This is a genomic window from Paenibacillus sp. FSL R5-0470 (genome assembly GCF_037975205.1).
Classification (GTDB): domain Bacteria; phylum Bacillota; class Bacilli; order Paenibacillales; family Paenibacillaceae; genus Paenibacillus_AQ.
This window is the reverse complement of record NZ_CP150238.1, coordinates 749,727-807,397: the sequence shown is the minus strand read 5'-3', so window position 1 is coordinate 807,397 and position 57,671 is coordinate 749,727. Positions and strand designations below refer to the sequence as shown.

The 57,671-nt window shown below is 41.5% G+C and carries 42 protein-coding genes (2 of these 42 cut by a window edge); 12 read left to right on the top strand and 30 right to left on the bottom strand.

Features of this window, described 5'->3' with window-relative positions:
- From MKY99_RS03550 to MKY99_RS03520, 7 genes are all read right to left on the bottom strand, one after another.
- Positions 1 to 668 carry the start of an S-layer homology domain-containing protein gene (locus tag MKY99_RS03550; RefSeq protein WP_339268688.1) on the bottom strand. Its footprint begins 5,335 nt before the window's first position, so 668 of the gene's 6,003 nt are visible here — the first part of the coding sequence; the start codon lies at positions 666 to 668; the stop codon falls past the left edge of the window.
- 390 nt (positions 669 to 1,058) lie between these two features.
- Positions 1,059 to 2,453 carry a thioether cross-link-forming SCIFF peptide maturase gene (scfB, locus tag MKY99_RS03545; protein ID WP_339268686.1) on the bottom strand — a complete coding sequence of 465 codons (1,395 nt, stop codon included), beginning with the start codon at positions 2,451 to 2,453 and terminating at the stop codon, positions 1,059 to 1,061.
- Positions 2,454 to 2,575: 122 nt separating this feature from the next.
- Positions 2,576 to 2,725, bottom strand: a complete 150-nt coding sequence (scfA, locus tag MKY99_RS03540; protein ID WP_076098734.1) for a six-cysteine ranthipeptide SCIFF — start codon at positions 2,723 to 2,725, stop codon at positions 2,576 to 2,578.
- 484 nt (positions 2,726 to 3,209) lie between these two features.
- Positions 3,210 to 3,782, bottom strand: coding sequence for a hypothetical protein (locus MKY99_RS03535; protein WP_339268684.1), 573 nt, complete (start codon positions 3,780 to 3,782; stop codon positions 3,210 to 3,212).
- Positions 3,783 to 4,063: 281 nt separating this feature from the next.
- A complete protein-coding gene (locus MKY99_RS03530) occupies positions 4,064 to 7,084 on the bottom strand; it encodes a DUF4855 domain-containing protein (RefSeq protein WP_339268682.1) in 3,021 nt (1,006 codons plus the stop codon).
- 403 nt (positions 7,085 to 7,487) lie between these two features.
- Entirely contained in the window at positions 7,488 to 8,276 is a 789-nt protein-coding gene (locus tag MKY99_RS03525; RefSeq protein ID WP_175618971.1) for a response regulator, read from the bottom strand.
- Positions 8,245 to 9,882, bottom strand: coding sequence for a sensor histidine kinase (locus MKY99_RS03520; protein ID WP_339268680.1), 1,638 nt, complete (start codon positions 9,880 to 9,882; stop codon positions 8,245 to 8,247). Before MKY99_RS03520 ends, MKY99_RS03525 begins: the two co-directional genes overlap by 32 nt.
- A 224-nt stretch (positions 9,883 to 10,106) precedes the next feature.
- Between MKY99_RS03520 and MKY99_RS03515 the strand changes: the two genes are divergently transcribed.
- On the top strand, positions 10,107 to 11,897 hold the full coding sequence (locus MKY99_RS03515) for a flavocytochrome c (protein WP_042184809.1): 1,791 nt from the start codon (positions 10,107 to 10,109) through the stop codon (positions 11,895 to 11,897).
- Between the two features lie 709 nt (positions 11,898 to 12,606).
- On the opposite strand, the gene MKY99_RS03510 is transcribed toward MKY99_RS03515, so the two are convergent.
- The 8 genes from MKY99_RS03510 to brxF form a co-directional block, all read right to left on the bottom strand.
- The gene (locus tag MKY99_RS03510) at positions 12,607 to 15,537 is read right to left on the bottom strand and encodes an SIR2 family protein (RefSeq protein ID WP_339268678.1); all 2,931 of its coding nucleotides are present in this window, start codon (positions 15,535 to 15,537) and stop codon (positions 12,607 to 12,609) included.
- A gap of 616 nt (positions 15,538 to 16,153) precedes the next feature.
- Entirely contained in the window at positions 16,154 to 16,585 is a 432-nt protein-coding gene (locus MKY99_RS03505) for a hypothetical protein (protein ID WP_042184807.1), read from the bottom strand.
- A gap of 24 nt (positions 16,586 to 16,609) precedes the next feature.
- Complete coding sequence (locus tag MKY99_RS03500) at positions 16,610 to 19,822, bottom strand: helicase-related protein (protein WP_042184805.1); 3,213 nt, start codon at positions 19,820 to 19,822, stop codon at positions 16,610 to 16,612.
- Positions 19,823 to 19,834: 12 nt separating this feature from the next.
- Positions 19,835 to 20,542, bottom strand: a complete 708-nt coding sequence (locus MKY99_RS03495; protein ID WP_042193274.1) for a hypothetical protein — start codon at positions 20,540 to 20,542, stop codon at positions 19,835 to 19,837.
- A gap of 11 nt (positions 20,543 to 20,553) precedes the next feature.
- On the bottom strand, positions 20,554 to 22,446 hold the full coding sequence (gene pglZ / locus MKY99_RS03490) for a BREX-3 system phosphatase PglZ (protein ID WP_231573464.1): 1,893 nt from the start codon (positions 22,444 to 22,446) through the stop codon (positions 20,554 to 20,556).
- Positions 22,447 to 22,471: 25 nt separating this feature from the next.
- Complete coding sequence (locus tag MKY99_RS03485; RefSeq protein WP_042184802.1) at positions 22,472 to 25,225, bottom strand: DNA methyltransferase; 2,754 nt, start codon at positions 25,223 to 25,225, stop codon at positions 22,472 to 22,474.
- Positions 25,226 to 25,232: 7 nt separating this feature from the next.
- Positions 25,233 to 28,919 (bottom strand): DUF6079 family protein, encoded by a 3,687-nt coding sequence (locus tag MKY99_RS03480; protein WP_042184800.1) that lies wholly within the window; start codon positions 28,917 to 28,919, stop codon positions 25,233 to 25,235.
- 19 nt (positions 28,920 to 28,938) lie between these two features.
- On the bottom strand, positions 28,939 to 29,397 hold the full coding sequence (brxF, locus tag MKY99_RS03475; protein WP_042184798.1) for a BREX-3 system P-loop-containing protein BrxF: 459 nt from the start codon (positions 29,395 to 29,397) through the stop codon (positions 28,939 to 28,941).
- A gap of 486 nt (positions 29,398 to 29,883) precedes the next feature.
- On the opposite strand from brxF, the gene radC reads away from it, so the two are divergent.
- The 8 genes from radC (at position 29,884) to MKY99_RS03435 (ending at position 37,487) form a co-directional block, all read left to right on the top strand.
- On the top strand, positions 29,884 to 30,729 hold the full coding sequence (radC, locus tag MKY99_RS03470) for a DNA repair protein RadC (protein ID WP_231573380.1): 846 nt from the start codon (positions 29,884 to 29,886) through the stop codon (positions 30,727 to 30,729).
- Between the two features lie 956 nt (positions 30,730 to 31,685).
- Positions 31,686 to 31,892 carry a helix-turn-helix domain-containing protein gene (locus tag MKY99_RS03465; RefSeq protein WP_042184796.1) on the top strand — a complete coding sequence of 69 codons (207 nt, stop codon included), beginning with the start codon at positions 31,686 to 31,688 and terminating at the stop codon, positions 31,890 to 31,892.
- A gap of 3 nt (positions 31,893 to 31,895) precedes the next feature.
- On the top strand, positions 31,896 to 33,269 hold the full coding sequence (locus tag MKY99_RS03460; RefSeq protein WP_042184794.1) for a hypothetical protein: 1,374 nt from the start codon (positions 31,896 to 31,898) through the stop codon (positions 33,267 to 33,269).
- Between the two features lie 198 nt (positions 33,270 to 33,467).
- Positions 33,468 to 34,037, top strand: a complete 570-nt coding sequence (locus tag MKY99_RS03455; RefSeq protein ID WP_042184792.1) for a hypothetical protein — start codon at positions 33,468 to 33,470, stop codon at positions 34,035 to 34,037.
- A gap of 105 nt (positions 34,038 to 34,142) precedes the next feature.
- A complete protein-coding gene (locus tag MKY99_RS03450) occupies positions 34,143 to 35,756 on the top strand; it encodes a phage/plasmid primase, P4 family (protein WP_052404142.1) in 1,614 nt (537 codons plus the stop codon).
- A 181-nt stretch (positions 35,757 to 35,937) separates the two neighbouring features.
- On the top strand, positions 35,938 to 36,183 hold the full coding sequence (locus MKY99_RS03445) for a helix-turn-helix domain-containing protein (RefSeq protein ID WP_042184791.1): 246 nt from the start codon (positions 35,938 to 35,940) through the stop codon (positions 36,181 to 36,183).
- 97 nt (positions 36,184 to 36,280) lie between these two features.
- Positions 36,281 to 36,625, top strand: a complete 345-nt coding sequence (locus MKY99_RS03440; RefSeq protein WP_339268673.1) for a hypothetical protein — start codon at positions 36,281 to 36,283, stop codon at positions 36,623 to 36,625.
- 187 nt (positions 36,626 to 36,812) lie between these two features.
- Positions 36,813 to 37,487 carry a site-specific integrase gene (locus MKY99_RS03435; RefSeq protein WP_339268671.1) on the top strand — a complete coding sequence of 225 codons (675 nt, stop codon included), beginning with the start codon at positions 36,813 to 36,815 and terminating at the stop codon, positions 37,485 to 37,487.
- Between the two features lie 505 nt (positions 37,488 to 37,992).
- On the opposite strand, the gene rlmD is transcribed toward MKY99_RS03435, so the two are convergent.
- The 4 genes from rlmD to MKY99_RS03415 all read right to left on the bottom strand — a co-directional run bounded on the left by rlmD (position 37,993) and on the right by MKY99_RS03415 (position 41,740).
- The gene (gene rlmD / locus MKY99_RS03430) at positions 37,993 to 39,465 is read right to left on the bottom strand and encodes a 23S rRNA (uracil(1939)-C(5))-methyltransferase RlmD (RefSeq protein ID WP_042184785.1); all 1,473 of its coding nucleotides are present in this window, start codon (positions 39,463 to 39,465) and stop codon (positions 37,993 to 37,995) included.
- Positions 39,466 to 39,555: 90 nt separating this feature from the next.
- Entirely contained in the window at positions 39,556 to 40,446 is an 891-nt protein-coding gene (locus MKY99_RS03425) for a diacylglycerol kinase (RefSeq protein WP_042184783.1), read from the bottom strand.
- A gap of 229 nt (positions 40,447 to 40,675) precedes the next feature.
- Positions 40,676 to 41,446, bottom strand: a complete 771-nt coding sequence (locus MKY99_RS03420) for a CbiX/SirB N-terminal domain-containing protein (protein ID WP_339244740.1) — start codon at positions 41,444 to 41,446, stop codon at positions 40,676 to 40,678.
- 3 nt (positions 41,447 to 41,449) lie between these two features.
- Positions 41,450 to 41,740, bottom strand: coding sequence for a YerC/YecD family TrpR-related protein (locus tag MKY99_RS03415; RefSeq protein WP_019913624.1), 291 nt, complete (start codon positions 41,738 to 41,740; stop codon positions 41,450 to 41,452).
- Between the two features lie 430 nt (positions 41,741 to 42,170).
- Here MKY99_RS03415 and MKY99_RS03410 point away from each other — a divergent pair, with 430 nt between their 5' ends.
- Complete coding sequence (locus MKY99_RS03410; RefSeq protein WP_076300204.1) at positions 42,171 to 42,740, top strand: hypothetical protein; 570 nt, start codon at positions 42,171 to 42,173, stop codon at positions 42,738 to 42,740.
- A 16-nt stretch (positions 42,741 to 42,756) separates the two neighbouring features.
- On the opposite strand, the gene corA is transcribed toward MKY99_RS03410, so the two are convergent.
- The 7 genes from corA to MKY99_RS03375 all read right to left on the bottom strand — a co-directional run bounded on the left by corA (position 42,757) and on the right by MKY99_RS03375 (position 49,943).
- Positions 42,757 to 43,716 carry a magnesium/cobalt transporter CorA gene (gene corA, locus MKY99_RS03405; RefSeq protein WP_042184779.1) on the bottom strand — a complete coding sequence of 320 codons (960 nt, stop codon included), beginning with the start codon at positions 43,714 to 43,716 and terminating at the stop codon, positions 42,757 to 42,759.
- 931 nt (positions 43,717 to 44,647) lie between these two features.
- A complete protein-coding gene (locus MKY99_RS03400) occupies positions 44,648 to 45,640 on the bottom strand; it encodes an inorganic phosphate transporter (protein ID WP_042184776.1) in 993 nt (330 codons plus the stop codon).
- 13 nt (positions 45,641 to 45,653) lie between these two features.
- Entirely contained in the window at positions 45,654 to 46,271 is a 618-nt protein-coding gene (locus MKY99_RS03395; protein ID WP_042184774.1) for a DUF47 family protein, read from the bottom strand.
- A 202-nt stretch (positions 46,272 to 46,473) separates the two neighbouring features.
- Entirely contained in the window at positions 46,474 to 47,571 is a 1,098-nt protein-coding gene (locus tag MKY99_RS03390; RefSeq protein WP_042184772.1) for a DUF3048 domain-containing protein, read from the bottom strand.
- Between the two features lie 240 nt (positions 47,572 to 47,811).
- Complete coding sequence (locus tag MKY99_RS03385; protein ID WP_339268666.1) at positions 47,812 to 48,588, bottom strand: class III extradiol ring-cleavage dioxygenase; 777 nt, start codon at positions 48,586 to 48,588, stop codon at positions 47,812 to 47,814.
- An 85-nt stretch (positions 48,589 to 48,673) separates the two neighbouring features.
- Complete coding sequence (locus tag MKY99_RS03380; protein WP_042124053.1) at positions 48,674 to 49,504, bottom strand: alpha/beta fold hydrolase; 831 nt, start codon at positions 49,502 to 49,504, stop codon at positions 48,674 to 48,676.
- Between the two features lie 235 nt (positions 49,505 to 49,739).
- A complete protein-coding gene (locus MKY99_RS03375; protein ID WP_042184766.1) occupies positions 49,740 to 49,943 on the bottom strand; it encodes a hypothetical protein in 204 nt (67 codons plus the stop codon).
- A gap of 183 nt (positions 49,944 to 50,126) precedes the next feature.
- Between MKY99_RS03375 and MKY99_RS03370 the strand changes: the two genes are divergently transcribed.
- Both MKY99_RS03370 and MKY99_RS03365 read left to right on the top strand, forming a co-directional pair.
- A complete protein-coding gene (locus MKY99_RS03370; protein ID WP_076286938.1) occupies positions 50,127 to 50,789 on the top strand; it encodes a DUF1129 family protein in 663 nt (220 codons plus the stop codon).
- A gap of 47 nt (positions 50,790 to 50,836) precedes the next feature.
- Positions 50,837 to 51,778 (top strand): hypothetical protein, encoded by a 942-nt coding sequence (locus MKY99_RS03365; RefSeq protein WP_339268664.1) that lies wholly within the window; start codon positions 50,837 to 50,839, stop codon positions 51,776 to 51,778.
- Between the two features lie 86 nt (positions 51,779 to 51,864).
- Here MKY99_RS03365 and ilvA read toward each other — a convergent pair whose 3' ends face one another.
- The 4 genes from ilvA to purH all read right to left on the bottom strand — a co-directional run.
- Positions 51,865 to 53,127 carry a threonine ammonia-lyase IlvA gene (ilvA, locus tag MKY99_RS03360; RefSeq protein WP_339268661.1) on the bottom strand — a complete coding sequence of 421 codons (1,263 nt, stop codon included), beginning with the start codon at positions 53,125 to 53,127 and terminating at the stop codon, positions 51,865 to 51,867.
- A gap of 294 nt (positions 53,128 to 53,421) precedes the next feature.
- Entirely contained in the window at positions 53,422 to 54,717 is a 1,296-nt protein-coding gene (locus MKY99_RS03355; RefSeq protein ID WP_076286939.1) for an SEC-C metal-binding domain-containing protein, read from the bottom strand.
- A 286-nt stretch (positions 54,718 to 55,003) separates the two neighbouring features.
- Positions 55,004 to 56,269 (bottom strand): phosphoribosylamine--glycine ligase, encoded by a 1,266-nt coding sequence (gene purD, locus MKY99_RS03350; RefSeq protein ID WP_339268659.1) that lies wholly within the window; start codon positions 56,267 to 56,269, stop codon positions 55,004 to 55,006.
- A 23-nt stretch (positions 56,270 to 56,292) separates the two neighbouring features.
- Positions 56,293 to 57,671, bottom strand: partial view of a bifunctional phosphoribosylaminoimidazolecarboxamide formyltransferase/IMP cyclohydrolase gene (gene purH / locus MKY99_RS03345; protein ID WP_149647565.1) — the 3' portion only. It continues 169 nt past the right edge of the window; 1,379 of the gene's 1,548 nt are visible here — the last part of the coding sequence; the start codon falls outside the window, past its right edge; its stop codon occupies positions 56,293 to 56,295.

The window sequence follows — 57,671 nt, the reverse complement described above, 5'->3', positions numbered from 1 at the left end:
GAAACCAGAAGTGTTTCTCCCGAAACTGGGTTACCCTCAACAGTGAACACACGCGTAGCCGTGCTAATATTGTCGTTCCGTTGCCAGGAAAAAACTATATTGCCGTCAGACAATTCCGTTATAGAGACAAAGCGCGTGAGTGCCGGGGTACTGGTGGCAGAGTATGTATTAATCTGTGTCTGACCGACCACCTTTTGTCCTGACTGGTTTAGCACCATGAAATAGGCATTGGGAGTACTCTCCCTAACGGTTCCCAATTGCAAATTGTTATCGCCGCTGTCGCTTTTATGGTAAGTAATCAGAATCCTTCCATCACTTAGCGCAAGCATATTCACATCAATCATTTGGTAATAGGTATCCATTAAGTTACTTAGAGGAACATCCGCTTTAGGAGCTCCCGTGCTGTCAAAAATCTTCAAAAAATAAGTATAAACGTAGGAATTACTTTGATAAGCGAATGTGTTCAACACTACTGCGGTACTTCCGTCAGGAAGAACATCAACATCAGAAACATTCTTACCCGAGGCGTTTGTAACTGGAGGCTGAATGGGAAAATCCACCGTTTTGGTGAATGAGGGTGTGGCAGCGTATGCCCGGAGTGAAATCATCGGCAGCAGCCCAATGACCAAAATAAATGCCAATCCAATCTTGCCTAACTTTTTTAACATCGCTTTCCTCCTTGTCGAATGACTATTCATATAATTGTTAACGCTTCCGTAATTGCAGTTACTACAGAAAAGAAGATTTCTATCCTATTATATCGACATTTACTAGAAAATAGTTTATTTTTCGACAAAAAAATACGCTAAATCACGAATTTAATATGACTTTAGTCATATATATTTGTGTTCAAAGAAAACATCATGGATTCGCACATAAAAAAAGCCCTCTCTGTCTATTAAACAGATTAGGCCGTCACATTTTGAATTCCTCATCCTGATTGCCCATGGAGAAGACGATCTATGATCATAGTTCTAGTTAATACAAAAAAACCGAGAAAGGCACTTTATTTAAAAGTGTCTATTTCTCGGTTAGAGTTTTTTCGTCCGTTACGTTAACTAGCTAGGTTGCCCTTCCATCGCTCTAATAGATTCATCAACCTTCACCATCATGGAACATTCGACTCTTTTGCGGAAGACGTCACAGCTGAAGTCATAGGTTCCGACCAGGGAACCCGTTGCGTGCAGCGCATTGGCAGGACAACCACCGCTGCAGTAGAGTTTCGCCCAGCAGTCCTTGCATTCCGGCTTCGAGTAGCAGTTGCTCTCTTGGAATTGACATTGCAGCTCAGGTTGTGTGATCCCATCCCAGAGGTTTCCCATGCTATATTCTTCATCCCCGACGAATTGGTGGCAAGGAAAAAGCTCTCCCCAGGGGGTGACAGCAAGATATTCGGTTCCTGAACCACAGCCAGTGATTCTCTTCTGGATGCAAGGTCCTTCCGAGAGGTCAAGCATGTAGTGATAAAAGGTAAACCCTTTACCTTGTTCACCGCGACCGATCATTTCCTTGGCAAGAATTTCGTACTGGTTGTATATCTCCGGGAGATCTTCCTCGGTAAGTGCATAGGGTTCCTTTGGATCACAGATGACTGGTTCCATCGAGATCTTGTCAAAACCAAGGTCTGCGATATGAAATATATCGTTGGTGAAATCGACATTGTTACGAGTGTAGGTTCCTCGAACATAGTACTCTTGGTCCCCGCGCTTACGAACGAATTCCTTGAACTTCGGAACAATATGATCGTAGCTGCCTTTTCCGTTAACCGTTTGGCGAAGCCGGTCATGAACCTCTTTTCTTCCATCCAGGCTTAATACGACATTGTACATTTCCTGATTTAAAAACTCGGTGACCTCATCGTTCAGCAGCATTCCGTTCGTCGTGAAGGTGAAGCGGAACTTCTTTTTGTATTCTTGTTCTTTGCTTCTTGCATAAGCTACGATCTGTTTAACCACTTTCCAAGCCAAAAGCGGCTCCCCGCCAAAAAAGTCGATGTCCAGGTTTCGATGATGACCCGAATTTTCAAGCAGGTAATCGATAGCTTTTTGTCCAACCTCATAGCTCATGATTGCCCTATCTCCGTTGTATTTCCCTTGGCTAGCGAAGCAATAGTCGCATGATAGATTACAGGTATGCGCAACATTAAGACAGAGCGCCTTAACATAAGTTTTTCGTTTTTTCAAATCAAGCGAGAGGTTCTCATACTCATCTTTTGTAAAAAGCTGACCATCATTTATAAGCTCCTCGATATCCACGATGGTTTCTCGAATGTCACTCTCGGAAATGCTGGAATCATGCTTATATTTCTCTAACATCATTGTCACGATTTGGTCGACAGAAGTTTTCTCATAATCCGCTATAATTTCATATGCTAGGTCATCAACAACATGCACCGAGCCACTGTAGGTATCGAGCACGATATTGTATCCGTTTAGTTTATATTGATGAATCATACTTACTAATCAAGCTCCTTTTGCACACAAGTAGAAACGGCTTGGCCATCCTTTAGGGATAGTATCCATTTCTTAAAAATAGCCGCCCATCAGCAGAGCAATGGGCGGTAAAATTCCGAATCCTATCTGTTCATTGCATTTTCACACTTCTGGTTTGCAACGCCGCAGGAAGTTTTACAAGCGGACTGGCAAGATGTCTGGCATGCGCCGCATCCGCCGTGTTTTGCGGTATCCATCAGTTTGCGGGTGCTCAGTGTTACGATTCTTTTCACGATAAATAACTCCTTCTGTAATTTCTTGTGATCACTTTCACTTAATTTCCATGGAACATCGTAGCAACCTCACGCAAATACGTCTATGATTCCCGTCACCTAGCTGAGCAGAGAGGGCTTAAACATAAGCATCAACGTTAATTTTCGTGCAGTCTTTCATGCTCGTGATCGTAGGATGCCATAGCGGGAACCAGAGTCAGAGCAATGCTAAAAAAGTGACCAAAGAAACAAAAAAGAGACGGCAATGATGCCATCTCTTCAATAACGATTTTTCCTCATACTTGTCCGTAAAGTCCAATAAATATAAGGATTTCATAACACTGTATCCTTCCTTACCAGTAGAGCGACACTCTCCGATTCCATATGCACCATATGCGAACATCCCTCTCATTATCATGGCTATTGTTATGGTGGGAAGAAGTCGCGTAGAATTAGGGATTTTTGTAGAGAGTGTTTCTTGAATATTCAATGAAGTTATTTATTTTTATAATGTACTACGCCTTAGTTCATAAAAATATTGCACAATTGGATGCTTTAACTTCATCTTCTCGCTCATGTTTAAAATTCGCTTTTTCCCAACTCGTCTGTCCACTAAAGCTAGAATATTCAATAAGATATCGTCGCTTTCTAAGCTCTCCTCTATGGAAATAGATAAATACTTAGTAGCTATAACAATAAAGTTCGATTTACTTAATGATGTCTGTGCTGACAAAAGCTCCTTTGCAACTTCTGATATTTTTTTTCTGCTTCTTGCAATGACTATTAGCCGATCCTCCGGGATGATCCCCTTACTATCTTTTCTAACCGCTTCAATGTCTTCATGGTTGATAGGAATTTGAAGATCTGAATCATTCTTAATCTCCTGCTCCGTCTGATACCATCTAATTGAGCTAGTTCTATCATTCATATTAAGTACGTTCTTTTTATCTACCGAAATATAACAATTCCCTGATTTATCAGGTAAATAACGGTAACTACTTGCGCGATATTCAACCCTGCCGTATAACGCAGGACAGAGAAAACTCTCCAGTTGTTGCTTCAATTTGCTCCAGGACATGTATCCTCCTATGTTTTATGTTATAAATACCTGTTGAGGCAGTCGTTCTATTATACAATACATAATACAATCCCACTAAAACCTGAATAATATCTTGATACTGTACATAGAAACAAGCCGATTAGGTATAGACCCCGTGGTCTGGTACCTAATCGGCTTGTTATGTTACGCCTCAAACGTTCTTACTTCAGTTATTAGTCTTACTCGGACAGATAATTCGATAACCGGTACAGGAAGTTTCAGCGCGGATCGTATTACTGCTTGGATGGATTATTTCTCCATTACTTATCGTGACCTTTACCCGGGTTTTCTTTTGAGTATTCAAAGGTCACTTTTACAGGCTCGCTCATATAGCCAGTCGATAGATACGCCTCATTGGTTCCTTTTAAATTACCCGTAAGTTTGAATGTGAATTGAAAGCTTCCCGCGACTGTACTCTTCGTCTCATCTTCGAGATGAACCTTGCCTTTCGAATCAAGCACCTTCAACTTCACATTTGTAAGGACGCCATTCATCAGCAATCCATCAATCGTTACTTTTTTCGCTTCCTCGTCAACCTTTACTTGTATGCCCTCAATGCCCTTCACGTCTACAGCGCTCGAGAGGTTATAGACACCAAACTCGTAGATGGAATATCCGTAATCGGTTGCTCTTTTTATGCCTTGTAACTTCATGTATCTTGCCTTGACCGGGTTGAACTGAATCGTTTCTTTGCCATCATGCGCGGTAATAATTCCGTCATTTGGCATGACATTGATCCAGTTCTGCTTATCGTTTGACACAAGAAGTTTGTATTTATCGGCACGAGCATATTCCCAATCGATTCGAACCGTATCCATTTCCTTCACTTCATCGAGATCGACCAGGAACCAAGTATTGTCCACGTATTCACTCGCCCATCTTGAAGCAGGGAATCCATCGACGGCTTTAGCCGGTGCATAATTCACATTATTGCCTTCGGTCGACGAAGCTTCTACCGTTTTATTCTGCGCCAAATTGCCTATTAGGTAATAGACGCTTTCCTTCAGCATATTGTACGCCTCATCTTTTATCGTACCCGCCTTCTTGAATTCATCCAGCTTTGCGTTAAAGCCTTGGAGATACTTGGTGACTTGCGCTGCATCTTTCCCTTCATAGCGCTTCATCATTTCCAAATAGTTGTTCAAAGAACGCACCGTTGCAGAATTCGTAAATTGCTTCGCTTGTTCGAAGCGCTCGACTAACGCTTTCATACCAGATGCATTCGTCGTTGTTTCGATAACATATGACTTTATCACCATACGCCCCGCCGTAACGGTAATGTTAAGCTCATGCTTGCCAAGCTTGCCTGCAAGTGGAATAACGGTACCTGCTGTATAAGGCTTGCCGTCATACGTCGCCGTCACTTTCGTCAGACCATCATCCGTTCTAAGCTTCCATGTAAAGGCTACGGATTCTGAATCGGGCAGCCTCATCCCGCTCTGGAACGGCTTGTCGTTCATCTGCACGTCTACCTCGGAAGGCGGAGCCTCGTTGACCTGATACGTTCCTTTAACAAATTGATACAGCCAGTCGTAAAGAACGCGTGTCGCTGGATCATTACTTACCGCGGTGTTATAGACTGCATTGTTGCCTTGGTAATACGATTTGAAGCCATCCTTCATGAGCCCTGTCTTCGCACCGCTGTTCAAGTAATCGATATACCGCTCGCGGAACACGCCGTCCGTCAGCATCCGATCATCGAACTCGAGTTCATTGGACATGCCATACTGCTTCGCCAGATTCGCAGAATCCTCCAAGCGCTCGATATCCGTCGGCTCGAAGAAGTAGTTCGGTTGGATCGTCACCGCATCGAAGCCGACATCCTTCCACATGAACGCTTTATAAGCGAAGAAGTGCGGAATCCAGAAGAACTTCAGGTCCTTGCCGCTAATTTGCATGTCATGCAGGGTGCTGCTCACCGAACGGATCAGATCCGGTCCGGATTGGCTTGTGCTGATTTGCTCTTCGAACCAGTACATACCTACAAGCTCGAGGTTAGCATAACCTTTTGCTTCCCATCTCGATTTGACTTGCTGCAGCCACCATTGAACTGCTTTTTCACGGTTCGCAAGGGCTTTCTCTTTGCCAACGGAATCATTAAAGTTCAGCGATTCTCCACCTTGTTCAATAGCTCCGAAATTAGTGATCGATTCACCTGGATCCGGAATCATGAGGACAACCTTTTCCTTCACGCCAGACTCGTTCAGCGCATCGGATACTTCCTTAGCCGCTGCGTTTAACGCATCCATATCACCGCCTACCGCAAAGGTCTTATCCAGATACCATTGCCAATCTTCCAGATAAGCCCGCCCGCCGAAATCACGACCTGGATTTGGAGAGTTAATGCCAAGATACAGGACGCCGTCGAAGAGTCGATCCTTAATCTTGCCGTCCTTATCGACATAACTAATGTTCGGAATGATCCGTTCTTTCGTCCAGAAGCCTAAGTCATTCGCATATTGCCCGTTATACAAAAGTCCAAGATGCTCTATACCCGCTGTCGCTTCGCCTGCCGCCAAGAATTTCGGCGTATGCGTTGGAACAGTTACGGCTCCGGCAACTTTGCCCTCTTCACCGAGGATTTCAATCTCATCCACGAAGGTCATTGCACGCGTATGCATTGTGAATGTTACTTTCACGTACCGAGCATACGCGATTTTCGCATCTGGGCCGATCGCTTTAATACCGTCCTTGCTGCCATCCCACACATAGGTCTCCGTGTATTTACCATCATTCCACAGCTTCTGCGTGGCATTGTCTTTGAGCAGTCCCCAGTTCACCTTGTCATCGGAGACGTACATCGATACCGTGAGTGGCACGAGTACATTGTTCGTTGGCCAATCTTCGAGGAAATTGGCTTTAATACCCGTGAGTGATTTCTTCGCCCCCAAATCAAACACAACTTCGCGTGTTTTACCCAAATGATGTCCAACCCATGCTACGTTGGATCTATTGCTTGCCCCATATATACCATCCGTAAGTTTGTTGCCTTCATCCGGATAGGAAGCTTCCGGCTCTTGCGACCACTCATAAGATAAGCCTGCTGCAAGATTGTGATATACCGCCCCATACACTGACGCAATAACACCCTCCGCACCCGCTCCCGGTAGGTCTGATGGAATCGTCACCTCGACCGGATAGGCTTCGCCCGGCGGGTTCGCTGGTGTCTGTTCCTCTGTCTGTGTAGGCGGCAGCGCCTCTTCCGCTTGCGCGATCGGCATCATCGTTACGATCATGATCGCAACCATGACGAGAGCTACCCATTGTCTACTCCTCTTCATATCGTACGAACTCCCTTCTGATTCTTGAGTCAAGAAACATCAATCTCCTAAATGGTATGCGCTTCCATTTCAGCTTACCTCGATGCTCTTTCCTCCCTTCCGAGATTCCGACACGTCATAGAAGCTTATAACATATGTCAATGTCCTTATAGTAACATTATGAAAAGTGGCCTTTCTTTCAAATAGATAATTAATGACATTGGGTATACACTTGTTGACATGAAGGCCTTCACGTCGCGTCTTTATAGGTATAAAGATAGCGCTTACCTCCTTAGGTCCTACCTATTTTCTATCAATGTCCTCTAAGCAATCCGCCAAATAAAAAACGCAACCCCCTCGAGGTTGCGTCGTGTTTATATATGGTGGCGCCTAATTGCTGCGGCGTTTCTACTAACTTGATACCCTATCCATAACCGAACGGATGCTTTTTGTACTCTAAGGGGCTTGAACCGACTCTATTTTTGAACACACGACTAAAATAGTACTGGCTCTTATACCCTACCTTCACGGCCAGATCCCCGATTTTGATATTCGGCATAACGTCATCCAGAATCTCCTTCGCCTTCGATATCCGAAGCTCGGTGACATAGTCAAGGAATGAAGCACCAATTTCTTGCTTCATACGCTTGCTAAGATAGGTTTGGTTGATATGAAATAGTGCTGCTACTCGAGTAATAGACAGCTCCGGATCCTGATAATGACTGTCAATATACTCGGTCACTTTTTGGATAAGCACTGTTCCATCCCCTGTATACCCGGGAAGCCCCAGCTCCTTATCCACCCTGCTTTCATGTGAATGCAAAGGATATTTTGCCTGAAGATGCTCATCGATCCTATGAAGCAACTTGTTCAGATCACTCTTCGGCACAGGTTTTAATACATAATCGAATGCTTGCAGTTGCACGGCTTGACGCGCATATTCAAAGTTATCGTAGCCGCTGATGATGACAACCAGAACCGACGGGCAGCGTTCGCGCAATATATTTATCAGATCGAGCCCATTCATATTCGGCATGTTGATGTCCACAAGACATACATGTGGTGGGGCTTCCTCCACCATATTCAATGCTTCGTTTGCACTTTTCGCTTCTCCTGCAACTTCAAAAAGATACGAACTCTCCTCAATGTATTGTCGCAAGCCTTTGCGAATGATCGTTTCATCATCGACGATGACAATCTTCCACATCTTCATTCCACTCCCCTTCCAAAGGTATTCGAATGACCATAACGGTAATGCCATCTTCGCTCTTCACTGCAAGGCCATATGGCACCCCGTAAGCTAGTCGAATGCGATGGTTTACACTGTATAGCCCAAAGCCTGTGGCAGAACGATCATATTTATCATCAAGAAGGGCTTGATTCATCTGTTCAAGCTTCTCTTCAGGAATCATAACCCCATTATTTTCAACCTTAATGACCAAATAATCGACCTGTTTATATGCTGTAATCGAAATTTTGCATTTTTGATCCCCAAGTGGCTTAATCCCGTGATAAATCGCATTTTCCACCAAAGGCTGCAGCATGAAGCGAACGACTTGGCACTGAGCAAGCTTTTCATCATATCGAAGCTCGTAGTCCAGAATTTCCTCATATCGCACGCCTTGAATATGAAGATAACTCTCGACATGGTACAACTCCTGATCAAGCAGAATGTAGGGACTGCCTGTGCCTAGCCCTAATCGGAAATACGCGCTAAGCGCTTCCACCATCTCCACCACATTGTCTGCTCCATGTTCCATTGCCATCCACTGGATCGTATCCAATGTGTTATATAAAAAGTGCGGCTTGATCTGCTCATGAATCAGTCTGAGCTCCATCTCCTTTCGGTCCTGCTCCACAGCGTATAAATCAACAAGCATGTCATTGAAGCTTCGCCCAAGATCGCCGATCTCATCCGAGCGCGTAACATCTGCTCGTATGGTTTGGTTGCCGTTCTGCACATTTTCCATTACCTGGCGAAGCGACTGAATTGGACGAATAATGGAAGAAGCAAGCAGCATCAGAAAGACAATAAACGCACTACCGATAAGAACGCCTACCAGCAATGCAGTCCGCTGGGTTTTGATCACCGCTAGCGATAGACTTGAATTCGGTACTTCGAGTACTAGCTTCCAGCCTTCCACATTTTGAATTGGAGCCTCAAATACACTCATGTTCTTCTTATCTGCTGCATCCTCCGCTCCATCTCCTTCACCCAGCTCTCTGCAATCGATGATAAGCTGGCCTGACTGGTCATATAGCATTACATCTTGAGCAATCTCCTTCATCTTCTTGACGGAGACGGCTGCGGCAATATAAGCTACCTCATCATTCACCGATGGATTCACGCGGTAGAGAATGACGACGATTTCAACTGCATTCGCTTTGGATACGATCGGATTACTCACCACATAATTGGAATCTGAATTTAGCAGTTGTTTTCGATAGTAGGGTCGGTTTAGTATCGAAAAAGGCTTGTCCTTTGCTGACCAGGAATTTCCGTGAATATCCACCACTCGTATGGATTCGTACTCTACTCGCTTCTTCGCCTCAAACTTATCGATCTCTTGCAGCAATTCATCTCGTGTCCACTGATGGTCCGAAGCTAGAGAAGCAAGCATGTCTATCTCACCGATGCGCTGATTAAACCAATAATCGATCTGGTCGCTGCGTGCATTAACCACTTGCTGCGTTAAGTTCTTATTCAAAGGGACAACCGTATGGTTCATCTCCAAATATATTGTTACAAGCAATGCAATGAACAGCAGCAAGAAGCAGCTTCCTGCGATTAACGTAATTTTTAAGTGAATTGATCTCATTGTAATCATAGCCCTTCACAATATCCGTTTCTTACATGCCCGAAAAAGACAAAAAAACGCTAATCTGTGCAAATACATAATGCAGTACTAAATCTATAATAGGTCTTGTGCATATTTTCACATGAAATAACATTCATGTCTAGGCTAGAGATAAAGGATTTGCCTAGCAAATCTTCCTCTCCCTAATGTATGTAACCAATTCACAACAGAATGAAGGAGATATTATGCGAACTCACACGAAAAAGCTGTTATCTATTCTACTAGTCCTCAGTCTTATGTTCACGCTTGCTGCCTGCGGCGGTAAAGACGCAGCACCCGCTGCAGATGCAAACGGAGTTCAAGTCTTTGAAGGAGTTGGGCAAGGTAAACATGGCGATATTAAAGTACAAGTTTCCTTATTAGATAACAAGATCACTGACATTAAAGTAACAGAGCATAAGGAAAATGAAGTACTTGCAGAACCTGTTTATACGCAGCTCAAGCAAGATGTCATGGCAACTAACAGCGCAAAAGTTGATGCCATTAGCGGATCTACGGTTACAAGCAAAGGATATCTTGAAGCCATTCAAGATGCAATTACGAAGTCTGGACTTACCCTTGTCGCTGGCGCTGCAGTCAGTGGAAACAAAGACAAAGAAGAAGCCGAGCAAACCTATGATGTTGTCGTCATCGGTGCCGGGGGTGCTGGCTTTAGTGCGGCTATCGAAGCGAAGAGCGCTGGAGCAAATGTAGTTCTGCTCGAGAAAATGCCAGCTGTTGGCGGCAACACATTGATCTCCGGTGGTGAGATGAATGCGCCTGACAACTGGGTTGAACGTGCTCTTGGCATCACAGATGACACGGCTGAATTATTCTATAATGATACGATGAAGGGCGGAGACAACCTCGGGGATCCAAAGATGGTTCGTATTCTTGCCGACAATGCTCTAACATCTGCCGAATGGCTGCGCGATGAGATCAAGGTAGAGTTCTTACCTGATCATCTGTTCCAATTTGGAGGCCATTCCAGAAAACGTGCGTTGATTCCTGTAGGTCATACAGGGGTTGAATTGATTACCAAGTTAAAAGCCAAAACAGACGCTGATCAAATCACGATCAAAACGAATATGAAAGCCGAAACCTTGCTGAAGGATGAAAGCGGCAAAGTAACCGGTGTAACTGCGACTTCGGGTACTGGCGACAAGATCACATTCCATGCGAACAAAGGCGTCATCATAGCTACCGGTGGTTTTGGATCCAATGTAGAGATGCGTAAAAAGTATAACCCTAAAATGGATGAAAAATATATGTCTACCGATACACCAGGATCTACAGGTGACGGTATCGTTATGGCAGAAACGATTGGCGCCAAACTGACAAATATGGAGAGTATTCAAACGTATCCAATCTGTAATCCTGAGACAGGTGTTATTTCCCTGGTTGCAGACTCCCGCTTCGATGGTGCGATCCTGATTAACCAAGAAGGCAAGCGCTTCGTTGAGGAATTAGAACGTCGTGACGTTATTTCTAAAGCAATTCTTGCTCAAACGGGCGGATATACGTATCAATTATGGAATCAAGGCATTGAGGATATCGGTAAAACGATCGAAGTTCATCAGGACGAATACGATCAACTCGTTAAACAAGGCTTGCTCTTTAAAGCCGATACGATTGAAGAGGCGGCTGATTTCTTCAAAATTGACGTGAACACTTTGAAAGAAACGATTAATAAAGTAAATGATTATGCGAAAACAGGTAAAGACCTTGATTTCAAACATCGCGGTGGATTGAAATCTCTTGAAAAAGGCCCTTACTACATCGAAAAAGCTGTACCATCCGTTCACCATACAATGGGCGGCTTGGTGATCGACGAGAAGACTCGCGTATTGAATGAAAAAGGCGAAGTCATCCCTGGGCTGTTCGCTGCAGGTGAAGTAACAGGGGTCATTCATGGTGCAAACCGTCTTGGCGGTAATGCCATCGCTGATATCTTCACATTCGGCCGGATTGCAGGCAAACAAGTTGTAGCAGAGTAATCTTATTTTTATGTAACTGCTCTATTAATAAATTAGTCTTAAAAACGTGCAAGATAGTTTGTAGAGTGCAGGTTGACTGATAACTTTCAAGTTGCCCTCTATGACATAGCAAACCGCCCTGTCAGCAACATTGCGAACAGGGCGGTTTTTTATGGTGGAGCTAGGGGCTACGCTCGTCTAACTCGCGGCTCTTTTATCGTTCTCCGTTAGTGGAATTAATATTGTCCATTTCTTTCCTGGTACTATCACTAGAACTATAGCAATTATTTAGTGTCTACTTGACAAGGGTTCCTCACCAACAAAGCTACCGATTCTACGTGTACTGTATGCGGGAACATGGGCTACTTGGTTCTCATTCGCCATGGTGGTCTACAACCTTGATCTATAAGGGTTTTCTTCATTATAGTATAGTTCTGTTTGGATACGGTACACTTGGAATTGATAGCTTTCGTCCCCAATTCGTCCCCGTGAAAGACAGTTTCTTGCGTTCAACCGTTCAGGTACAGTGAAGTTTCTTACATCAGTCCATCCATAACATTATGTGCTTTTTGACTCTTTTCTTGAGTTTTAAGTCCCACTATTCAAAAATATCATTCCTATAAATCCAGTTACAAATGATACGTTCACAGTGTTCGTGGTCGAGCGGAGGTCAAGAAATTTAATAGTCAATAAAATTCATGTGTGGAGACGGAGAAAGGAATATAACAGCTTAGTGTACTTCTATTACCTGCTCAACCCCTGAAACTTTTAGTACATTATTCATAAAGGTTTCCCACTTTTCTGAGATTATCCGATTAAATTCTTCTTTTACTTTATATTTATTTAAATTTTCATCATACATGTAAAGTATATCATCGGTATATTTTACAAACTTATACGCATTTTCTAAATTGCCCCATCTATTAATAACAAAATTCCAAAAGTCACTTTCATAACTTTGAGGGGCAAACACTGAACTTGTCAAAAAAGATGTTATCTCTTTAGTAATACCCTCAAATAACTCAGTATAATAAATATTTATTTGCTCTTCAAAATGTTCTAAATAAACCTTCAAACCACTAGAGTTATCTTCAATTTTGACCATTGTATCAATTATGCTTTTCTTAGTGCTGCTAATCAAATAATCTAAGTTCCCCCTTATAAGATTTGCTGCTCTTAAATAAATATTGATATCCCTGTAGTAATATATTCCAAATCTATTATTTATAGCTCTTAATGTGGAGGCGTAATGTGACTCCAAAAAAGCTTTATATTCCACTAAAAATCTTTCTGTGGTTTTTTCCGCTAATTCATATGGAGATATATCCATTTTTATTTTTATTTCATTGTGTATTTTTTCAATCTTTTCACTATCACCATCACTTAAATAATTATTTCTTTTTAATACTTCTAGTTGATTCTCAATCAAAATAACTTGATTCATAAGATTATTTTCTCTTTTTTCAATAATTGAATCTAAATTACCAAATATCTCATTTCTATCATCTTCTATACTGGGTTTAGCAATTGTTGAAATCAATCCTTCATCGTCTTTGCGAATGTGTTTATAAGCATCATAGAACAATAAATTCTCAATATCAAAATTTATATTTCCTTCGATGAATTTGTTTTCTATTTGTTTTTTTCTTATTTTCGTCCCTTTTTCTTCATTGCCTGTTGCACCGGACATATTTAATTGTTCAGGTTTTCTAGGTAAAACCATCATGCATACTTTACTTCTCAAGTAGGAATTTGAGTTAGTTGTTTTAAAACTATTTACAAGAAATTCATAAATCAACTTTGAAGGTGCAGGATTGAATCTATCTAGAAATATGCACAGGGTATTATCAGATTTAATAAAGCTTTCAAGATCATCCCTATCCACACTTTCCATTCCTTTGGTATCTATTATAGAATTGATTCTATTTAATTTATTGAGGTCTAATATTTCTTTGTCGATATAGATGTATGTTTTTTGGGGTATCGAAAACCTATCCAATTCACCATCATTCAATTTCTTAGTAACATCCTTTAACCATTCCTTTAAACTCTGTTTGGTAGTTTTCTCATTATATATAATCTCAATCTTATTTCTATCTTTTAAATTAATATTCGCTTCTATGGTTTTATTAAAATCATCTTTCTCCCCTATAAAGTTCTCAGTAAATTCATCGAATTTTTCATCACTAGTGAATCCAGCCATATTCCTAATAACTCTATCTAATTCTGCATCTAATTGTACAGTTGCTTGGTTATCAGACTTATTGTTTTTTTTACTCTTATGCTTATTCCAATAGAAGTCGCAAAATTGTTCTATATCATGTTTTACATCTTTATAATCTTTAGGCTCAATTCGTATTGTTACATTTGAACTTTGGCTACCGAGTATCCTTACTTCTCCAAGTGTTGTTCGCCCAGATGAGGTAGGAAGCAATGGCAAATCATGAATATTCTCACCAATATCGATATCTTTTATAAGATTGAATAAATTACAAATTGCTGTTGTTTTTCCGCATCCAATTTCGCCTATGAAAACCACATCATATTTATCAACACTTAAGATTTTCTCAACTTTTTCAAGTCTTCTTATCATATATGACAACGAATTCAATTTTAAGGCTTTTGATAGATTATTAGATTCATGTTGAATAATATCATTTTCATAGTTCAAACTCTTCTTAAGAGTTCCAATTTTCTTTAAAATCCCATGCTTTGTATTATGCTGTTTCTGTATATTTATTTTATCATTAAGTATTTCCTTTTCACCTTCAACAAGATTGGCTTCCGATGCTATATCTTTTAATATACTTCTTATTTCTCCAGCATGTGAAGAATATTTAGAATTATAAGGGATTGTTTCTATATTATATGTACATTTCAACCATTCGATTTGCTCCTTAGAAGGGTTATCAAGTAATATAAAATGCTTTGTATTAAAAAATTGGTTTATATCTTTAAGTATCCTTTGTATAAAGATATCATTAAAAGAAAACCCAAGAAATATAAATGTCTTTGTTCCTGTTAATAATGAGAATAATTGATCATATTTTTTATCATTATATAATTTACTGTATGTTTCTTCAGTAATTACAACACTCTCTTGCTGTGAAATATTCCCATGAAGATGGAATATTTTTTTCTCTCCATCATTTAACAAAGTATTTTGAGTATTTCCGCTAAAATCTTTCAAATTGGTTGGAATGTAGCTACTTGTAAGAAATTTATTTAGTGCGTGATCATAATTTGTAGTTAAATAAATATCGAAATTCATCCGAGCTAAGTCTGAGTAATTATGGCTTTCTCCGTCAATTTGAAGATTAATTTTTTCTTTAATTGATTTACAAATATATTCCTGGATATCTGAATCTGTCCTATTTGCATACTTTTTTATTGCTCTTATTGCTTCCCAGTAATCGTCTTTTGATAATTCCAATTGAATCATTTCTTGAAAACCCGTAAAACCTTTGACTTCAAATAATTTTGCATAATCAGAAATTAATTCACCCCAATTAGGAAGACCAAAAGGGATTGAAAGACCTGCACCGATAAACGGAACTAATTTATTATTAACATACAATTCTTGCAGTTGACTTATAAAAAAACTTTGACTCATTTCGCCACCCCAATTTTTAAGTAAAGTTAAAATATATGTATTTTCCACCCTGTAAACAGGTAAATAATACCACACTTTCGTCGTGTTTTGCTAAGAAATGTGCAATATCAATGGAAATTGTCGAAGAAAATAAACAACTTGCTATCCCCTCTCATCAGAGTTAACATACACTCGAACAATGGGAGGTGATGGCTTTGTCTCAGAGTGACTTCCCACAATTGTTTAAACAAATATAAGCTTAAGATTTGATGAACACGCGAATACTTCAGCTTTAACTAAATCCATGAAAAAAGAAGCCTCCCAAAAGTTCATTGAACTCATGAGAAACCTCTAACCACCTTACCTTACGTGGAGAAAATGTAGGAAAACTACATTTTCAAAGCTCGTCTTACATCATGCCGCACATGATACATCACTGGTTTTTTGGGATGTAATTCAGCACCCCTAAATTTACCATATTACACCAATAACATAAATTAACAAAATAGTATGGAATCCAATAATAGAAAGTCAGTCACTTTTAATAAAATATTTTTACACCTATCTATATTACATTCCAAATGGATATATGTTACCAAACAGGTGCCCAGTTCTTCCGATGAAAATCCTATTGATATTTTATTAAGTGGCTCTGGGGTATTTGGGACTTAGCCCTGCTATCCTTCTAAAAATCCTTTATAAAAGTCGCGTATTCTTCTTGATTCATGGACCTATAGTCTTCTAGGTTCTGTGATAGGTCATGAACATGAAATACCGTTAAATCATTGTCATGAATAACATAATACGCTGGGCAATTTACTCCTGCAGCTAATTTAATTATTATTTCCCTTTCAACGTAAGTTCTTCTCCAGATATATTTTTTTGCATTTATAATATGTTTTTCATTATTAAGCCTTCCAGTTACAGCCACTATAGCGACGATTCCCCTGTCCTTTCTATACTCGACAAAGTCTATATCGAGTGTGAGATACTTTGAGCCGAGGCTTCTATGCCACAAGCTATATTCAGTAGTCCTTTCGCCAGTATGCTCCCCTTTAACATTTTGATGATCTCTTGGTGTAAATTTACTAGGGTCAATTGAATTATCATGTTCCATTTCTTCTTCTCCTTTAGTATAATTTTATACCAAAAATATTAATCCAAGCTTCTTTTCCTCTATGCAATTACCAGATTTCACTACATATATGTACGTTTTATCTTGAATTTCTTTAAGATCCTCATGGTAGTCTTCAGACGGCCAATACTTCTCATCATTAGTAACAATAATATATCTAGACTCCCCGTTGAATCGTTCACTGTAAAAATCCACAAGTGAAAACGGATGAAACACTCTGATGATGCCGCGGCCATTTTTTCGTTCATACTCTTCGATAATATCTCTGTAATCAACAGAGATCACCCGTTGCGGTTTTCCCCTAGGGACAATTTCAAGTTGAGCGATCCTTTTGGGTGGCTTCATTCCTATATTCTTTTGCCTTTGAACTAAAGCTAACCTTCGTTCCTTACGCATCTCAACATCAATCAAATTGGCATCAACTTGATTAATTAATGCACCATTCTTATTTTCTTTGTTTTCTTGCTCGTACTTTGTACGCTTCTCAATTAGATCGTCAATTTGTTTTTTAAACGTTTTGTCTAAATAGCTCATTACTCGATTTAATTGCGCTTCACGCTTACTACGAACCTCATCCCTTAATTCCATTGCTGTTTTCACCGCGGCGGTACGAAAAGAACTATCTATTAACTCACTTAATGCAGTAAGTTCTCCGACGAATCCTTCTTGAAACAACCAATATTGATCTAACCTAAGTAATGATTCATCTTGACGCTTAGCAAGAAAGATTAGTTCATCAGCCAACTCACTTCCTGTACCGTCCGTAATACTGTTTAGATAAACTTCAACTGATAATGGCTCATTTACCGGATAATAAACCATAAAACGTTCTAGTGCCATTTTTTCGTTTTCTCTACGCGTAAGAATCATCCCTAATTTACACAAAGGATGATCTTCAGATATAATATCTATTCCTTCCTTAACATAGTCCTGAAAAGAAGTGAATCGTATTGCCTCTTCTAATTGATATAAGGGAAGGCGGTTGTTCTTTGATATATCCCGTATATATTTAGGCAATCGCTCAATTCGTTTAACCTTCTCATTCTGAGTTTGATGAATACGAACATTACATTTTTTCAGGATATGCTCTGTAAAGGGGCCATAATTGCGTGCCGGTAATTTTTTGACAGTCATATCATGCTGTTCTCTTCGCATCTTAGGTAAATCAAATATATCATCAGAAAGCCTTTCCTTTTCAACCTCTTCAAGCAGCTTTTTGTGTTCTTCCGATAGTTTTCGTTCCATGGACGCGATTATATCATCTAACTTCTCACGATGAATAACGGCAGCCTGCATTAAAGAAGCTAAATCATTGAAATCCCCATCAACTATTTCCCCGATGAAATCATAAACAAGATCCGCACCTAAGTCTTCTCTCATTCGTTCCATTTTTTCAAGCAGACGAATCATGACATCGCCTTCTCGAGTATTAGAGGCAACTAGGTTAAATACTGCTACTTCGTTTTTTTGACCAATCCGATGAATACGCCCCATTCTTTGTTCCAGTTTGTTGGGGTTCCAAGGAATATCATAATTGATCATCTGATTACAGAATTGAAGATTTATTGACTCTCCACCGGCATCTGTGGCCAACATAATCTGACAATTATTACGGAACAGATCGACCTGTCTTCTACGTTCATCCATAGAAAGTCTTCCAACAATCTTAGATATCAGAGGCACACGAGTTATTAATCGCTTCTCCAAAAAATCAAGCGTATCTGCTGATTCTGTAAAAATTAAGATCTTCTCTCCTTGATTCAGTAACCCATTCCAACCAAACAATGTTTGTTCCAACTCGTCATACTTTCGTTCTGCTGCATTTCCCTTTAAGTATGATGTTTTCCTTACAAGTCGCTCTAATTCATTTATCTCAATTCGCAACTCCTCTGGATCGAGGTTATCGGTGGCACTTTCAAGTTCATCCTCTAATAACTCTTGCGTTTCTAAAGATTCGTCCTCATACTCTTCCCTATCGAATTCTTCTTTATCTTTTGTCTGTTTTTTCTTACTTACCATCGTATCTTCTAATAATTTGATCAACCGATCTCTGCGCCGTTTGAGAGATAGATCAATGGCATTAACAGAAGAACTTAACCTTCTTTGAAGTAGCATCATTGCAAATGCTGTGCTATTACTACCTGTGTTCATAGCGCGATTAAAGTATAGTCGAACATATTCTGTGACAGCCTCGTAAAGATCGAGCTCGTCTTCTGACAATGTGTATTGAATGGTTCGTGTGGTTCGCTTGGGGAATAGTGGTGTACCATCAAAGTTTTTGAGGCTCTCCTTTAACCTACGAATGATAAAAGGATTCGCCTTTTCACGAAGCGACTCCGTTGCCGACAGGTTAGAGAAAATATCATCATCTACTAGACGCATAAGATGCCTGAAATTTTCCATATCACCTTTATGAGGAGTTGCGGTTAACAAGACACAATGCTTGGCTTGTCGTAGTACTGCTTCACCTAGATGATATAGTCTCGTTTTTGATGTTTTCTTTTTCGTTATACCATGAGTGTACGCTGCCATTTTGTGGGCTTCATCCACTATGACAAGATCAAAATCCGCTTCATTTACCAAGCTCTTCACATCATCGCGAGCTGCCCAATAGATGGATGTAAGACAAAAATCATGTTCTATGAATGGATTCTTAGAACCGTAGTGTTTCATTACAGATCGATTGATGATGAAGAAATCCTCATTAAATTTCTCTTGAAGCTCTTCCTGCCATTGTTTAAGAACTAATGGCGGAACCAGAATTAAAATCCTATCCACACTTCCACGTGCCTTAAGCTCTTTAATAAGCATTCCTGACATTATTGTTTTACCAGCGCCTGGATCATCCGCGAGTAAAAATCGCACCTGGGGCATCTGTAACATCCGACTATATACTGCCTCAATCTGATGAGGCAACGGGATTAAATTCTTATTGCCAAGGGTCTGCTTAGCAGAATATTTCCCATTCACTAATAATGCATGATAACGCAAGTAATGTTGAAGATCGCTTGAAGTCATTTGATGGCTGGTATTACTTCGCTCAAATAATCTTTGCAAGGTTGCTAGCTCAACCTCATCCAACATTAACTCATAATATCGATTGGAATCCCGCCCTAGTGCTGCAATTGAGTAAAAGCCTTCATCGAAGGCTTCTACTTTTTTTATCTCAACCGATTCCGGAAACTGGGCTCCTTGAACAATCTCACCAACTTTAATCATTTTGTCATAGCCTCACTTCAGTCTAACCATAGTCATGTCAATTCCTTGCCTCATAACTTGTAGCTGACTATTTCTCATTTCACTTTCCCCTATTTCTATCGAAAACGGAAATATGCATGGTTCATTTGAAATTTGTTTTAATTCAATGGCTGATCTACCAGTAGCTTTCAGAAGAACCTCAATTAGCCACAGTTTTAAATCCAACTGTTGAATCTGCTTCTTCTCAGTGCTTACATACATTTTCTTATCTTCACTAATGACTTCAAGTTGTTTTAATGTACCTAGTACAGCTCCTATTGATACACTTACTCGTCTTCGTTCACCATAAAGAGTAAAGATCTTTCTACTTAACTGTATGCTCGAGAATTCGCCGTGAAGTTGAAATAAACGTCCAATTTGCTCAGTCACATCTTTTAGAAATGGGTATGCAAGTATCATTAAACCCCAGTGAAGGAGCAACCTTTCATCTTTAGATGCATTTCCGAACATTTGAATGGCACGATCTCTTAATTCCTCGTTTTCCTCACTAACTAAAACCCAGATTTTAAACAGGATCGTTCGTGCATTTAACCTCGCCTTTGAGCCTGCTATGTCTGACATCAAGTACTGGTCGACCAGATCATACATTTGTTGTCTGCTTTCGGCTCTTATTAATTCTCGAGCTATGAAATCCAATTGATGTAGTTGTAACTTTTGATCGAACCCGACAACCTTCTTCATAATCGACACCTTCATTCCATTCTTTTCTTCACTCGTACGAAAGGTACTATTACTTCCTCAATGCTTGCGCCGCCATGACTAACTACAACTTCGCCTTCTTTGACATAAGCCTCTCCGGATTTCGCCAGTAGCACATGAAATTCATCGGGTAATCCACTTCCTTTCCACTTTTGTGACGAGTATTTTTCAGCAGCTCGATCTCTTAATACTTCTGTATTGTATATCCGAACTCGTTCCCCTTTAGTATCTGCAAGAACACCTTCTCGAATAGTCCCGATTCCAACGCTTTCTTTGTTCCCATGATCGGATGTTATATACACTTCAAATCCAGCTTCTAATAAATCATGAAGTAATGAGCGCAAATAACCCTTTCTTAGCCAAATGGAAATCTGACTTTGCATGCCTATTTGGCCTTGAATGGTGTTATGCGTCAGCTTGTCTATAATATCGACCACAAGTCCTGCAACTTTAATTGACGGTTTAGATAGTGCCTTTATCTCCGTTCTATTATATTCACCTTGGCCTAGAGATTTCTCGTACGAGATATTAAGCGGGGATACTCCAAGGCGATTCCAGCAAGTTTTCCACTCTTTTTCTTCATTCGCTGTTGTGTGTATTGAATCATAATAGGTTCTTGGTATTTGACCTGAAAAAATGGCTTGTCTTGATACTGAAGTCAGGGTTGGAATCCAAGCATAAGTTCCTTTTTCATTAAAGTTGAAAAATTGCTGAAGCTCCGATCGAATCTGACTCCATTGTACAAAGCTCATCCCGTCCATCACAATAACAGCCTTCTTGACAGATCCTTGAAGTTGTACATACTCTGCAACCCTATGAAGCATGACAGGTGCATGCATATCTGTCAGTGAAATGAGTGCACTATAATGAGAATCTAGCCATTTCATAAATCTCTCTTCTATAACTTGCTCAAGGTTTCTTAATCTGTCAATGATGCTATCCGACATTTGAATTTGAAACGAAATTGACTTTGCTGATCCGTATAATTGGCAAAGCTCAACCCAACCCCGGCGATCAACTTCTAGTTCTAATAACTCTTCAATTCTATTTATGTGCTCATACAATGAATCACTTAACGATTGTTTCTCATCTAACTTCACACCAAACAATAAAGTTTCAGGTAAATAACGATTATTAACAAAGACAGGTGTTAACTTTCCAAGACGGAATAACCCAGCAAGTGTATTTTGAAGAGTGGGATCACTAAATGCATGATTGTCTGGAGCTCCACTTTCAATATAGGAACTCCATTCCTTCTGAATGAAAGCAAATAGGGACTCTGAAGAGATCAAAAATTCTGATATATCCAAATGAGGATTATTATAATCTTTAGTACTTAATACAGCCTCAAGATAGTCTATTATCATTTCAGGCACAGCATAATGAAGCAAGTGCTGAGCAACACATAGTGATAAACATTCTGCTGTACTATCAACCGAGTCATATGGTAATTTGTAAATGCGTTTCAGAATAAAATCAATAGTTTCTGAATCTGATTTCCTGCTTGTTGTATCTTCAATTAAAGACAAAGCATCCAATGCCCTCGAATCTAGTTCTCTGACAAGTGAAGGAGATAAATTAGGAAACAACTCGCTTTTGCTTAATGAAACTGGATGCCCCTGAATCCATATATCATATGGAACGTCTAACATTGTGTTTGATTTTATTTTTATTAATAGATATCTGCTCATTGACATGTGTCGATACTCAGCTTCATACCAATATCTAAACATTGCACGATCATCTAGTTCCACGATTTCTATCCCTAATTTCTGCAATTCACTAATAATAACTTCATCTTGTAACAATGAGTCGGGATCACTAACCAGCGTAATGTGGTAGAAAGGTGCTTGAAAATTTCCAAGCACCTTTTCACGCCAATTCATACTCAAATTAATTTCACTTCCTTAACTACAACCCGAGTCTAATTTGAGAGTTGTCGAAGTACATAAGCAATTTGTCATCTTCTTGCAGCACACTCTCGGGAAGGCGTTCACCAATAGAAACTATTGTATGGTAATCTTTTTCGCCCCAAGCTTTTTTAAAACCTACCCGAATAGCTTCTGTACGGAACTGCTTTAGTTTTTTGCGGTTGTTAATAATCTCTTCACGATATGCTTCAAATTCTCGCAATAATGATTTTTCCCTTAATTTTTCCAAGTCGGATTGTTTGTTCGGGTCAGGTACATACCAACGATCTTTAGCTTTTATCTTTAATCTATTATCATTTTTGGCAAGATTTCTTAGTTCTTTATAATCCGAACTTAAGTAAGTGTGAATTTGACTTGGAACATCTTCTATGCCATCGTAGATCAAGAAATTTTGTTCGAGCAGTGCATCTAATTCCGGTAGCACTTCATGTTTAGCAATATGCTGGATTTCTTTCATAAAGTTAGGGTGAAGCTCTTGTCGAGTTTGTGGCTTCTTCATAAGTTGCTGGCGTAACCACTCAATAGCACTGTTCTCATCAGCGACAAATAAACTCATCTGAGTAAACTCTTTTGCAATTCTCTTTTTATCGTATTCTGCAACCTGAGTCTCTAAGAAGGCCATGCCATCGCGCATTGGGAAACGATGCTCTATTCCTGATTGAAAATCCCCTGATGAAATTGGTATCAAATAACCATTTTGCACATGATAAGCAACCATTCTATCAAATAAAATTCTAGGCGTTCGTTCAACAATTATTTCCGCGTTTCCTTTTTTTCCAATAAAAACGGGTAATTGCTCCAAGTGTTGTTTAATAAAAGTCCAAGCAGACTCCTCAGTATTCTGTTCATTTTTCATTTGCTCAATGATAGCACTATGGGGTTTATATGCGGAAATAACTAAATCCTGTTTGACAGCAGTGGTGGTTGTTACTGCCTTGAAGCTCCCTTGCTTTTTATCTAATGATGAAACATTAGCTATTACGAATCCCGCTTTTTCAATTGCTTCTCGGATCGCATTCCATACACTGGCTTTTGAATTGCTAAACTCAACTGTTATCCAACGACCTGGTTTTAGAATCCGATAATTTTCTTTGAAACACTCGTGCATTAAAGACTTATAGTCGTCAATTAGTTTTCTCTGATTATTGTTAATAATTGCTTCATCTTCGTTGTTGGTAAAGACTTTTAACCACGATTCCCATAAAAAGTTAAGTTCAGAATACATTAGATTTGCTCCGAAAGGGGGATCTATAAAAATATAATCGATCGATGCATCCTTGATACAAACTTTAGTGGACGATTGTACACTGACAACGTTATTATAAGTACCATTTGAGGTAATTTTTTTAAAATCTTTTAATTTTCGTTCTAATTGAATGAACGGGTTGTTCTCTTGGGGAGTTGAGCAAATATAGTATGTCCCGGAAGTAGTTCCTCCCTTATTGTTTGCCCGCCACCTATACATCCACGATAAGTTGCTAAGTGCTGCTGTCAAAAGGAAACGTCCTATTTTCTTAATTTTCCCATCACATTTATCTACACTTTTTAAAAACTCATAAAGAACAATATTATTTCTCTTAGAGAGTAAATGCGACACCTTTGTGTGAAAAGAGCCTTTTAGTCTGCCAATTTCATCACCATATATCAAATCATTATTAGGATAATTAAAACCCACATCATACTCATCAATTTTATCCAACAATCTAATATCATCGGCATCAGGTTCTTTCTCAAATCGTTTATTTTGATAAGTATAGCTTATCAGAACTGGGATCATTTTATTTTGGGAATATACTTCATTTGATCTTGAGTCATATTTTTTCACCTGCAGCTTTTCTAATACTCTTTTTGAAATTTCACTTCCACAATGCTTGCAAATAAAAGCATCCTTTACAATACCATTTTCAATATCAACAGCTTCATTCCAAAAAACAACTTCTTGATTACAATTAGAGCAAACAAAAACCTCACTGAATACTACATAATTTATCTTGCCTTTATGAACCTGAGAATTATTATGATTAGTTTGATACATCCAACCAAGCTTCTTCTCTACTTCATTTATTACTAATTCTAATTCTTCAATTGCTTCTACATCCCATGTGATATGATTAAATGAGGAACTGATGTGTGACGCAACAGGGGATAAATCATTCAAAAGAACATTTCGCTTTCCAACTTTATAATGATTTTCACCATTACTGTCTAATAGTTCGTTTACCTTCGATGCATCCCCACATAAATTCCCGGCAACTCCAGTCATACCTGATCCACTAAAACCATCAAATACAATATCACCAGGTTCAGTGTAGTGCAGAATATATCTCATTACAGCCTTAAAAGGAACTTTAGTATGATAACTATGAGCTAAATAGATCGGATCATTTTTGCCTTCACTGACATCAGCTGCAAAGGGTTCTCGATGATAGTCCTGCTTATCTTTTCCATATTTTTCTTGCTTTTCTTTATTCCATTCCACAATAAAATCATTGATCCAGGGATTTGGACAGGCAGTGTAGTAAGGTGGGTCGGATAACGCTAAAATCGCCTCGTCTTCCCCCATAGGGTACCCTGCTATATTCTTCAGATCCGGCAGTTTTTTGCGTAGTTCCTCTGTGAAATATTTACGACGTGTCTCATCATTATCAAAGTTTAAACCCAAACAGGTCACAGGACCTGTTTGGGTTTTATTTTTCATCTCAAAAAGATTACCTTGCATAAAATTATTGCTCATAGATATACTACTCCTTCTTCAACATAATACGAATCCGACTCGAAGCTTGGCTACCAACCTGATCTTTCAATAATTGCTCGAATCGAAGGCGAAGCTCTTCAACTGTTAATGGATTCCCGTCTCCTGCCATCTCTAATAGACTAGCCAATGGCAGTTCGACTTTCTGAATACCATCCAAAACCTCCTTAATCGTTTGGACTAAGCGTAAATCAACAGGCATTCCAAAAGATTTCTCCATTATAAAACCTTCTATAATTTGCTGTTGATCCCAAGATAGCAATTGGATGTTATCTTTCAGTTCACTATCATTAAGATTGACTAACAATGTATTTGTCCACGCCTCAAGTAACTCCTCTAGTTCGTCTTCTAGTTTTTTTGCCGTAATTTGTTGTCCATATTTCTCATCTTTCGGACGATATTTGCAATGTGGACAAACAGGAGAATGCTCCAACTCGCTCTTTTGCAATTTCCAGCATATTTTTAATTCATCTGATTTGGTTTTCCATTCATGCAACTGTTGTGCAGGCAAAATTGAAATTGACGATATTGTCTGTAAAGCATCAATACGCCCATCACGCTTGAGTTGATTTAACTTATTTTCTTCAGTCGCGCCCAGCCGAGATGTAGAGTGTTGAGCGTAATATGCAGTGATATACTGTTCCTTCAACTGTTCTATAACTTTAAGCTCAGTTGTACAGTCTCCATCTTCCTTGAGTGCATGATGTAGATCCTCAAGCGCCACTTCCGTTTTCGAATACCAATCATCTGTAATTGGAATATGATTCATTGCACTCACAAGATAATTGGCCTTTTTGGTGATCTGAGAAGCATATTCCCTTAATTGAATAAGTTTATCAACTAACTCTATTAACTCTTGCTGACTTCTAATTTCATCGATTCCTTTTTTGAAATTTTTCAATTTAGCGGGAGTATCGAATACCTGGAGACCTTGTAAGAAATGATTAATGGTTTGCAAGCTATTTTGATGTTTCTTCAAATCTTCGTCTGAGAGCAATGGCAGTTCCCATGTGGGTATTTTATCCTTGAGATCATGTTGAAGCTTAACAACTTTAGCCAATAACTCCTGCACTTTAGTCTGGAGTGTCTGGACTCCAACCGGCTGAGAATCAGGTTGAAGTAAGCCGTGACTCATATGGAATAAATCAAACAACGCTCTCATTTCAGCTAACGGCAGATCGCTTGGCTTCTTAATATGACTAAACTCAGCAATTCCTTCCGCTTTCAGTCCAATTAATTGAGAAAATTTCATAGAGTCATACGACTCACCATTAATTGTAACTACTACATCACCAGTGTAGACAAGCACAGCTAAGATTACACTTAAGAGTTCAGGTTCTAATTGAAACTCTTTGGTTTTCTTAACTTCCCAATCCCCCTGTGATTGAAGAACTTCTAGCAGCTCAGAAGCATTAAGAACCTGTCCATGTCCTTTACTACTCAGTAACTCCATAACCCATTTTGCATAACCTGATTTATTTACATTTATTTTTTCGCCATCCAGTAGAACAAGACCATCCAAGATTGTTTTTGCTGTTTTGGTCTTTGGGTTAGAGATTTGACTTAATGTCTCAGGGATATATGTCTTCAATAGAGCCTCTCTCGTTATACTAACACTGCTAAGACGAAATGTTGGGTAATTTTTGTATTTTTCCTCGAACCACGTCGTTAAACAATCATCTGCTGCCGTGTCAATAATTTCCCGCACCGTCGGCATTGCAGGAGCTGACAGACTCCAATCAGCAAGTTTCTTAGTCACACCTTTATAAGTCATTTTGTATGCTGATGGCATATTCACAACCAGCCACTTCATTAACTTCCGCAAATATTCCGCTGCCTTATCCTCATAAAGTTTTTTTGTAGCGCTGGAAGCTGTTGCGAACATTTCCCGAGCACCAGCATATAACCGTAAAGTAACATGGAACAAATCATCCTTCGTATCCAGCTTGAAAAACACTTCATCAGGTTTATTTTCATCTTTAAATTTAGGCAGGTCATACGGTTGCAACATATAAATGTAGAAGTCTCGTTCAGGTTGCGCTGTAGAACGTTGATTGGGCGCTCCAAAGAATAAATACCCTGGTCTCGTAACCTTTCGAGCATACCAGTTTAGTTCATGTTGCCAGATGCGAAATCCTGAAACATAACTTTGGGACCCGTCATCTGTAAGTTTCTCAAGTACCTCAAAATAATACCGATCCAACTGATTACCAACCAGCAATTCTGCTTTTTCCTCAATTAATGAATCTACATCCGTTACTTTTTCAAGATCAAGATAATATTGCCCATTATCCCGGTTTAATGAAATGAATTGATAACTCACAGATTTCATTATTTCGTTCAATACCGTATCAATTGTGGCATTCAAAAAATCAGAATCTAGATCTGGGAAATCGATGTACAAAAACAACTGGTCCCTTAACTCAGATGAAGTTACTCCAATTTTCACCTTGATATCATCCGTAGTTAATCTAAATACTGAGAGCGCCCGAACAATCCGCTTTGCCATTGGCTTGTACGAGGCCTTCGCTTTAGGAAAACCGTTTTCGATACGGTCCATCAACACATCTGACTTTTCTAAAACTTCACGCACATCTCTATCAGTACGTAAAGTACGATCCCCCTGAATATAAAGCCAGTAGTTATCATAAGAGATAACTCCTGGGTTATTGTCCGGAACATCATTATCAAGAAGCTTCTCAATTTCCTCGCTTATAGTTGTAAGCGCAACACGCTTTTCTACTACCCTAACATTTTCAAACGCCGATAAATACGCGGGATGTATAGGGAACAACGCAGCGTGCTTTTCAATTTGCTCCCCGAGCTTATCATATAGCGGTGCAAATTTAAGCAAATGCTCGCGAATGAGAGCCTTTTGACGGTCATCCTTCCTCAACAGCCGCTGGGAAACCACGAATTCAATGTCCTCTCGAACTATGATCGCCTGAACAGTACGTTCTTTAACTCGGCGGAGCTCCGCAGCGACAAATTGGAATTTAGGATTATCGAAAAGCATCTCCTGCACTCCAGTCATAAAACGGAAGCGTGTTGTTTGGCATATTTCTCCCATTGCACGTAAGAAGCCTAAGTCAAGTATCAGCTCTTGCTCTTTACGTGTACGCAAATAGTCAAGCAGCTCGTCAATAACAAGCAAAAAACCATGATCAGGATAAACCTCATGAAAGGCAGCCATCATTCGTTTCATTTCATCTTTATTACTGATTAATGTAGATATATTCGGCATCGTGTAATCAACGCCAATTTCTTGAAGATAATTTGTCATCTCTTGATATAAAACTTCACTTAGGGAAACCTGTATTCCATCAAATTCTACTCGCAACACTTTAAACTTACCTTCAATTTCTCTTGCCGCTTTTTCAGCAATAATTTCATTGTGTATGAAATTGGACGTTCCATCGAATTCTGCAATTGCTGCAATTACGCTCATTAAGTGAGATTTACCGGTACCATAGTTACCTACAACCATAATTCCCTTATGATCTATCGGTCTTTGAAATTGAAGTTGTTCTATAATTACATCATCAATAACTTCCGCCATCCGATCGGAGATAACATACGTATCTACAAGCCTTTGAGCTAAATGATCTTCAGCTGTATCCTTCAAAACAACGACGGACTTTATTGGTTCAAATTGAATTAAATCTCTATACTTCATCGGAAAGTGCCTCCTCTAATTAGTAAACAAATATCCTATTACTATATTCGTCATTTTGATAATACTCTGAATGCTCAGGAGTTGCATACTTAAGCACTCCTTGCTCTTCTTCACCTGGCCATAAGATAAGAAGTACTGTGTTCCCGCTGAGCGCTTCCATTAGCTTGACGGGATTTTGTTTTAATTCGTGATCAAATAAGTATTCTATATTGTGTAGAAAGATAACATCATTATTTTGTTCAGCGATAACCTTCCTCAGCCATTTTACCACCTGGAACGGGCGCTTGTCCGAAGAAATAAATCTTAATTGATCAGAGAGATACCGGCTAATATTTATTGATGAGATGTCTTCTCTTTTTAGATCAGTTAAAACATCGTTCATTCGATTTGATTTTTCTAACTTAATGAAGAGTAGTTTGTGTCTCTGATTACGTACGCTCATGATCTCAGCCTGTAATCGCTTAACTTTATTACTCATCGGTTTCCCACCTTCTTATAACATATACTACAACTGCCCTACTACAATGCTCATTCCACTATAACCCTATATTTTGATAATTAGCTGTCATCGAAAGTGTATTCCGACTCTCTAATGCAAAATTCATCCTGTTTTTCCTATTAGATAAACAAGGATTTACAGATTGTTTATTATTTAATATTCTTCAACTTCTGCTCTAATCCTCCTAGAGACCTATTTACAATCCCTTATCCTATCATAATTCCTTAATCTAGCGTCTATAAGTAATTTATAAACAATCAAATCTATATTATATCTTTGATAACCAAGATAGATCATCGTTTGGCTGTTACCTATACTTGAACCTAAATATTACAAGGAGATGATATGATAACAGCAAATTTCGAATCAATGTTTACGTAAGAGAAGAACCATGGCACGTACTTGGCGTTTGAGTCGATGAGTGACTAAATTCTAATCAAGCATTATTTACAAGCAGCTGAACGATTGGACGGTCGTTCAAAAATCTATCCAAAAAAAGATCTTGCAGAAATCCCAGGCTATATAGCAAATAGACGAGCATCCGTTGATCGGATGCTCGGTGTCTTTACGGACAAATATAAGATTCACCAAAACCATAAGCATCTGCCTTCGCAGATGAGTCGCTTGGTGAAGGGTGTACAATCCGAAACAGCAAGCAGCTCAATAATTTATCAAATAAAATTTATTAAGGAGTCAGATAATTTTATGAAGGGTACCCAGTACGAGCTGAAATATTGGTTAGCAAATTCTATTCGTGAAAACCCTCGCAGCTACATTATTGAAGAAATTTTTACCAAATTTCCTACTACAGCGGAATTGATCGATGTCACCGAACAAGAGCTGATTTCAATTAAAGGAATTGGAAAAATCAAGGCGCGTCAGATCATTGCTGCATTAAAGCTTGCACAAACGATGTCGATATCTACGCCGCCAATTCGTAAGATCCTGAGTCCTGAAGATGTCTACATACTAGCCGAACCTGAGATGCAATATTTAAAAGTAGAGCACTTTGTCATATTAATGCTCGATTCAAAGAACGGAGTTATTGCAAAAGAACTCATATCTATTGGATGCCTCAACGCTTGTATAGTTCATCCAAGAGAAGTGTTTCGTCCAGCTATTAAACGCAATAGTGCATCGATAATATGTATTCACAACCATCCTAGCGGAAATCCAGATCCAAGCCCGGAGGATGGGGAAATCACAAAACGTTTGACAGATGCTGGAACTATTATTGGAATCGAAGTGCTGGATCATATTGTCATCGGCCATCATAAATATGTCAGTTTAAAAGAACGAGGATTAATGTAAATCGCATTTGTCCTCATTCTTATATTCGAAGGTATATTAAGGCAATGGAAACGGCAATGAAGTTTCATGCAGATATTATTGTTGAAACGGAATAACTAACTCATTGATGAGTGGCTCACATATCGTCGGAGCGAAGATGGCGGTTCTAACTTCGTCGCCATCTGTGGCATATCAAAACTCGGATTACTTTCATCGATGTTGGCAATGAGCAAGTTAAATCAGGTATAAACGAAGAAGGGGCTACTAAAAGCGTGATCACGGACAGTATGAAGAAATGTGTTAGCCGAATCCGTGTTGGGAGCGACCTGTATAAAGGAACGCTCACATGGGATAAACAAAAGCAAATGATCGTCGTCCCAGATAGCTATATTCTTACTATCAACAGATGGGCTGGCTCAATAATCAATCGGCTTTATCTGAAATCATTACTAGCAATTCCACATTTACTTCAACTACTATAAAAGCTTCTCTAACCAACTAGCTGAAGCAAAAAATACATCCGAACAATCGACACTCAAACAATTAAGGCAGCCAAAAGATTCAAGCTTAGACGGTTTTGATGAAAGGGTCCAGAAAACGCAAATGCAGAATATCTCCGAGCAACATATGCTGCAAATCTTACAGAATCGACTATCAGAAAAATGCAGAACTGCAATCGCATGAGAAATCAAAACCTCCCCCACCCTATATATGGCTGAGGGAGGTTTTTTCAGGAGGTACCTGCAAGATCGAAAATTGTAAATATATATTATACTTCTGACACTATGCTAGATAGTGGTTTTCGGAAGGGCAGAACATAGCCTTCAGGATCATAAATCTACGAATTCTTGCGAATATTAGAATCATTCCTTATTCTCCATGGATGCTATGTAATGCAACATAAGGTGAGATAACGAAGTATAATGTTTAATAATGAAACAATTATGTAAATAGATACTAATTGGTGGTGACATTAAATGTATGATGACTATAATGAAATTATCACTGTCGGACAATTAGCCGAGCTCTTGCAAATCGGTATGAACACGGCATATAAGCTGATAAACTCTGGAGAAATCGAGTCGTTTCGAGTTCATAATGTCCATCGAATTCAGCGGAGTGCAGTAACGGATTATATTATTAGAAAGAGCACCAGTTGCAACCGATTTAAAGGAGAATCCTAAAGAATGTTATATATTAATGCCACTTCACAAGACACTATGGAATCATTACTCGATACTTATAATTTACCAGCCCGTGTCCCTAAAGAAATTTCTGAGATTTCAACATTAGCCAAATATGCCTTTGAATGTTGTTTGCATCTAATTCCTTATGAGATAAGACAATTTTTTAATGTCAGTAACGAAAACTCTATTTTAAAATCAGAGCTAATCCTGCATATAATTGTTAATACATATATGGTGCAACTAACTAAATCCGAAGGGAATATAAATCGAAACGGAGCTTTATTTACGCGGGTATTTGATTTTTTTGATGTTGCCTTAACCAACGAAAAACCTGTTAATAACCTATTCGGAGATAAGAATATTCCTCGAGTTGCACAAGAGCACTTCAAAAAACTTGCTGATCACTGGATGCTCCCACTCTCGGACGATTCCCCCCATGCTATCCCAGCCTTTGTATCTCCATTGATTGCATTTCAAGCGGTCCATACAGATTCTCATAAGGTCATCAACAACTACACGAGTAGTCTGCATAGTTGGAACTACCTCAAGCAGAATAAGGAAATAGGGGGGAACTTACACCTACATTTTTACGATAATTTCAAATATTTATTAGATCAATTCCCGAGCATCGACAGGATTGAACGCTTGTTTGAGGGAAATCAGTTAAGTTATCATCCTACCTTAAACCGGATTTTATTTGAACGAGAATATCAATTAGGGCTTGCGAATAAAATAGCAATGATGACTATGCATTACGCTAATGAAGCCAAAAATCATTATTATCAATTATTAAGCAAAGTGGCGCTACTTCCAAACGTTAATGGTAGATTGTATTATTTAACCTCAATGCTAGTTGGAAGTCCTGACCCCTGTGTTAAAAGTAACCATAATATAGTGATAACGAGCGCTGATGAACATTTAATAAGAATCAAAAAATTAAGCTCTGCTCTTATAGGCATGGCACTGATAACTATTCCTTTGATGGAAGCCTATTTTCATTACCTCTGGAAGCAGGGAACTTTCTCTTTCAATGATCACACTATGAAAATGGTTATGGAGGAGTATGGGCGTAATAATTTCATCGATGACCCAGTCAAACCATTGGTAATTCCTGGTGTACGCTCAAACATATTTGGTGCAAGAATGCATGGTGAGTGGGAACTTGCGGAACTACCCTTTGAGCAGATTCGCGACATATTAAAAATTCTCAATAAAGCTTCTGCTCTGCATAAAACAACTTTAAGCAATATTTTTATGCAGCCATATCAATACTTAAAAAACAATGGCTATGATAAATATGATCTGATGTTATTGAGTGATTGTCAGATAGTCAATGCAATTTCGGATGTAATTGAAGTTAACTATTTTCAATAAGTATTTCTTTAAATGGAGTTGTCTCTCAATGAGAGACAACTCCATTTTTTAACCATAAATTTTATCACGAATCAAAAATAAAAACTAGACGTATTCCTAGAAAAACTAATTGGGTTATCGGAAGTTTCAAGGATGTCTATTGAAGTATGATCATTCACAGAGGCGCTTCACAATAAATCGTCATAAGGAGAAACACGAATGATCACAAAAACATTACTTAGTAGTATGACTGAAAAGGAAAGTAAGCTAGCTTATCAACAGATCAAAAAGAAAAAAGATATCCAACTTTTAGCCAGTAATGGGATAGAATCTGGAGTTTTCATCGATGATACGACACTTGACCCGTTCAATCTATTTATTGGGTTTGCAAGTAATCAAGGTAAAGTTTGCAAAGGTCAATATGGTAAAAAGTGCTTTTTATTCCCTTCAGGTAACTCTTCCGATTTAACAAGAATATGGATCGACTGCAGGGAGCAAGATGACATTAAGTTTCATATTAATAGCAGCGGTCAGTATTACGAGCTTTCCAATGATAATGAGGAACATGACGACAAATTACTAATAGTTCTTCTTCATTGCCCTGATTTTATTCAGTTTTCATTATATGATGGGAGTTTACCAATCCAAAAGATCAGTCATTTATTCACTACTTCAAGTCAAGCGAGTGAAAAAATAAAAACAATTGCACACAGTATATTGAACCAGCAATTTCCAGGGTTATCTCAGTACCTACACCAATTGGAAGGTGAAGTATATGAGGACCAATAAAAAAAAGTCAATCAACAAAGAAATATTACCGATGATGTTGATGCTTATGTAGTAGCACTCAATACACTTAATGTTGGAAGACTAGATAGAGCGACCCTAGAATCAATGGATACCGAATTAATCGACAATGACTATGCTCAATCTGAAAATGGTATTTTCAGCAAATCATATATTGAATCACATTCCATTAATATTGATGAAATTGATATCGCCCCTGCTCCCACGCAGAGCCAGTTAAATCAAGAATACTACGAGAAACACAACGAGTCGATTAATGACTCTGTCATTGAGTTGAACAAGACCCCATTAGTACTGACTGGTAGCGAAATCGAACCAGAAGAGAATAACGTCGTGTCACGGATACCCTTTGACGTTCAAGTAAAATTGGCTTTTCTTGAAAAAAGAACAGTACGTTGCTGTGGTTCTAGTGTGTTCCTCTACAAAGACGAGTTTGGCTGCTATGAAGAACAAACCGAATCCAGTCTTCATGTCGCAATTCGTGGCAGTTTAAGTCATGAGATGGATTTGAAACTAAACAAGCACAAGATTTCAGATGTTGTCCATCGCATAATAAGTAGTCCTGATCTTCAAGTGAATCACGACGAGTTCGACAATCACAATAATTTAATCAATTTCAAGAACGGCGTGTATAACATAAACACTAAAACTACACTTCACCACTGTTCTTCATATTTATTTACTAGCTATATCGATGCTGAATACGGGGAACCTCCTTCCCGTATTCGGATCAATCGTATGTATTCGAATAGCGGATTAGCAAGTCAGGGTTATTACTTCAAAAAGTTTTTAGATGATTGCACAGATGGCGACCCGCTAAAGAAGAAGTCGCTACAACAATTAACCGGATATATCATCAGCAATGAATGGCGGGCTAAGAAATTCTTTGTGCTTATTGGTCTGCCCCATACAGGAAAAAGTGTTTGGTTAGCATTGTGGCGTTCATTAATTGGCCCAAAGCACACCACTGCCATGTCCCTAAAGCAGCTGGGAGAAACCCGATTTATGACAGCTGAGTTGTTTAAGTCAAAACTAAATATTAGCGCAGAGATGGATGAGAACGGGTCTATAAAGGCTACTGACGTAATTAAGACGATAACCGGAGGTGACCTTCTCACTGCAGAAAAGAAGGGAAAGGACCCCTTTCAGTTTTATGGTAAAACAAAACTCGTGGCAGCAGGTAACCACATGCCTTTCCTGAATAAAATCGATGGAACTTCAGCTTTTACTGATCGAATCCTATTTTTGATGTTCAACAATACCATCCCTGAGGAGAAAAGGGATAAGTCATTAATGGATAAGCTGATTAATGAGAAAACGTATATCGTTGAATGGGCTATAGAAGGCTTGCTCGAACTGATGGAAGACAATCTAATCTTCACAGAGAGTGAGGAAGCATATGCCTTTAAGCAACGCTATATTAATGAGTTGAATAACGTCTCAGAATTTGTCAAAGATCGTTGCTATGTCGATCTAGTCGATGAAGAATGCAAGGTGCATCGCAAAGTGATATATCCATCATATAAGCAATACTGTCGTGATAACGGATTCAAAGCACTCAGTAAGCAAGAATTTTTCGTTGAGATCTTAAAAATGAATGTAAAGCAAGGGAAATTGAGGATTAATGGATCAACGCCATTACAAGGGTATCGCGGCATACGGCTCATGACTGGCACTGAACAAAAATTACTTAAAGCATAGTCAGTTTTAATGGCTACGTTGGCTACATCGGCTTTAAACCCTGATTTTAAAGGGTTTATAGAAGATTTACTGTAGATTCGGTTAGCCACAGTAAAGCTACTATAGGCTACACGATAAGTCACCAAAATAAAATATACATTTTGTTCCAGAAAAATCTAATTAAAAGGAGATTGATATACGGATGGATACAGTAATAAAAACAACAACAGCGCCAGAATACATGGCTTCCCATACTAACCGTAACACCTTGACATTTGCAGAAGCATGGGACGAAGTTTTTGAACGTGCCATTTCAAAGGATAAGCTGTATGCCGAATGCAGAGCTGGACGCATCCCTCACATGAAAATCGGTTCCAAGCTACTTTTTAGACGCGCTACTTTAGAGGCTTGGATTAGTGAGCAAGAAACAGCAAACTTCAAATCTTGATCTTGTTCAGCCGGCTTAACATGAAATTAACATTTCTCGGTCTCTTGTGTAAACTGCAAGGGACCAACTTAATTCAAGGAATTGGAGGTTAAGAATTGTGGCTAGTATTGAGAAACGCGGAGTGAATTCCTGGAGATTAGTTGTGGAAGCAGGATATGATGCCGCTGGCAAACGGTTGAAGAGATATAAATCGATCAAGATTGACGACCCTGCATTACTAAAGACGACAAAACGCTTGAGGGACTATTTGAACGATGAATTAATAAAATTCAAGATCGAAGTAGAAGCAGGTGAATATATTGCGCCGGAAAAGATGACCTTCGAAGTATTTGTTCAGGAATGGGAATCCAAATATGCTCGCAAGCATCTGGCTGAAAAAACCTTATATATGTATCAATCCAACTTGAAAACTAGAATATTTACCAACTTTTGGACATTTTAAATTAGATCAAATCAAAACTATCCACATTGTAAGTTTTCTAGACTCATTAACCGCAGATGGTGCACGTAAAGGTTTTAGAAAAGGAAATTTATCTACAGGTTCGATTGAAATTAATCACCGGGTATTAAAAAATATATTTTCAAGAGCGGTCGAATGGAAACTACTCAAACAGAATCCAGTTTCAGGTGTGAAGAAGCCCACGGTTAATCACAAGGAAGTTATCCCCTACGACGAGCTGGAAGTTCAGCAATTACTTCATTTATTACAAGATGAACCTATTCATTGGCGAATTATGATAACTCTTGCTCTAACTACTGGACTTCGCCGTGGCGAGCTACTCGGGCTTGAATGGCACCACGTCGATTGGGAATCAGGGGTACTTAGCGTCACACAGAGCGTTTCCATGTCCCCTGCAGGTATTGCCCACGTAAAAGAACCTAAGACAAAATCATCAAAACGTAAAGTAGCCCTTCCAACTTCAATGTTAGAAGAATTAAAGGAATACTACTTATTCAAGCAAGGTGAACGTGATAAAATCGGTGATCTTTGGAATGGTGGAGAGTATAATTTTGTTTTCTGCCATCCAGACGGAAAAGCATTTCATCAAGAACGACCATACTTATGGTTTCGTGCCTTTCTTAAGAAAAATAAACTAAGGTATATCAAGTTTCATACTCTGAGACACACTAGCGCAACACTTCTAATCAATCAGGGTGTTCATGCAAAGATCATCTCTGAGCGACTTGGCCATGGAAATATCCAAGTCACCATGAACACATATGGGTTTGCGCTAAGTTCAGCCGACAAAGCCGCAGCTGAGAAATTTGATTCCATTTTAGACAAAAATCGAGGGCGTGCATAAAGCACGTTCTTCAATTTCCCCTAACCTAGCTATCCTTTTAAATAGAATCATATGTACTCTACTTGCACTTCAGAAAATTTCTCCCACTATTAATTCGAATGGTATAAAAATCGATTTTTTGTCAATAAAATTAAAATATAAATACTTGTTCAGAAAGGAAGAGATTAATATGAGTTTACCGAACTGGAGGTTACCTACAATGGGAGGGCTTATTTTCTGGAACACTCTTGATAAAAGAAAGGGATTCAAACTACAGCAAAACAAAAATACGGGACACTTTCGTATTTTAGACCCCTCAGAATATAGAATTGACTGGAGTTTTGACGAAGGTTCAATTCGAAATAGTTTTTACCAAATTACAGATTCCCGGTAATTATCCAAAGGAGTCATTCACCTAGGTGAATGACTCCTTTGGATAAAATTTTATTATTCATAACGACCACCAACTCTGCTAAATGCAGATCTAAACGAACGTCCCCACTTCGTCCCCAAACTCACTGAGTACTTATTCAAAACCCTTATAGATCAAGGAACAAACAGCTTCCACATGTACCGTATGCGGGAACATGTCCACCGGAGTCACCTCCACTGTCTTATACCCTCCATCTTCGAGCACCCGCAAGTCTCTTGCCAGTGTCGACGGATTACAAGACACATACACCACACGTTCCGGCTTCATCGCCAGAATCGTCTCCAAAAGTCGTGGATCGCAGCCCTTTCGCGGAGGATCGACCACGATAATATCCGCCGTAATCCCCTGCTCTTTCCAGTTAGGGATCACATCCTCAGATGCACCTACCTCAAACACTACATTATCCATACCATTCAAAGTGGCATTCGCCCGAGCATCCTCAATCGCTTCACGTACGATTTCTACACCGTAGACCTGCTTAGCATGCTGCGCAAGGAACAATGAAATCGTCCCGATACCGCAATAAGCATCTATAACAGTCTCGTTTCCCGTAAGTCCTGCATATTCCACCGTCTTACCGTAAAGAACTTCAGTTTGAGCCGGGTTAACCTGATAAAAAGAACGGGCAGAAATCGCGAATTTCACATCGCCGATATAATCGTAAATAACATCGTTCCCCCAAAGGGTACGCGTTGTATCACCGAAGATTACGTTCGTCTGTTTAGTATTCACGTTCTGGCAGATGCTTGTAACAGCTGGGATTTCACGACGAATCTCAGTGATCCATTCGTCCAGATGTGGGATACGTTCGCCATTAGTGACGAGTACGAGCATCATCTCACCAGTACGGAAGGCTTTCTTCACTACGACATGACGCAGTAAGCCTTTGCCGGATTCTTCGTCGTAAGCAGTAATGCCGCGCTTCCGTCCGATTTCTTTCACCTTCCGCACAACGTCATCGTTATCTTCATGCTGAATCAGGCATGTTTCCATATCGATGATCCGGTGGCTTCCTCTCGCGTAAAAGCCGCCCACAAGGCCGCCTTCTGTTACGCCAATCGGCACCTGAGCCTTGTTGCGATAACGCCAAGGCTCGTCCATGCCCAGTGTTGGGCGGACGAGAATGCCCGCTGCCTGATCCGTTCCAGCGTCTCTGCCACCACCACTCACCCGGAGCTTCCCAATCCGCTCCAGGTTGTCCACCACCAGCTGCCGTTTCCACGCCAGCTGTGCCGCATAGTCCATATGCTGCAGCTGACAGCCGCCGCATTGGTCATAGATCTCGCAAGGCGCCGCGATGCGGGCGCTGCTCGCTTCTACTAAATTCAGCAGCTTGGCGTAGCCATACTGCTTCTTGGTCTTGAGCACCTTTGCCCGGACCTTCTCTCCGGGAAGAGCTCCCTGCACAAAAAGGGTAAAGCCTTCTACGCGGCCTACCCCTTCACCTTCATGGGTCATGCCGATAATATCGAGCATAACCTCATCATTTTTATTCACAGGCAGTCCGGCGACAGGCGCCTTGCCGACTGGGCGGCTGGTGCTGCGTCCACTGCGGTGTTTACTCATTATTTATAGTTCACTTCTTTCATTATCATCGCTGTATAAACCCAATTATCATAACTATATATCCCACAATCATCTACAATCGCTCTTAGCTTAGTTATTTTCAGCAAAAATCCGCAAATGCTGTGGCAAAATCCGGAATCGCCCTGGCAATTCTCCACCCAGTTCGCCGTCCAAGTTCAATTGGACATGTCCTGGAGAGATTACATCCATCGCATCCGTACGGAAATAAATAACCTTCTTATCATTCAAATGCTCGCCGCGAAGAGCCAATCTGACCAAACGGACAAACTCTGCCAGGTTACATTTTTTAACCGCTATAACGTCTAACAGACCGTCATCGATCCGAGCGCCGGGAGCAAGCTTTTCGAAGCCGCCAACAGAATTCGTATTTGCAATCAGGAACAGCATAAACTCATCATGAATAACTTCCTGCCCATTGGCACGAATGATTAGTTCCTGAGGAGATAGGCTGACCATTTTTTCAATACCTTTTAAATAGTACGCAAGCTGCCCAATCATGGTCTTCAGCTTACTAGGAACTTCATATGTCAGTTCGGTTAGACTACCGCCGCCTGCTATATTAATAAAATAACGGTCATTTGCCTTACCGATATCAATCGGACGTGTCTCTTGGCGAATGATCAGATCACAGGAATCTTCCCAGTTCTTCGGGATCCCCATTGCGCGTGCAAAATCATTGGTAGTACCAAGCGGCAAAACGCCGAGCGGGGGAAGATTAGGCTTCTCCGCCATACCATTAATAACCTCATTTAAAGTGCCATCGCCACCGGCTGCTATGATCAAATCATAACCGCGTTCTACTGCATCTGCAGCAGCTAGCATAGCATCGCCTTCTCCGGTTGTTGCATGGCAGGTAGCTTCAATGCCACCAATATCCAGCCGGTCCAAAATATCGGCGAGCCGCTTCTTCATTTCTTCCCGTCCAGAAGTGGGATTATAAATCAATCTCGCAGTTTTCATTACCGGAACGCCACCTGTTTTTAAAATAGAATAACCTAATTGATTATACCTAATTCGGACCACTACAATCAATGTTAAAGGCCCTTTCATGCAAATATTCCATTATACAGCAATTAATGACACTGAGTTTAGAGAAAAACAACTATTTATATGTGTATGCAACGAATCCCGTATTATCCACGGATGTGGGCACTTTTTTTATGATTAAGTGTGCTCAAGGGTAGGTACTTTATCGTTTCATTCGAATCTGTTCGAGGAGTGTCTCTACCTGTCTCTCAATCCAATGCGGAAGAAGGGGGTGGGGCAGAAGCGTTTGACCAGAATACTTATAGGTTAACCCTTTAAGTCTGTTAGGAACCACATGCTTAGTAAAATAGCCTTCACTCAAAAAAAGCGGCGCCACCAGAACCTCGTGACCCTGCTCCTGCCAATACTCTACCTTGCTTCTTACACTATCTGGACTCAGCAGACCATAGTCGGCCGCCGCTACGCCACTTACCTCACGTACACGTCCCGCCAGCGAAGATATGCCTTGCTGCCAGCGCTGACGGAAGCCATCATATACACTGCCATGACCCACAAGCAAAATCGTCTCTCGCTTCGGTTCCGTAGACAGCTCACGTAGCTTGTCCCAGATCATTACAGCGATGTCCGGATCATCGTCGATAGGATAACCGTAGTGAACTTTAGCCTTCACTGAGAACAGCGCTAAATCCGTCTCACGTTCAGGCTCAGGTTTGGCGCCAAGTGCATATTCTATCTCATCGACATGTGTGCTTCCTGAGGAAACGAACAATGGGATCACAATAATATCTGTGATCCCTGCGTGTTCCAGCTCATTTATTCCATCTTGAATCAGACGGCCCTCTACCAGCTCTAAAAAAGAGACCACAACAGGAATCTCTTCACCTAGCGATAATCCGCTTACGGCTTCCTCTACGATTGAAACCCAAGCCTTATCGCGAGAACCATGACTGATAATAAGTACGCCCGGTACCATAAATTAGCGTCCCAAACGTTCCAGCGTTAATTTATATCCGTCATTGCCATAGTTCAGGCAACGTTTTACACGGGAAATCGTAGCTGTACTTGCACCCGTCTCTGCTTCGATCTGGTTGTAGGTGGAGCCTTTGCCGAGCATACGCGCTACTTCCAGTCGCTGCGACAGCGATTGAATCTCGTTCACAGTGCACAAATCATCAAAGAACACGTAACATTCTTCCATATTTTTTAACGTTAAAATAGCTTCAAATAATTGGTCGATACTTTTATCATTCAACTTCTTAAGTTGCATCAGCTTTTCATCCCCTAAAAGTTCTATCAGCATTAGTTTCTCTAATTAAGCTCCGTACAAAACTAGCTCCGGAAACATAAACCTCATGCGACTATCCTGCCTTTACTATATTGCACTGGAGCGCATTTTTCAAGCATTAACGATTTCACGCTGTAAAGAGTGAAATCGATGGACAAACGTCCACCCGTGGCGCACACTCAATATGTATCAAACTACGTTTGTTTCTTCCTACATAAGAAATAGCACCTACACTATAGTACTACATAAGCGCTGAAAATCAAGCATGTACACGCTTTTTTCACTTCTTAAGGACGATTATAGGCATTCGCCCTTTTCCGCTCCTATCACGGGTAACCCGGGCATTCGTCTATACCGTATGTTCGCCCATGACATACAGTATAGCAAACCACTAACAAAGGAATGTGATATTATGCCTGATCATTACTATAATCATTCCCGCCGGAACCAGCGTTCACTGACCGATACTTATAATGCATCTGCTTACCCCGGGCTCAGTCCATATGCGCCTTCATCCCCCCCAGGAGAGAGCGGAATCCTTCCCGCTTTAGGAGCAGAAGCTGCCACTGAAACAGCTCTAGCGCTTCCTGCTGCTGAAGCTACAACAAAGGCAAGCGGCGGGCTTGCCGGATTGCTTAGCGGCTTAGGCGGTTTAGGCGGCGGGGGCGGAATCGGCGGGAATATGGAGCAAATCAAAGGTATCATCGACCGAATGGGCGGTATCGACGGGATCGTAAACTCCATGGGTAAAGTGCAGAAGGTGATGTCCGGCTTCCAGCAGATGGCTCCGATGGTTAAGCTCTTCATGGGTAGCTTCGGCAAAGGAAAAGGAGCAGCAGGCGCACTGGCAGCCGAAGAGGATGCCGCAATGTTCAGTCCGAGTCGGCGCAAAAAAAGACGCTCCACCTCTGGGCGTCGTAAATCTACTACAACCACACGCCGGCGCTCTACTCCCTCTACCGGAAAACGTCGCCGCAAATAGCGGTGACGTTTTATTTTTACTTAAACCATCCACTACGCCGGAACCATCTGAACATGCTAACACCCACCACCAGCATAAACAGCAGAACGCCAAAATACCCATACTTCCATTCGAGTTCAGGCATCACTACAAAGTTCATCCCATAAATTCCGGCGATCAGCGTCAGCGGCATGAATACTGTGGTGATTACTGTTAGTGTTTTCATGATCGAATTCATCCGGTTGGAGTTAAGAGAAATGTAGCTATCACGTAGATCCGCAGTCATTTCTCGATCCGCCTCAATCATATCGGACAGCTTTAACAAATGGTCATAGATATCGCCAAAATAAATCCGTTCCTCACCGTTGCTCTGGACATGCTGCGAATTCACAATCCGGTACATCAAATCGCGCATCGGAACAATCGTCCGCCGCATCTTGAGCAGCCTTCCGCGCACATTAAACACTTGGCTCATCAAATCCTCCACCGACTCACTGCCGCCATTGCTCTCCAGATCCGCAAGCTCGTCCTCTAAACTGTAGAGGCATGGAAAATACTTATCTACCAGCTTGTCCATTACAGTATATGCAGCCGCCATCGGACCACCCGACCAGCCTTTACGACTATGTATTTCACGCTTCACCTGCTCCCAAGCTTCATTCATCTCTGTTTTTTCCTGATGATGATAGGACACGAGGTAATTCGCACTCAAAAAAAGGTCAATCTCTTCAGCATCCAGCGTCTCTTCATTCAGCGCATGCAGCACAAAAAACTGCACTTCCTCATAATGATCCAGCTTCGGCCGCTGTAGCACATGCATACAGTCCTCAATCGCCAAAGGGTGAAAATGAAAATAGTGATCCAGCAGCAGCGTCTCTTCTGCCGTAGGTGTAGCAAAATCTGCCCATATCCATGCATAATCCTCCCGCCGGATATCCTGCAAAGGTATGTCTGTCAACACCTCACCTGTATGCGTCACCGCAAGTGTACGTATCATAAATGTTCCTCCGCTTCATCTTCTTCCACGCATCTATTGTACCGCAAGAAGTGGAGTCTTCCAAAAATAACAAAAAAAGAATCTCAGCCGAGAAGTCGTAGCTCTGAGGTTCCATTATTCTATAACGTCCCATTCCGGAAAGGATGGAATACCCTTTAGTAAGTTTCGTTCATCCTCTTCTCCCTCTGATCATTCGGCTCATAGTGTATATAACGATGCTCCTCAGATGGCGGGGATAGAATGGATAGAGTAGATAGGTTGGGTTGGGTTGGGTTGGGTTGGGTTGGGTTGGGTTGGGTTGTCACCGTATTTAATTTAATCAAATCGTATCAAGTGATTTGTTTAAGGATTAGTTAGTTTAAATTCTAACCGCCGCCTAGATTCGACAGATGCACAAATAGCTACGCCCAGACATAAGCTCATAAGTACCTTATCCAAGCTTTAACCACTCTCGGTTGTACGAGCTAGACCCTGCAAATCTTGGGCACTTATACCCCTCTTTTTGCTTATACGACGTTATTTCGCCAATTCTAGGGTATTTATGCCCCTCTTTTTGCTTTTTCGTCGCTATTTCGCCAATTCTGGGGTATTTATACCCCTCTTTATGCTTTTTCGAGGCTATTTCACCAATTCTGGGGTATAAATGTCCCTCTTTCCCCTTCTTCGACGCTATTTTGCCATTTCTGGGGTATTTATGCCCCTCTTTTTGCTTTTTTGACGTAACTTATCTATTTCTACGGGATTTATACCGCTCTTTCCCCTCCAATCGCCGAATCCCGTCAATTCTACGGGACTTATACCGCTCTTTCCCCTCCAATCGCCGAATCCCGTCAATTCTACGGGACTTATACCGCTCTCCCCCGCACCACCCAAACAACAAAAAAAGATGTCCGCAGCCAAAGGCTAACTGACATCTTTTTATTAAAGGGATTTAAAAAATGATTTTGAAAATCAGACCGGCTAATACCGCACTGATTGGAATCGTAATAAACCAGGTAACTACAATACGTCCAGCTACTCCCCATTTCACGGCAGAGAAGCGTTTCGCAGAGCCAACACCCAGGATCGCTGAAGTGATAGCATGTGTGGAGCTGACTGGCAAATGAAGCAGTGTTGCCGAGAAAATAACGGAAGCCGCGGAAATATCAGCCGCGAAGCCGTTGATCGGCTCGATTTTGAAAATCTTCGTACCCATGGTCTTGATAATCTTCCAACCACCAATGGAGGTACCGAGTGCCATAGCCGTAGCCGCAGCAACCTTAACCCATAGAGGGATTACATCCATAGTCTCTTGGCGTCCTGATGTAACGAGCGCAAAGGTAATGATCCCCATCGCCTTCTGCGCATCATTCGTACCATGAGTAAACGACTGTAATGCCGCCGTCACAACCTGCATGGAGCGGAAGCCCTTATTAACCGTATGTGGACTACGCTTTGCAAAAATCCATTTCAGGACTGTCATGATGATATAACCGATAACAAATGCAATAATTGGCGAGAAGATCAAGCCCTCGACAATTTCCACAAATCCGCCCCAGTTAATATGCGACGAACCTGCACCCACATATACTGCACCAGCCAAAGCGCCGATCAGTGCATGAGAGGAGGAGGACGGAATTCCGAGCCACCAGGTGATCAAATTCCAAATAATCGCAGCAATCAGCGTGGCTATTATGATATCCAGACCATTTTCCAGCAACGTGGGGTCTGTGATACTTCCGCCAATTTTCTTAGCTACACCTGTAAACATCAAAGCTCCGACAAAGTTCATCAGTGCCGCCATAATAATAGCTGTTCGAGGTTTTAACGCACGTGTAGAGACAGAGGTAGCAATCGCGTTGGCCGTATCATGGAAACCATTAATAAAGTCAAACGCAAGCGCGAGAAATATAACAATTCCAAGAATCCATATCGATGTTTCCATATTCTAGTACCCCTTATGAGTTGCGCATGATGATCGATTCCAACATGTTGGCTACATCTTCACATTTATCTGTAGTGGTCTCGAGTCGCTCATATAATTCCTTGCGCTTAATCAGCTCAATCGGGTCCTTAACGGTTTCAAATAGAGCTTTGGTACAAATACGAAGGACTTCGTCCCCTTGATTCTCAAGGTCATTCAAACGGATCGTATATTCACGAATGGCCAGCAGCTTCTTCTGGGAAAGCAAATGAACCGCTTTTTGGATTTCATAAGCACACTGACGAAGGATTTCGGCAAATTGTACAATGTATTCATCCGGGTCAAGAAGGTTGTACATATAGAAACGTGAGGCAGATGCCTCCAAGCCATCAATGACATCATCCATGCTTGTAATCAAGTCCATAATGTCGTCACGCTCAAGTGGCGTAATGAACGTCTTGTTCAATTCCTTAATTACGGTGTGCGTGTAAGTATCACATTGGGATTCGTACTTCTTCATCTCTGCAGCGAAACTATCGACATTATTCTGGAGATCAGTGATATTCTGAGCAAAATAATCTGCAGCTTGGACAATGGTATCCGCCATATTTTCCAGCGTCTCAAAGAATATGTCCTTTTTTCTCAACTTCATTGTTTTAAACCCCTTTACATAATATTACCGTGAGTACAGAGTCACCCATATGTAAAAAGCATGAAAATGAATGACAACCCTTGTTATCTTAACATATCCGTAGAAGGTATAGAAGCTATAGAAATGAACTTTTTTACACTCTATTAACACTTACCCATAATTCCGAACACAAATCTGTATAACACTGGATATTCCGACTTTCTTAGGTTGCACTATCTGCTCCGCCGTATACCACATGACTGCTAAATGAAGGTGAATTAGGGACAACCAAAATATGGGTGATTCCTGGATACATTAGCTCTTCTTTACCATCCTTCACAAACCGAATCACATCACCTGGCTCACGCGACCATCTGCCTTTTGTGACCTGTCCTCTCTGAAAGAGCAACGCTTCTCCACCAAGCTCCACATCAACCTGAAGTCTTCCAACATCATCAAGTACTTTATGATCGGAACCCATCACCATCACATTTGCAGCTTCTACTGGCTTATTGTTATTCAGATCCAAATGTGGTTTACCATTCACGTAACGCTGATAGGTCTGGAGCTGAGTATCGTATTTATAGTCAATTTTATAGCTTTTAAGCAAGAAGTTTACGCTAAACTCAGCGGCCTGTTCTCCGCCTGTCGGTATGTAATCTGGATTGTTAAAAAGATACCCTGGCACCTTCACACTTTTGTCATAACCCAGCTTCTCGGCACCTTCCCGCAGCTTCGCTGCATTACTGTAGAGATTATGAGGGGCTTTACGTGCTTTGTCCCGCCAGAAATAGGCTCCGGCACGACCGATTTCGTCCATATCTGCTTTTTTCTCTTTTTGCAAAATAGCATAAGCCGCGGGGCTCCCCCCGGCATGCACTGTCACACCACCATAGCTCTCGCCAATATCGAGCAGATAAGGGCGAATACTGCGAATCGGTCCGATTTTGACCACTCCGGTATGACTTTGAAAAATACCAATTAACCGCGTAATGCCACCTTCAGCAAGGACCTCATATAAAATATCCGCTTCACTCACCCCCGATTGTGGCCGGGCCGCTGGAGCATTATTAATCATAACAGCTAAGGGACGCGGGAGACTGTTTTCAGAAACGGGAAGACCTGTTAATCCCGAAACAAGTTCAGCAGATGGATCTGCAGTAGGCGATGGCTGGATCGTTTCAATAGGCGCGGGATCTGCTGTAGGTTGCTGTGTCGGGGCAATTACATTATTTGCACTCTCTGTACCGCAAGCGGAGAGCAATAGGGTACTTAGTACAAGGGCAGATAATAGACGGGAAGAAGAGCAGTTTACTTTCATAAGCTTGTAGTTCCTCCTAAACGTTTTATGTATCTTAACTGGTTTCTTCCATTTAATCACAGCCAGTCCCATTTGTCTTGATCCGCTTGCATCAAGTGTAATCGACTTCAGCGTCCTTATTAGGACGATATACGTTTAAGCGAGAAATATAAATAATGCATAGCGTAAAACTTTACTTTCTTATATTTAAAAAAAGGGCACAGCCGATCTCCGGCTGTACCCTACGTGTATCTTATCCATTTAGTCTAGCTTCCAGCAATTGAGGCTTAATGTCCCATATTGATACGCTTGAAATATTCGCTCTGCCTTCCTGCTGCCATCCGCTGTTCCCATCGCATAAAAGAGAGGTGCGAAATGCTCTCTTCCGTAAGATGGAACCGCATCACGAACATGCGGAGCTGTTTTCTCATAAGCAAACAGTGAAGGTAAATCCCAAGATTCTAACCCCTTGGCAATCCACGCATCGAATTCAAGCGCCCACTCTTCAGGCTGATCACTTTCATTAAGCATCCGCAAATTGTGAACAAGTCCACCGCTTCCTATCAGCAGTATGCCTTCGTCACGCAGAGGGGCTAACATCCGCCCGATATTGTACTGTTCCTTCGGAGAACGTAGTGAATCGACGGATAAAGCGACTACCGGAATATCGGCTTTCGGAAACATTTTTTTCAGTATTACCCAGACTCCGTGATCGAGTCCTCGCCCCAGAACGGGCTGATGTGAAAGATTGTTACCCTTAAAGAGCTCGGAAATCCGCTTGGTTAGAGCTGGATCGCCTGGGGCTGGATAGGTCAGCGTATACATTTCTTCAGGGAATCCGTAGAAGTCGTGTTGTGTTTCGTGCTTCTCATCCATGGTGAGTAGCTGTTCTGGGCTATCCCAGTGCGCTGAGAATACTACTATACCCCGTGGTGCTTCTAGTTCTTGACCAAGCCGCTCCAGAAAACGGGTATACTCGTTATCCTCCAGTGCGAGGAGCGGAGAACCGTGCGCGATAAAAAATGACGGTAATTTCATAGGATGCCAACCTCCATAACCCAGTATATGGTGTGCATCTTTATTTTACCGCTAATTTCAAGTTATTGCGAGTAAAGTCCATCACCTATATCATCCAATTTTGCCATTCTGTCTGCACATGCTCCTGCTCGTTCATCCACTCTCTTGTCCGCTTAAGCAGCTGCTGCTGTGCTGGACCAGACGAAAAGGTATGATCACCTTGAAAAATGATCTCTTTATCGCATCGTCCCTCAGGACGCGTCCAGAATAATTTCTGGTAAAGGAATGCATAATCCACGGGGATGACATCGTCAGACGTACCATGAATGACGAGCACATCACCGCTGAATTTACTAGCCTCTTGGAAAGGCTGGAAGGCCGCCAAAGAATTGAAATATACCGGTGTGAACGAGTAGCCCACGTAATCCGCTGATCCATTCTTCACCGAACGGTCATACGCCTCCCGCCCTACGATCTTCACAATATCATTGAAGGGATAACCCACGGAGGCCCACAGCACGAGATTCTTCACGCGGCGATCACGAATACTTGTCAGAAGCGCAACCGCTCCACCCAGACTATGGCCAATAAGCGTCACACGCTGTGGATCCACATCGGCAGAGCTAATTCCGTAATCGAGCACCGCTCTAGTCTGAGCGATCATCGACTCCATATCCTCCCCGCCGTAATTACCGCTGCTCTCTCCGCAGCCCGCATAGTCAAATCGAATGACCATATACCCATCTTGCGCCAGCTCACGAGCTGCTTTGACAAATATCCGATCGACTCCAATCCGGTTACCCACAAATCCATGGCAGATTACAGCTAATGGCAATCTGTCCTTGCAACGTGTGGAAGTTCCCTTCTCTTTACTCGGATAATGGATGCTCGCTGTCAATTCTTCGCCGTTATGCCGAATTACAATATTCCGTTCCATTGCCGTAACCTCCTATATTTAATCATTATTTTAATTTATTAGAATTCCGATTAACTTAGTGTGAATTATATTCTTATTATAAAGATTTCGTTCATATTGTCAACAGAAACGGGACAGATCTTAGTAATTTGCAAGAGCAAATTCGGAGTATAAACCGGAACGTCAAACAGCCAGTCTCCAAAATAATGAAGACTGGCTGTTTTTCAATCGTATGATGAGCTTCTAGGGTCGTCAATCAATCATAGCTGTCGTTAAACATCTCATGGGTCTCTTGACTGCCTTCCCAATCCTTAAGCGCACCCTCTGTTGCTGGTTCTTCTGTGGAATTCCACATGCTGAATCCATCAGAGCCGCCCCAATCCCCCATTGAATGATTGGGCGTAGGCTCGAAACCGTTGCCCATGACACTGTCCTGTTCTTTCTTGTTCTCATGTTCCATAAAGCTCCCAACCTTTCCCAAAGCTATATTGATCAAGCAACAACATTATCAGTGTTCACTCTTATAAAAGGATTATGCATAGGAAAATAGAAATGCTTGTCCTTGCGCTGACCTGTCAGGCAAACGTATACTCTAGGTTAAAGACTATACCGATTAACACTACTGGAGGTTTACATCCCTATTATGAAAGTGAAAGATATGATTAAGGAAAATAACGCCCTGCGCGAGCAGATGACGCCTTTCAATCGATCCTATTTTGAAGATATGATCCTGACGATGCGGGCCAGTAGGGTAGAGGCTCTCCGCGCTGAAGAACTTTTACTGGATGCAGCCAAGCTGCTTCTGAAAGAACAAAAAAAAGGTAAAAACGCTAAACAGGTGTTTGGCGAGAATCCGGATGATTATTTTAAAGAGATCATAGACAGCGTTCCCACACGCTCAGCACGCAGCAAATGGAACTATTACTTGATGATTCCCTGCGCGGCTCTAACCTGTTTGTTCGGGATCTTTGCTATAGGTGGACTCTTCTTGCAATGGACTAACGGATCACCTGGGATGTTCGGAGAGATTAGCCTCTTCACCCTCTTCGCTGTTGGGGCAGGTTCCATTATCTTGATCGAACTTATTATGAAATGGTTAACCTCCTTGTCTGAGGGGGATGCACCTAAAGCCAAGCCCTTTGATATCAAGGGCCTTGGCGTCTATATCGGAATCGCCGTAGTTGCCGTATTCATTGGCTTGTACCTCGACCGATTGTTTCCGGTCATTACTTTATCCCCGTGGGTAAGCTTAATTGTTTCCCTGATTGGGGCAATTGGACTAAAGTTTATATTTTTTAGAAAATAAAAGTCATGCTCCACCCATATTTCATCCGATAGACAGGGGGAACTTTCATGAATAAGAAGCAATATATTCTCTATTCTGTTCTAGCAGTAACATTGGGACTAGGCACGGTACCTATAGGAACGATTCAAGCTGAAGGCGCTGCCAGCCCTCCTGTGGGAGGCACTAAGGCAAATGCTTTGACAGCAAACAATAATCATGCGGAGGCTATCTATAAAGCAGCATTGCCGCTGTTGTCTTCCTCTAACAAGTTACCCGAAGCTATTAAATATTTGAACGCCAATATGTATGCGGTAGGTTCGTATCGTGCCACGATAATGACACTGAAGCTTGAGAATTTGCACAAGGCGGCGCTTCCGGCGTGGGAGAGCAAATTCAGTACCAGCAATGTCCAGCGGAAGCTCACCGCCATCTATAAAGCTGGCGCAAGTATGAAGACCCTTGCTGATGCCACAGAAGATCTAACTCTGCGCACACTGCTGAAGAGTGCCAGCGAAAATGGATATAAACTGGAGACCGCGGAAGGCACTTTTTTCCCGGTGATCGATTATGAGGCTTACCGCAAATATAAACTTTATGTCACTGACGATATCAGCGCGTATCTATCCATTATGGCTACGGAGTCTGATCTGCCCTCCTCCAAGGATAACGGGCTGGTCATTGGTTGGACCGATGTAGCTGCGCGAGCACTATCTCAAGAGCAATTTATTCTAAATTATCCGAAATCGAACCGAATTTCAGCCGTGAAATCCTTATATTCTACCTATGTTAACAATACGTTTTACGGCCAGAATAACACGCCCCTTTTCCATTATGACAATCTTGAAATGGACTTGGAGGCGCAGAAAGCCTACTCTAGCATTCTCACCAAGAATAAAGACAACAGCCCATTCCTGCAGAAACTAGATGGCTTCATGAAATTGATGAAGGACAAAGATTATAAATTAACAGATGAAGTCGAACAATACCGTAAGACTGAATTACCTCTCTAGTATGATATACAAAAGGCCCGTCCCCATTCATTCTGGGACGGGCCTTTCTATGTTCATTAACGAAATGATTAAAGTGATGAAAGAAATTAAATAAGGATGTTAAAGAGATTGGAATCCTTATTGATTTCTACATAATCTACACCCTTCTGCTGCATCCGTTCGATAAGTGGTTCATAAGCTTCAATGGACAATAGCTCTATGCCTACAAGCGCGGGACCATTCTCTTTATCATGCTTCTTGATGTACTCGAAACGGGTAATATCATCCTCTGGGCCGAGGATTTCGTCCAAGAACTCACGCAGGGCACCTGCCCGTTGTGGGAAGTTCACCATGAAGTAGTGCTTTAAGCCTTCGTAAATCAGTGACCGCTCCTTGATCTCTTGCATACGGTCTATATCGTTGTTACCCCCACTAATGATACAGACGACCGTCTTCCCGCGGATTTGATCGCGGTATTGATCAAGTGCTGCGATAGGTAAGGATCCCGCTGGCTCAACCACTATAGCATTCTCGTTATACAGCTCCAGAATGGTGGTACAAGCCTTGCCTTCAGGCACCATCACGATGTCATCCAGATGCCGGGAACATATATCATAAGTCAGTCCGCCAACGCGCTTTACAGCCGCTCCGTCCACGAACTTGTTAATTTCTTTTAGCGTTACCACTTCTCCAAGCTTGATCGCTTCAGTCATTGAAGCAGCACCAAGCGGTTCCACACCAATCAACTTAGTAGATGGACTCACCGTCTTCACATAAGTGGCTATTCCTGCTGCCAAACCGCCCCCACCAATCGTTACAAACATAAAATCCGCAGGGTGATCCAGGTTCTCCATCACTTCCATCGCTATCGTTCCATTGCCTGCAATAATTCTCGGCTCATCAAACGGGTGGATCAACGTCATACCATGGTCTATACAAGCTTGCAGCGCTTCATCATAAGCATCATCGAAGGTATCGCCCTTCAGAATGACCTCAACAAACTCGCCACCGAACCGTCGAACTTGCTTAACCTTCTGATTAGGTGTTGTGCTTGGCATATAGACCTTGCCCTTAATCCCAAGTGCCTTACAGGAATAGGCTACACCTTGTGCGTGATTTCCTGCACTCGCGCAGACAATACCTTTGGCTCTATCTTCTGCAGATAGACTACGAATCATATTATAAGCTCCGCGGATTTTAAAAGAACGGACAATCTGCAAATCTTCGCGCTTCAAATATACATCGCATTCATACTTGGCCGATAGTACGGCGTCACGCTGTAGTGGAGTCCGGATAATGACCTCCCGCAGTACGTGATGAGCCCGTACGATATCTTCCATTCCTACGATTCGGTCTTCCTCTTCTCTCATAACCCTCTCGCCTCACTATCATCTATTCATTCTACTTCTTGTAAACATACTCTCCCAAAGACATTTTTTCAAGCATTGTCCGCTGTATGCAATACAATTATTGATGCAAATCTTATACTTTCTTATACATGCAAAAACGCCTTCATCGTCCCTATAAGGACGGTAAGCGTTTATGCGAGAAATATAAGGTAATTTATAACGTGAAACAAATAAATTCTTATATTTTAAAAAAAGAGACTACAGGAATCTCCCATAGCCTCTTTAAGTTCATGTCCGTCCAAGATCTGAATTCTACTAATCCTGTTGCTTCAGCATCCACTTCAGCAGATCAGGTAGGCTTGTCCACAAACGCGAGTGTACAATAACATATTCGATAGCTTCATTAGCGTCGCCCATTCCCACAAAATCCGGAAGGTTATGCGGCAATCTTTTGATCCCTAACAAATAATCCGGCACATGCTTGTTCACATTCCGCGCTACGCGATACAACATTTTCAGTTGGGAAGTAATCCCATTCTTCTTATATTCTAAGACCATCCGGTCGTAAGCTACTGTCGCCGCTGCATCATTGCCGAACTTTTCCAGCACCTTTTCTGTCTTCTTGAGCTTGTTGGTGTAGAGATACGCAGCCGTTAAAAGGTAACGCGCACCAGTGTTATCTTCAGGATTCAGCTCTAAAATGTGCTCAAGTACTTTTTGTGCTTCTTCTGCATTTCCGCTAAACCAACAAGAGTCGGCGTAGCTTTTGCAAATTCGAATGTATGGACGAGTCTCGTGGAGGTCCCAGAAATGTCCTTTGTTCTCAGCGAAAAAAGCTTCTCCAAGCTCACGTTCACCTGCATCCATCCCTGCTTTTAGAAAAGCACGAGCATCTGCTTCATTCTCTGCTTCCTCAGCCAAAATGAGATACGCATCCGGACTGTCCGGATAAACCTCTAATGCGGCTTCAGCTAACTGTATCCGGCGGTTGGATGAATTGGTTTGCATAGCCTTTTGTAATAGTGCTTGCTCCTGATCCTTCGGACTGCCTGAGATATTCAGCAAAAGTAATTCTTCTTCCGCACCACCCATGCCGTATTCCTCAATGTAATTGAGCATCTCTTTGACTTTTCTAGAGATGGTAGGCGTAGTAACCTCATGTTTGGTAGCAAGATCCGCTTGTGTTAGGGAGAAGCCATATTCTTCAGACAAAATAAATTCGATCGCCGCGCAGAAAGAGCCCATTTTCTTCACAGCAGGCTTAGTCTTACGGGAATAACCATTCCACAGAACTAGAGCTTCCCAAATAAGCTCTCTATCATAGCTTTCTCTCATGCTCTCAATAAGGTGCAGCGCCAGTTGTTCATGTGCGGGATGCTCCCAATTCAGATCACGTGACACTTTTTTTCTGAGCGTAGCAAGAGTTAGCTTCACTTCAGGTTGTGCTACGGGTTCCTGTTTCTCAGCCACAGTCTCGCTAGCTGCCGCTTCTTCCTTGTTTACAAGTTGCATAATGGACTCTACTGCAGAAGTTTCTTTACCAAGGCAGCATTTCTTATATTTTTTCCCGCTTCCGCAAGGACACATATCATTTCTTCCAATCTTACTCAAAACGAATTCCTCCTTAAATCTGTGAGTAGCCATTCGCCATAAGCGTATCGCTAGTATGCACTATAAGTATCATCATTTCCAGGCACGAGGCATCCTTTATAAGGTTACTTCACAAAGTCTGAAGGACTCCGATTTAAAAGGGCCTTCCCATGATCGGAAAGACCCTTATCTGTATATATCCGCACATTTTCCCCCGTACGTGTAGTATTATAGCACTTCTTCTATCACTTGTCAGTCCTTTTTTAGGACTTTAAGCGCAAAAAATGCTAGATACAGTTCTTTATCCTTATACCAAAGCTTTCATAGCGATGTCGCTGCGGCTTTGTTTTCCGGAAAAAGAAATTCCTTCGGCTCTAGCGTAAGCTGCAACACGAGCTTCAGCAATCGTAGCACCTAGGCCTACTACGCCTAGTACCCGACCACCATTCGTCACCCAGCTTCCATCTTCACCACGCGCCGTACCAGCATGGAAGATCAGCCCTCCTTGGCTGTCATCAAGACCTTCAATCGGTACACCCTTTGGATATGGGCCTGGATATCCTCCCGAAGCGAGAACTACGCATACAGCCGCTTCGTCGCTCCATTCAATGTCGATATCTGCAAGTCTACCCTCTGTGACCGCCAGAAAGATTTCTAGCAAGTCGCTCTTGAGTCTAGGCAACACGACCTGAGTCTCAGGATCACCGAAACGAGCATTAAACTCAATCGTCTTTGGTTTACCCTCAGGAGAAATCATCAGTCCCGCAAATAGTACACCGCTAAAGGGACGACCTTCATCCACCATAGCTTTTGCTGTCGGCTTAATGATGGTCTCGATCGCTTCTTGGATAATAGCCTCATCAATATGTGGTAAAGGCGAATAGGTACCCATTCCGCCGGTATTAGGACCTTTATCCCCATCAAAAACGGGCTTATGATCCTGGGCAGCAGCCATAGGACGTACCGTCTCTCCATCGACAAAAGCCAGAATCGACATTTCCTGTCCAGCTAGAAATTCCTCAATAACAACCTGAGCGCCTGCCTCACCGAATACCTTAGTGACCATAATATCAGCGAGTGCTTGCTCTGCTTCTTCCAACGAATAAGCAACCGTCACGCCTTTTCCTGCAGCCAGACCATCTGCCTTGATTACGATCGGAAGCGGCTGTTCCCGCAAATAAGTTAGCGCAGCTTCATAGTCGTCGAACTTCTCATAGGCTGCTGTCGGAATATTATATTTATGCAAAAGATCCTTCATAAAGGTTTTGCTGCCTTCGATCTCCGCTGCATTCTTGCGTGGGCCAAACACAGGAATATCCTGTGCTTCAAAAGCATCCACAATCCCAGCAGCGAGTGGATCATCTGGACCGATTACAACAAGACCTACTTCCTTCTCTTTCGCAAAAGCCGTCAGACGATCGAACTCAAATACTCCGATCGGCACACATTCGGCTAACTGCGCAATCCCGGCGTTGCCGGGTGCGCAATAGATTTTACCTGCCTTGGGGCTTTGGGATAGACTCCAAATCATCGCATGTTCCCGGCCGCCGCCGCCAACTACCAAAATATCCATCCGAATATGATCCTCCCAGTGCTCTAGTGTTTGAAATGACGGACGCCTGTGAAGACCATAGCAATACCATACTCATTAGCGACCTTAATCGACTCTTCGTCTTTAATGGATCCGCCTGGCTGAATCACTGCAGTGATTCCTGCTTTTGCTGCCATTTCAAGCGTATCGCCCATTGGGAAGAACGCGTCGGAAGCGAGTACGGCTCCCTTAGATTTTTCACCAGCTTGTTCGATTGCAATTTTAGCTGCACCAACGCGGTTCATCTGTCCTGCACCTACGCCAACAGTCATATCATCAGCAGCCAGCACAATCGCATTAGATTTCACATGCTTAACTACTTTCCATCCGAACAACAATTGTTTCAATTCTTCCTCGGTTGGTTTACGGTCCGTAACGACTTGTAGATCATCTGGATTCACAGAGTGCACATCGCTCTCCTGTACAACCATTCCTCCATCGATGGAGGTTACTACGAAGCTGCTCTTACGCGCACTAGCCGTACTAAGATTACCGATTTTAAGCAAACGGAGATTCTTTTTCTTCGTAAGAATTTCCAGTGCTTCTTCCGTAAAGCCTGGTGCCAACACGATTTCGAGGAAAATATCTTTCAGCAGGTTCGCTGTGTCTGCATCAATAATGCGGTTTGCTGCTACAATCCCACCAAAGATAGAAGTTGGATCTGCGTTGTAAGCTTTTTGATAAGCTTCGTATACACTTTGACCCACACCTACACCACAAGGGTTCATATGTTTAACCGCTACGACAGCAGGCTCTTCAAATTCTTTCACGATTTGCAGTGCTGCGTTAGCATCGTTGATATTGTTATAAGACAACTCTTTGCCGTGCAATTGTTCAGCCGCAGTGAGTGTATCCAGTGCCGCCAATGGCTTGCGATAGAACGCCGCTTTTTGATGCGGATTCTCGCCATAACGCAGATCCTGAATTTTCTCATAAGTCACGGTGTAGCGCTCTGGCAGAGGCTCGCCAGTAACGTTAGCCAAATAATCGGAAATCAAGGCATCGTAAGCCGCCGTATGACGGAACACTTTTGCCGCAAGACGTTTGCGTGTTTCTAGCGTTGTATCTCCACCTGCGCGAACCTCTTCAAGTACAGTAGCGTAGTCATTAGCATCCACCACTACACTGACAAAAGCATGGTTCTTCGCCGCAGAACGCAGCATCGTAGGTCCGCCGATATCGATATTCTCGATGGCTTCCTCGTAGGATACGTCAGGTTTTGCGATCGTTTCCGCGAACGGATACAGATTCACAACAACCAGATCGATGTAATCCAGACCAAGCTCCTTCATTTGACGCGTGTGCTCCTCATTATCACGAACCGCAAGCAATCCACTGTGTACAGCAGGGTGCAAGGTTTTGACACGTCCGTCCATGATTTCTG

Excerpts from the sequence above, each read along its gene's own strand:
- scfB (WP_339268686.1), bottom strand. The coding sequence starts at position 2,453 with ATGATTCATCAATATAAACTAAACGGATACAATATCGTGCTCGATACC.
- MKY99_RS03535 (WP_339268684.1), bottom strand. The coding sequence starts at position 3,782 with ATGTCCTGGAGCAAATTGAAGCAACAACTGGAGAGTTTTCTCTGTCCT.
- MKY99_RS03530 (WP_339268682.1), bottom strand. The coding sequence starts at position 7,084 with ATGAAGAGGAGTAGACAATGGGTAGCTCTCGTCATGGTTGCGATCATG.
- MKY99_RS03525 (WP_175618971.1), bottom strand. The coding sequence starts at position 8,276 with ATGAAGATGTGGAAGATTGTCATCGTCGATGATGAAACGATCATTCGC.
- MKY99_RS03520 (WP_339268680.1), bottom strand. The coding sequence starts at position 9,882 with ATGAGATCAATTCACTTAAAAATTACGTTAATCGCAGGAAGCTGCTTC.
- MKY99_RS03515 (WP_042184809.1), top strand. The coding sequence starts at position 10,107 with ATGCGAACTCACACGAAAAAGCTGTTATCTATTCTACTAGTCCTCAGT.
- MKY99_RS03505 (WP_042184807.1), bottom strand. The coding sequence starts at position 16,585 with ATGGAACATGATAATTCAATTGACCCTAGTAAATTTACACCAAGAGAT.
- MKY99_RS03500 (WP_042184805.1), bottom strand. The coding sequence starts at position 19,822 with ATGATTAAAGTTGGTGAGATTGTTCAAGGAGCCCAGTTTCCGGAATCG.
- MKY99_RS03495 (WP_042193274.1), bottom strand. The coding sequence starts at position 20,542 with ATGAAGAAGGTTGTCGGGTTCGATCAAAAGTTACAACTACATCAATTG.
- pglZ (WP_231573464.1), bottom strand. The coding sequence starts at position 22,446 with ATGAATTGGCGTGAAAAGGTGCTTGGAAATTTTCAAGCACCTTTCTAC.
- MKY99_RS03485 (WP_042184802.1), bottom strand. The coding sequence starts at position 25,225 with ATGAGCAATAATTTTATGCAAGGTAATCTTTTTGAGATGAAAAATAAA.
- MKY99_RS03480 (WP_042184800.1), bottom strand. The coding sequence starts at position 28,919 with ATGAAGTATAGAGATTTAATTCAATTTGAACCAATAAAGTCCGTCGTT.
- brxF (WP_042184798.1), bottom strand. The coding sequence starts at position 29,397 with ATGAGTAATAAAGTTAAGCGATTACAGGCTGAGATCATGAGCGTACGT.
- MKY99_RS03465 (WP_042184796.1), top strand. The coding sequence starts at position 31,686 with ATGTATGATGACTATAATGAAATTATCACTGTCGGACAATTAGCCGAG.
- MKY99_RS03460 (WP_042184794.1), top strand. The coding sequence starts at position 31,896 with ATGTTATATATTAATGCCACTTCACAAGACACTATGGAATCATTACTC.
- MKY99_RS03455 (WP_042184792.1), top strand. The coding sequence starts at position 33,468 with ATGATCACAAAAACATTACTTAGTAGTATGACTGAAAAGGAAAGTAAG.
- MKY99_RS03450 (WP_052404142.1), top strand. The coding sequence starts at position 34,143 with ATGGATACCGAATTAATCGACAATGACTATGCTCAATCTGAAAATGGT.
- MKY99_RS03445 (WP_042184791.1), top strand. The coding sequence starts at position 35,938 with ATGGATACAGTAATAAAAACAACAACAGCGCCAGAATACATGGCTTCC.
- rlmD (WP_042184785.1), bottom strand. The coding sequence starts at position 39,465 with ATGAGTAAACACCGCAGTGGACGCAGCACCAGCCGCCCAGTCGGCAAG.
- MKY99_RS03425 (WP_042184783.1), bottom strand. The coding sequence starts at position 40,446 with ATGAAAACTGCGAGATTGATTTATAATCCCACTTCTGGACGGGAAGAA.
- MKY99_RS03420 (WP_339244740.1), bottom strand. The coding sequence starts at position 41,446 with ATGGTACCGGGCGTACTTATTATCAGTCATGGTTCTCGCGATAAGGCT.
- MKY99_RS03415 (WP_019913624.1), bottom strand. The coding sequence starts at position 41,740 with ATGCAACTTAAGAAGTTGAATGATAAAAGTATCGACCAATTATTTGAA.
- MKY99_RS03410 (WP_076300204.1), top strand. The coding sequence starts at position 42,171 with ATGCCTGATCATTACTATAATCATTCCCGCCGGAACCAGCGTTCACTG.
- corA (WP_042184779.1), bottom strand. The coding sequence starts at position 43,716 with ATGATACGTACACTTGCGGTGACGCATACAGGTGAGGTGTTGACAGAC.
- MKY99_RS03400 (WP_042184776.1), bottom strand. The coding sequence starts at position 45,640 with ATGGAAACATCGATATGGATTCTTGGAATTGTTATATTTCTCGCGCTT.
- MKY99_RS03395 (WP_042184774.1), bottom strand. The coding sequence starts at position 46,271 with ATGAAGTTGAGAAAAAAGGACATATTCTTTGAGACGCTGGAAAATATG.
- MKY99_RS03390 (WP_042184772.1), bottom strand. The coding sequence starts at position 47,571 with ATGAAAGTAAACTGCTCTTCTTCCCGTCTATTATCTGCCCTTGTACTA.
- MKY99_RS03385 (WP_339268666.1), bottom strand. The coding sequence starts at position 48,588 with ATGAAATTACCGTCATTTTTTATCGCGCACGGTTCTCCGCTCCTCGCA.
- MKY99_RS03380 (WP_042124053.1), bottom strand. The coding sequence starts at position 49,504 with ATGGAACGGAATATTGTAATTCGGCATAACGGCGAAGAATTGACAGCG.
- MKY99_RS03375 (WP_042184766.1), bottom strand. The coding sequence starts at position 49,943 with ATGGAACATGAGAACAAGAAAGAACAGGACAGTGTCATGGGCAACGGT.
- MKY99_RS03370 (WP_076286938.1), top strand. The coding sequence starts at position 50,127 with ATGAAAGTGAAAGATATGATTAAGGAAAATAACGCCCTGCGCGAGCAG.
- MKY99_RS03365 (WP_339268664.1), top strand. The coding sequence starts at position 50,837 with ATGAATAAGAAGCAATATATTCTCTATTCTGTTCTAGCAGTAACATTG.
- ilvA (WP_339268661.1), bottom strand. The coding sequence starts at position 53,127 with ATGAGAGAAGAGGAAGACCGAATCGTAGGAATGGAAGATATCGTACGG.
- purD (WP_339268659.1), bottom strand. The coding sequence starts at position 56,269 with ATGGATATTTTGGTAGTTGGCGGCGGCGGCCGGGAACATGCGATGATT.